Source organism: Megasphaera sp. DISK 18, assembly GCF_001682955.1.
Lineage (GTDB): Bacteria > Bacillota > Negativicutes > Veillonellales > Megasphaeraceae > Megasphaera > Megasphaera massiliensis.
Window position 1 is genome coordinate 57,672 of the sequence record NZ_LUGJ01000021.1, and the last position, 57,671, is coordinate 115,342.

Here is a 57,671-nt window from a genome sequence, read left to right on the forward strand (position 1 = left end):
AGTTACCTTATTCATCGACTTAGGTACCAATGGGGAATTGGTCCTGGGCAATCGGAATCAGCGCTTCATCGCCTCGGCGCCGGCAGGACCGGCCCTTGAAGGGGGCAAACTGAAGTGGGGAACGGCCAGCGTCTCCGGCGCCATCTGCGGCGTCCGCATCGAAGGCGGTAAAGCCGTTGTCCGCACCATTGACGGCGCCGTTCCCGTCGGTATCTGCGGGACCGGTATCATCGAAGCCATGGCCGGCCTCGTTTCAGAAGGACTCGTCGATGAGACGGGAAAATTAGAGGAACCTTATTTCACCATGGGCTTTACCCTGGGGTCGACTCTCGATTATGAACGCATCGTCCTCAGCCAGAAGGATATTCGGGAAATCCAAATGGCTAAGAGTGCCATTCGGGCCGGTATTGAAACCCTCATCGAACGGAGCGGCATCGATCGCCGACGCATCGATCGGGTGTGCCTGGCGGGAGGCTTTGGTTATCGCCTCGACCCGGAGAAAGCCGCCGTCATCGGCCTCTTGCCGCCTGATTTAGCGGCTAAGGCGACGGCCGTCGGCAATACGGCACTCCAAGGGGCAGCGGCCTTCCTGTCAGGATCCCTTTCGGAGGAGAACCTGCGGACGGCTGCCGCCGGGGCTGAAGAAATTGTCCTTGGCAACGAAGAAGCTTTTCAACGCTTGTACATTTCATATATGAATTTTTAGGGGGAAGGTAGATTGACCAACGAAGCATTTCAGCGGCTCTTAGACAGCGGCGTTGTCCTCCTCGACGGCGCCACGGGAACCAATTTACAGCAGGCCGGCATGCCCATCGGCGTCTGCCCGGAACAATGGATTTTGGAAAATCGTCAAGTCATGATCGACTTGCAGCGGAAATTCATCGACGCCGGCACGCAGATCGTCTATGCGCCGACCTTTACGGGAAACCGCCTGAAACTGGCGGAATACGGATTAGACGATGATTTAAAAGCCATCAATGAGGGGTTGGTGGCCATTTCAAAAGAAGCGGCTGGAGACAAGGCCCTGGTCGCCGGCGACATGACCATGACCGGCCGCCAGCTCTATCCCATGGGGGATTTGACCTTTGAAGAATTGGTGACGGTCTATAAGGAACAGGCGAAGGTCCTTTATGAAGCCGGCGTCGACCTCTTTGTCGTCGAAACGATGATGAGCCTTCAAGAAACGCGGGCCTGCGTCCTGGCCATCAAAGAAGTCTGCGATTTGCCCATCATGGCCACCCTGACCTTTGAGAAAGACGGCCGCACCTTATACGGTACGCCGCCGGAAGCGGCTGTCGTCGTCCTCGAACACTTAGGCGTCGACGCCGTCGGTCTTAACTGTTCGACAGGGCCGGCCGACATGGTCGATACGGTGCGGACGATGTACGAGTACGCCAATATCCCTATCATCGCCAAGCCCAATGCGGGCCTTCCGGAACTTGACGGTGACAAGACGGTCTATAAGACGACGCCCGAAGAATTTGTCAAAGACGGACTCCTCCTCATCGAAGCCGGGGCCCATATCGTCGGCGGCTGCTGCGGAACGACGCCGGCTCACATCAAGGCCTTGGCCGACGCCGTAAAAGATTTGACGCCGAAAGTTCCTCAGGCCGTCCATTCCCGCGTACTGGCGTCGGAACGACAGGTCCTTGAAATTCACCTCGACGGCGATTTTCAAGTCATTGGCGAACGCATCAACCCGACGGGGAAGAAGAAACTCCAAGCTGAATTGAGAGCGGGAAAACTCGACTTAGTCCGCTCCATGGCCCGCGAACAGGAACGGTACGGGGCGTCTATCCTCGACGTCAACATGGGGACCAACGGCATCGACGAAAAAGACATGATGCTCAAGGCCATCTATGAAGTAACCGGTGTATCGGGACTGCCGCTGAGCATTGACACCAGTTCGCCGGACATCATGGAAGCAGCCCTTCGCATCTATCCCGGACGGGCCTTGGTCAATTCCATTTCCTGTGAAACGGAAAAATACGAAAAGCTCCTGCCCGTCGTCAAGAAGTACGGCGCCATGTTCATCGCCCTTCCCGTATCGGATGAAGGCATTCCCAAGACATTAGCGGAAAAGCACGCCGTCCTCGACGAACTCTTGCATCACGCTTACGACGCCGGCTTCAAGAAAGAAGACATCGTCGTCGACGCCTTAGTGGCCACCGTCGGTGCGGCGCCGTCGGCAGCGCTCGACTGTATGGCGACCTTTTCTCACTGTAAAAAAGATTTGGGCCTGGCCACGGTCTGCGGCCTGTCCAACATTTCCTTCGGCCTGCCCGACCGGATGTACGTCAATGCAGCCTTCCTTTCCATGGCTATTGCCAGCGGCCTTACCATGGCCATTGCCAATCCGTCGCAGGACCTCTTGATGAATACGGCAGCCGCTGCCAATATGCTCATGAACCGCGAAGGAAGCGACCTCGGGTATATTCGCCGCATGCAGTATTTCGATAAGAAAGAGGCTGAAGCCAAACGGCAGCAGGAAGCGGAACTCTTGGCCCGTCATGGTGAATCCTTGTCCGGACCGGCCTCGGGGGAGTCTGAGGGCACGGACGAAAAGCCGGTCAGTCCCGTCTATCAGGCCGTATTAGACGGCGAGAAAGAGGCCATCGTCGCCCTGGCTCAAGCGGAGCTTGCCAAGGGGATGCCCCCTGGGGCCGTCATCGATGAACAGCTCATTCCGGCCATTACGAAAGTCGGTGACTTATACGACAAGCAGATTTATTTCCTGCCCCAGCTCATTGCCAGCGCCAATACGATGGAGACGGCCATTGCTTACCTTGAGCCCCTCATCCAAAAGGCACCGGGCGAGAGCGACATGGCGACCATCATCATCGCCACCGTCGAAGGCGACGTCCATGACATCGGCAAGAACCTCGTCGGCCTCATGCTGCGCAACTACGGCTATAAGGTCATCGACCTCGGCAAAGACGTGCCGGCCGGTAAGATCATCGAAACGGCCCTTTGCCACAAGGCGTCTGTCGTCGGCCTGTCGGCCTTGATGACGACGACCATGATGCACATGAAAGACGTCATTGCCGAAGCTGCCGACCGGCATTATGACGGCAAGATCATTATCGGCGGCGCTGCTGTCACGCCGAGCTTTTCTGAGGAAATCGGTGCCGACGGCTATTCTAAAGACGCGGCAGACTGTGTGAAACTCGTCAGCCGCCTGTTATCGTAAAAGGGGGATTTGTATCATGACATCTTATCGTTGGGCAACCTTAGGCTGCGGCGTTATCGGCAATGAATTGGCTCAGGCCATGCAGCAGTTAGGGGGAAACTTGTATGGCGTCGGCAATCGGACCCATGCTAAAGCCGTCTCCTTTGCCGAAAAATACGGCATTTCCAAAGTTTATGACAAGCCGGAAGACATCTTTTCCGACCCCGACGTCGATATCGTCTACTTATCGACGCCGCACAACACGCACATCCAGTACCTGATTCCGGCCCTTGAAGCGGGCAAGCACGTCCTCTGTGAAAAGTCGATTACCCTCAACAGTGACGAACTGGCTCGGGCCCGTAAGGTCGCCGACGAAAAAGGCGTCGTCCTGGCCGAAGCCATGACCTTATACCATATGCCGATTTATAAGAAACTTTCTGAACTCGTAAATTCCGGTGCTTTAGGGAAACTGCGCTTCGTCCAGATGAACTTCGGCAGCTATAAAGAATACGACATGAAGAACCGTTTCTTCAACCGCAGCTTAGCCGGCGGCGCCCTCCTCGATATCGGCGTCTACGCCCTGTCCTTCGTGCGCTACTTCATGACGGCTCAGCCCGACCAAATCGCCTCTCAGGTCCTTCGGGCCCCGACCGGCGTCGATGAACAGGCGGGCATCCTCCTTCAGAATAAAGAAGGGGAGATGGCAACCTTAGCCCTGTCCCTTCACGCCAAGCAGCCGAAACGAGGCATGGCCGCCTTTGATAAGGGCTATATCGAAATCTACGACTATCCCCGGGCTCAAGAAGCGACTATTACTTACACCGAAGACGGCCGCAAGGAAGTCATCCGGGAAGGCAGCACGGCCAAGGCCCTGCAGTACGAAGTCCTCGACATGGAACAGGCCGTCGCCAACGGCGGCAAGGGCATGTGCCAGGAATACACGAAAGACGTCATGGATCTCATGACCGCCATCCGTCAGCAGTGGGGCCTGACTTATCCGGAAGAAGAATAGGCATAATCGAGACTGAAAGGACCTTGTAGAACGCGTCCTTTTACAGACATTTCCACCAGTCTTTGCAAAAGTTATACAGGCTCTCGTTATACTGAAGATGTACAACGAGAGCCTGTTTTTATTGGGGATGAGGAGGAGATGCCATGTTTTCGTCACTGTTTTCCAGGAATCGGGAGACACTGGAAGAAAAAAATTATTCACGCCTGTCGATCATTAGTGATTTCCATTATCCATGCAAAAAGCTGGTCACGCCGAAAGAACGCCTGCGTTATATGGCCGCTAAAGAGGCTGCCCTGCAGGATATGAACGACTGGCGCGACCTTGATTTAGCCGTCTTTACGGGCGATATGGTCCAACGAAACGGCAGTGCCGAAGAATACCGCCTGGTGCGGCTCGTCGTCAACGGCCTGAAAAAGCGGAAAGCCTTCATTGCCGGCAATCATGAACTGCTCTATACGGGCCACGGCGAAGATCTCCGGCCCTGCAGCAGCACCGAACGGATCCTGCACTTTGCCCGCTATACCAAGACCTTCGGGCCCCTCTATTATGCCAAGGAACAGCGGGGCTATCTCCTCGTCTTCCTGTCGCCGGACACGGTTACCGGCGGCGCTGCCGTCGAATTATCTCACCAGCAGCTGACCTGGCTCGACCAGACTTTGGCCGCTCACCGTCAGATGCCGACGATCATCTTCTGTCACGCTCCCTTAGAAAATACGGCCGTTCCCGAAAAGAACGGCGTCAGCCTGCCGTCGCCGCGCAATTCGGCCCAGCCCGCCGCCGACATCCGCCGCATCCTGGCCCGCCACCATCAGGTCCGCCTGTGGGTATCGGGACACACCCATACCATGCCGGACGATGCGACCTTCATGGATGACCAGAACTATTATGAAGGCCGGGTCCTCAACGTCTATAACAGCGACTGGGACGAAGATACCATCTATTCCAACTCTATCTATCTTTACAACGACCGCATCCTCATTCGGACTTATAATCATACCGAGGGCATTTGGCTGCCGGCCTTCGACCGCACCATCACCCTGCCGGAATGGTGCCGCGCCGTCGCTTAGTCTGTATATTGGAATCAACCCTTATCTTGTTCAGCATATAAAGAAGACCGGAAAGAAGTGCATTCCATTTCTTTCCGGTCTTTTCGGCGTGCTTACGATGCTTGTGATTATTCTTCTTCGTCTTCGATGGCCAGTTGGTCCGGCGTCGTGCAGAAGGTGAAATCGGGATTCCGTTCGACGATCCAGTTGGCCTGCCATTCGTTGGTGATGAGCAGGACGACGCGCTGTTTATGGTCTTTGACGATCATGGCGCTGTCGATGTTCTTGAGGTCCTTATAGTCGTTTCCGTTGTCCTGAATCCAGCGGGCGACGGTGTAGGGCAGGCGGTTCATTTCTAAATCGACGCCGTATTCGTGCTTCAGTCGGTATTCGAGGACTTCGAACTGCAGTTGGCCGACGGCGCCGACGATGTAGCTTTCCATGGAGCCCATGTTTTCATAGATCTGGACGGCCCCTTCCTGGGCTAATTGGGTCATGCCCTTGAGGAACTGCTTGCGCTTCATCGAGTCCTTGGCGCGGATGCGGGCGAAAAGTTCCGGCGGGAAGGTCGGGAAGTCTTTAAAGGTGACCTTCTTTTTGCCGTCGTATAAGGTGTCGCCGACGCCCATGGTGCCGTTGTCAAAGACGCCGATGATGTCGCCCGGATAGGCGTCTTCGATGATCGTCCGTTCCGTCGCCAGGAACTGCTGGGGCTGCATGAGCCGCAGTGTCTTGCCGGACTGACGGTGGGTGACGGACATGCCCTTTTCGAATTTGCCCGAGCAGATGCGCATGAAGACGATGCGGTCGTGGTGCTGAGGATTCATGTTGGCCTGGATCTTAAAGACGAAGGACGTGAACTGATCCGACGTCGGGTCGACGGAGCCTTCGAGGCATTTTCGCGGCTGCGGTTTCGGTGCCATGCGCAGGAATTCTTCGAGGAAGGGCTTGACGCCGAAGTTGGTCATGGCCGAGCCGAAGAACATGGGCGTCAATTCGCCGCGCTTGACCTTTTCCATGTCGAATTCGTCACCGGCTTCGTCGAGGAGTTCGATGTCGTCGATGAGGCCCTGGTGGACGTCTTCTTCGAGGAGTTCCTTGAAAATCGGATCGTCAGCCGATCCCTTGGTCGAGGCTAATTTTCTCTGGCCGTGGGTCGTGTCCTTTTCAAAGAGTTCGATAGACGACGAGGCCCGGTCGTAAATGCCCTGGTAGCTGCCGTTGAGGCCGATAGGCCAGTTCATGGGGTAGGCGTGGATGCCCAGGATATCTTCGATTTCATCCATGAGGTCGAAGGGGTTGCGGCCGAAGTGGTCGATTTTATTGACAAAGGTAAAGATGGGGATGCCCCGTTCTTTACAGACGCGGAATAACTTTTTTGTCTGCGCTTCGACGCCTTTGGCGACGTCGATGAGCATGACGGCGCTGTCGGCGGCCATGAGCGTCCGGTACGTGTCTTCACTGAAGTCCTGATGGCCCGGCGTATCGAGGATGTTGATGTGATGGCCTTCGTAGTCGAACTGCAGGACCGAGCTGGTAACCGAGATCCCACGCTGCTTTTCGATTTCCATCCAGTCGGAGACGGCGTGCTTGGCCGTTTTCCGGGCTTTGACGGAACCGGCCAGGTGGATGGCGCCTCCGTAGAGCAGCAATTTTTCAGTCAGCGTCGTCTTACCGGCATCGGGGTGAGAGATGATGGCAAAAGTACGGCGATTATTTACTTCATCGATTAATGACATAGTACACCTCATCTATTGTTAAAGCTAAAATATGCAAGTACTCTTTATTATATAAGTTTTTGCAGTCACTGGCAAGATTCTATTATGCATAAAACGGGTCCTTCAGGCCCTTACTTATAAATTTTAGATAGATATGAATTTTTTATCATTTCCTATGAGTAAAGTATAGCCTTCCTCTTGATTTTAGGTTATAATAGACTTAATCCATAGAGAATAGAGAAGGAGCATGTTAAAGTGATAATAACAAGAGAAACTGACTACGCAATACGTATTTTACGGTCCCTGGCCGATTGGGAACAGAAGAATATTCAGGAAATCAGTGATGAACAGCTGATTCCTCGTCAGTTTGCTTACAAGATTTCCAAGAAGCTCGAGCAGGCCGGATATATTGAAATCATCCGCGGAGCCCAAGGCGGCTGCCGACTGGTGAAAGATTTGCATGAATTGAACCTGATGGACGTCATCACCGTTATGGATCGGGATAACATGATCATCAGCTGCCTCGACGGCAACTTTGAATGCCTGTATCGCCGCCGTCACGGCTCTTGCCCGACCCACGATGCCTATGCAGCCATTCAGGATAAATTGGCGGAAAACTTGGCGGCCATCCCCTTACACACTTTGATTTCTGCTTCGGGGGAAAAAACGGATCCGCTTCCGGCAGAGAAAGCAGAATAACGCCGGACGCCGTGCCGGTTCATCGATAGATAGGAAAGGAATTACCATGAAGAAAAAGCTTTTTTGCGTGACTTGTCTCTTACTTCTCCAGACGGCCTTCTTTGCGGCGCCTGTGTACCAGCCGGTCCAAGCTGCAAAAGGCGGTATTCGCATGTCGGCCCCGCGGTCGGCACCGGCGGTGACGGCTCCCAAAGCGGCGCCTAAGGCCAATACGAATAATAACGCTTCATCGGCACAATCCCAGACTCGCAGTCAGACGGCTGCGCCTCGGGCCAACGCCAATACGACAGCCAACCGTTCGTCGGCTTGGGGCGGCGCTATGCGCGGCATCGGCCTCTTTGCCGGGGGCATGTTCCTGGGCAGCATGTTGAGCAGCCTCTTTGGCATGGGGAACTTTGGCTGGGCCGCCGATTTTCTGGGCCTGTTGTTTAATGTAGTACTCATTTATGTGCTGTTTAAGGCCGTGTCGGCTGTGTGGCGGGCCATCCGCGACCGGCGGCATCGATCATAAAAAAGGAAGGGCAGAAGCCCTTCTTTTTTGACTATAATGGGACTGATTCTGTCCCTGGGGTGGCGGGAATGCCTCAGACATGATATGTTCGTAGTATCAGTTAGTAACTATCCCGTCATGCGATTTGTAAAGGAGTAGGTCATGAATAACTATAAAATCATTGCTTGTGATATGGATGAAACGCTGCTCAGCAGCGATGCGACGATTTGTCAGCGCAATATCGAAGCCATTGCCAAGGCTGTCGCAAAGGGCGTCAAATTCGTGCCCTGCACGGGTCGGAGTTTTCGCACCATTGACGGCGTCTTGAAGACACTCCGTCTTTTTGAACAGCCCGACCAGTACGTCATCGGCCTCAACGGCGGCAACATCACGGAAAACAAGGGCAGCCGCTCCCTTTTCTGGGATCCCATTCCCTTTGACCTGGCCGATCAGATTTTCCGCAAGTGTGCTTCCTACGGTCAGTGCCTGCACATCTATACGCGGGACGTCGTCTACATCACCAATATTACGCCGGACGAAGAAGCTTTCCTGAAGGGCCGCATGGCCTACACGCCTTGCGAAGAAACGACCCTCGATTTTATCCGCGGTAAAGAAGAAGTCGGGAAATTGATCCTGACCAATACGGACTACGACTATTTGGAAACCGTCCATGCCGAACTGAAACCCCTCCTCGACGACATTACGGTCAGCTTCTCCAGCAACCGCTACATTGAATTCATGCATAAAGGCGTCAATAAGGGCGCCGGCCTCTTGAAATTGGCCGATATCCTCGGCGTGCGTCCGGAAGAAACGATGGCCATCGGTGACAACATCAACGACATCGACATGCTTAAAGCGGCCGGCCTGTCCGTCGGCGTCCGCAACCTGAATCCCGTCATTCGCGAGTACTGCGACGTCGTGACCGAAGCGACCAACAACGAAGGCGCCGTCGCTGAAGCCATCGAAAAATACGTATTGTAAACATCAGGTCCCTGCACGCCTTGCGTCAGGGGCCGATTTTCAGTATGATAGATGTAAATCACAGAAAGGAAAAGCTGCCTTATCGGGATAGGCAGCAGGAACAGGCATATGAACTCTACCGAAGCTATCTTAAAATTACAGAACGGCAGTGACGTCCGCGGCATCGCCGTCGAAGGCGTTCCTGACGAAAAGGTCAACCTGACGCCGGAAGCGGTCAACCGTATTGCCGCCGGCTTTGCCAAATTTTTAGCGAAGAAACTGGGCAAAAAGGAAGGAGATCTGCGCATCGCCGTCGGCCACGATTCGCGCATCTCGGCCGATATGATGAAGGAATCCGTCTTTGCCGGTCTCCTCGGCCGGGGCGTTCACGTCACCGACTGCGGCTTGGCATCGACGCCGGCCATGTTCATGTCCATCATTTTTGAAGACACGGCCATGGACGGGTCCATCATGATCACGGCCAGCCACTTGCCGTACAACCGCAACGGCCTCAAATTCTTTACCAAAGACGGCGGCCTTGAAAAGCAGGAAATCAAAGAAGTCCTGACCATCGCTTCGAATTTATCGGCAACGGCCGTATCGACGGCAGCCATCGCCTCGCTGGACCTCATCGACCGCTATGCCCTCCACCTGCGCCAGAAGATCTGCGCCGGTCTCCGTGCGGGCATGTTCGACCGTCCCTTGGAAGGGATGCACATCGTCGTCGACGCCGGTAACGGCAGCGGCGGTTTCTTTGCCACTAAAGTATTGGCCCCCCTCGGCGCCGATACGACAGGAAGTCAGTTCCTCGAACCGGACGGCCACTTCCCGAATCATATCCCCAATCCGGAAAATAAAGAAGCCATGGCGGCCATTCGAAAAGCCGTCCTCGACAACAAGGCCGACCTGGGCCTCATCTTCGATACCGACGTCGACCGCATGAGCGCCGTCCTGCCCAGTGGGGAAGAAATCAACCGCAACGCCCTCATCGCCATGATGGCCGCTATCTTAGCTCCGGACTATCCGGGCAGTACCATCATTACCGACTCGGTCACGTCCGACGAATTGACGACCTTCCTTCAGGACGAACTGCACCTCGTCCATCACCGTTACATGCGGGGCTATAAGAATGTCATCGACGAATGCATCCGCCTTAACAAGGCCGGCACCGTATCGCCCTTGGCCATCGAAACGTCGGGCCACGGCGCCTTAAGTGAAAACTACTACCTCGACGACGGCGCTTATTTGGCTGTCAAACTCCTCATGGCCGCCGCCAAGGCCAAGAAAGCCGGAAAGCCCTTGGGCGACCTCATCGCAGCCCTCGGCCAGCCTGCTGAAGGTGTCGAATACCGCCTCAAGATAAAGGGCGACGACGCGCAGGCCTATGGTGCCGACGTCCTCAAAGCCTTTGAAGAACGGGCCGAACAAGCCGGGATTTCCATTGCCAAACCGTCTTATGAAGGTGTCCGCCTCGTATTCGACGGCGGCTGGGCTCTCTTGCGCATGTCCCTCCACGACACCAATATGCCCCTTAACATCGAAAGCAAGACCGTCGGCGGATGTGAAACCATCGCCAAGACCGTAAAAGGTTTCCTGGCCGGTTTTGACCGCTTGGACATTACCGTCCTTCCGGATTAAGACAGGCGGCGTCTTGTTCCAACGTCCATTCATACCGTACGTAAAAACAGCCCTTGACGACGAGGGCTGTTTTTTTGTATAATAAATGCACAATCATGTGACTGACGGAAGTGGAGTTACCACGGGGAGCATGATTTCTTGAAGCCGACCGTCTGGGCAACTTACCAGCGGAGCGGCCTTTTTTTATGCAGCGGACAAGGAGTGACTACCATGGCAAAGGTATTAAGCGATATCGAAATTGCACAACAGACGACATTAGAACCGATTACGACCATTGCAAAAAAGGTCGGACTGACCGACGACGACTTGGAACTCTACGGCAAATATAAGGCCAAGATTTCCTTTGACGCCATCAAGCGCCTTTCTAAAGAAAAAGACGGCAAACTCGTCTTGGTTACGGCCATTACGCCGACGCCGGCCGGCGAAGGCAAGACCTTAACGACCATCGGTTTGGCACAGGCTTTGAATTACATGGGCCATAAGGCCGTCGTCGCCCTGCGCGAACCGTCCCTCGGCCCTGTCTTTGGCATCAAAGGCGGCGCTGCCGGCGGCGGTTATTCCCAGGTCCTGCCCATGGAAGACATCAACCTCCATTTCACCGGTGACATGCATGCCATTACGGCGGCCAACAACCTTCTGGCAGCGGCCATCGACAACCACGTCCATCAGGGCAATGCCCTTCGCATCGACGTGCGCCGCATCATCTGGAAGCGGGTCATGGACATGAACGACCGGGCCCTTAGAAACCTCGTCGTCGGCATGGGCGGCAAGGTCTGCGGCTTCCCGCGGGAAGACCACTTCATGATCACCGTCGCTTCGGAAATCATGGCAGCTCTGTGCTTAGCCCGTGACCTCATGGACCTCAAGAAACGGATGGGGGACATCACCGTCGCCTATGACCTGGACGGCAATTTGGTTACGGCCCGTCAGCTCGGCGTCGAAGGCGCCATGGCTATCCTCATGAAAGATGCCATCAAACCGAATCTGGTCCAGACCATCGAACATACGCCGGCCCTCGTTCACGGCGGTCCCTTTGCCAATATCGCCCACGGCTGCAACTCCGTCGTCGCCACGAAACTGGCCATGAAGATGGGCGACATCGCCGTTACGGAAGCCGGTTTCGGTGCCGACCTCGGCGCTGAAAAGTTTATGGACATCAAGTGCCGCTTCGCCGGGATCAAACCTGATGCCGTCGTCATCGTCGCTACCGTCCGGGCCCTCAAGATGCACGGCGGCGTCGACAAGAAGAACCTTCAGGAAGAAAACGTCGAAGCCTTGAAGAAGGGCTTTGAAAACCTCGCCAAACACATCGAAAACATGCGCCTCTTCGACGTTCCCGTCGTCGTCGGCATCAATAAATTCATCAGCGACACCGACGCTGAAATCGAAACCCTGCGCCAGCTCTGCGCCGACTACGGCGTCGAAGCAGCCCTCAACAACTGCTGGGCCGAAGGCGGCAAGGGCGGCGTCGAAATGGGCGAAAAAGTCCTCAAGATGCTGGAACAGCCCAAGACGCCGTACAAACCGATCTACGACGTCAACGATTCCATTCCGGACAAACTGACGGCCATCGTTCAGAAGATTTACGGCGGCGACGGCGTCGTCTTTGAAGGCAACGCCAAGAAACAGATTCAGGAACTGGAAGCCTTCGGCCTCGACCACATGCCGATCTGCGTGGCCAAGACCCAGTATTCCCTGTCGGACAATCCGGCTCTCCTGGGGGCTCCCAAGCACTTTACGGTCACCGTCAAAGACGTCCGCGTCTGCACCGGTGCCGGCTTCATCGTCTGCCAGACGAGCAACATCATGACCATGCCGGGCCTGCCGAAGGTCCCGGCGGCCAACCGCATGGACATCGACGAAAACGGCGTCATTACAGGTCTCTTCTAAGATGGATTATACGAAGTTCCAATCGATGCCTCTCGACCAACTCTTAGCGGTGACGGCCTCTAAAGAGCCCATTCCCGGCGGCGGCGGCATCGCTGCCATGACGGCTGCATCGGCAGCAGCCTTAGTGGAAATGGTGGCCAACCTGACCATCGGGAAAAAAGGGTATGAAGAAATCGAAAAGCTCATGGTGTCCATCCGCGACAAGGCACAGGCCTTGCGCCAACGCTATCTCGACGGCATCGCCGAAGACGCGGCGGCCTTCGACAACGTCATCCGTTCCGTCCGCCTGCCAAAGGATACGCCCCATCGGGCGGCCATCGTCGAACAGGCCTTTAAAGATGCGGCTACGTCGCCTTTTGAGCTGGGGAAGGACATCTTTGCCCTCCTTCAACTGGCAGAACAAGCCGTCCGTTACGGCAACGCCTGGGTCATCACCGACGGGGCCATTGCTGCCATGAACGCCAGAGCCGCCATGAGGTCTGCCTTCTACAGCGTCCGCATCAATCTGCGGTCCATCAAAGACGAAGCCTTCGTAGCCCGTATGATTGCCCAGATTCGCGAAATTGAAGAAAAGGCCGTCATGGTCGAACAGAATGTAGAATACGAATATCGTCAGCGATAATAAAAACAGCATAACCTGAGAGAGACTGTCGTACCCGTGTGCGGCAGCCTCTCTTGTTATATAGGGCAAGATACCGTATAATATAAAGTATACGAAAGGAGAATACAATGTTTGATTTTAATATACTCGCGATTATCGCCGGTATCCCCGGCCTGCTCATTGCCCTGGTCATTCACGAATATGCCCACGCCCAAGTCGCAGACTGGATGGGGGACGATACGCCGCGGATGATGGGGCGCCTGACACTGAATCCCGTAGCTCACATCGATCCGGTAGGACTGATGATGCTCCTCGTAGCCCGCTTTGGCTGGGCGAAACCGGTCATGATCAACCCCGGAAACTTCCGCAACTGGCGGAAAGGGGAGATCTGCGTGGCCCTGGCCGGCCCGGTGTCCAACCTGATTACAGGCTTTATCGCCCTCGTCGTCCAGCTGATTTTCGCCAAGCTGAACCTCTTCACCTCGACGGCCCTGCCCATGGTGCTGCAGCTCATCGTCTTGTACAACGTCAACTTCGCCATCTTCAACATGCTGCCCTTGCCGCCCCTCGACGGCTCACGGGTCCTGATGTGTTTTTTGCCGACGGAATGGTCGTATAAGCTGGCCAGCATCGAACGCTACAGCTTCCTGATCCTCATCGCCTTGATGATGACCCCTGTTTTTACGTATATTTTGATTCCCCTGCAGCGCTTGATCTTCACCTTGTTCTCGCTGCTTTTGGCTCCCTTTTGGTAAGGAGGGTTTATGATGATGTATAAGAAAATACTCGCAGCCGGTTTACTGTGGACGGCCCTTACGGCTTCGGCCGGCGCTTTTGACTATAACCAGTCCGTCGATGAAATCGCGGCCAATCCCTTGACGGCCTATCAGACGGTGTACCTCGGCATGCCGAGAGCCGATTTTGACGGCAACTTCTCGGTTTTATCGGATTGGACCTTCTACGGCAGCACCGTGTCCTTCACGGAAAAAGCCGAACGGACGTCGGTCGTAAAGAACGTTTCCGTCACGGAAGGCATCGAAATCTTTTCGGCCGATACGTCGGCCAAAGGCCGGGTCCTCGCCTTTGACAACTATTTCAAGACCAAGGATAAGGCCACGGCCAAGTCCATTTACACCCGCCTCGTAGCCACAATCTATTCCAATATGGAAAACTTCCCGGTCAAACAGAGCGATAAGGAAGTGGAATGGAAACAAGACGACGTCTCCATTACCGTCGCCTTTGACGGCCAAAAGGACAGTGACGGCGACTACATCGTCTACATCCGCCGCTACAACAACAAGATCCTGAAATAGCCTTTGTTGACAATGAACCTGAGAACGTATATAATAGGGTCATAGTTAGTTTAACCTTTTGACCTTTAGCTTTTTTTGAAGAGGGTGAGTTTTATGAACAGTGTGAAAACGGTATTCCTCATGACGGCCCTGGCCTGTATCCTCATGGCTCTGGGCGGCATTTTCGGCGGCCGCAGCGGCGTCATGATTATGTTTATTATCGCCATGGGTATGAATTTCTTCTCCTATTGGTTCAGCGATACCATGGTACTGCGGGCTTACAAGGCCGAACAGGTCGGGGAAGATCATTATCTGTACCGCATCGTAGCCGATTTGGCGCAGCGTGCCGATTTGCCTATGCCCAAAGTCTACATCATTCCGACCGACGTGCCCAACGCCTTTGCAACCGGACGAAATCCGTCCCACGCAGCCGTAGCGGCAACGGCAGGAATCATGAATCTCCTCGATGAAGATGAAATCCGTGGCGTTTTGGCCCATGAAATGAGCCACGTCCTTCACCGCGACATCCTGATCAGCACCATCGTCGCTTCCTTTGCCAGTGCCATCGCCATGATCGCCAATATGGCCCAGTGGGCTGCCATCTTCGGCAGCGGCCGCGACAATGACGGCGAAGGCGGCAATCCCATCGCCCTCATCGCAACGGCTCTCTTAGCGCCCTTAGCGGCGTCGGTCATCCAAATGGGTATCTCGCGGACGCGGGAATACATGGCCGATGAAGAAGGGGGACGCATGATCGACGATCCCATCGCCCTGGCCCGTGCCTTGGCGAAAATCGACAATTACGCCCACTATCAGGTATTGCCCGGTGCCAGCAAGGCAACGGCCCACATGTGCATCATCAATCCCTTTTCCGGCGCCCGCAGTACGCTGATGAACTTGTTCAGCACTCATCCGCCGACAGAAGAACGCATTGCACGCCTGGAAGACTTAGACAGACAATTACACGGATAAGACCTATGCAGCCGCTCGCCGGAAATTATTTCCGGCGAGCGGTTTTTTCCGTTTCCCGGCGTTTGCATTTTTTTGCAGAAACGATATAATTAAACCATTGCAGCCACACCGTTTTTTTATGACAGGAGGGGATAAGGGTTGGCACAATATATCATGCTGCAGGGGACGAGTTCCCATGTCGGCAAGAGCATCCTTACGACGGCCTTGTGCCGTATTTTTTTACAAGAGGGACAGCGCGTCGTTCCTTTTAAGGCCCAGAATATGGCCCTCAATTCTTATGTGACCGCCGACGGGCTGGAAATGGGCCGGGCCCAGGTCGCCCAAGCCGAGGCGGCAGGTCTCTTACCCATGGTCGACATGAATCCCGTCCTCTTGAAGCCTACGGGAAATGCCTGCTCTCAGGTCATCCTCAATGGCCGCCCCGTGGGCAATATGTCGGCCCGGGAATACCATAAGGGCTACGCCATCAAAGCCTTTGACGCCGTAAAAGAGGCCCTCACACGCCTCGATGGGGCCTACGACACCTTGGTCATCGAAGGCGCCGGAAGTCCGGCCGAAATCAACCTTAAGGACCACGACATCGTCAATATGCGCGTCGCCAAATACCTGGGCGCACCGGTCCTCTTAGTAGCCGATATCGACCGCGGCGGCTCCTTAGCGGCACTGGTGGGCACCTTGGAACTCCTCGACGACGAAGAACGGGCTCACGTCAAAGGCCTGATCATCAATAAATTCCGCGGCGACGTCTCCCTCTTTACGCCGGCTGTCGAGTTCTTAGAGAAAAAGACGGGAAAGCCCGTCTTAGGCGTCATTCCCTATATCGGCGACCTCGGCATCGACGACGAAGATTCTGTGTCCTTGGAGGACAAGGGAAGAGGGCCGCTGGCCGATACGGTAAACATCGCTGTCGTCAAGGTCCCGAAGATTTCCAATTTCACCGACTTCGACAGCCTGTCGCGGGAAGAAGATACCAATCTCTATTATATCAGCCGGCCCGATGAACTTTCAGGGGCCGACGTCGTCATCCTGCCGGGCAGCAAGAACACGACGGAAGACTTATTGTTCCTCAAGGAAAATGGCTGGGATAAGGCCCTCACAGCCTTTATGGCAGCGGGGAAACCGGTCATCGGCATCTGCGGCGGCTACCAGATGATGGGTGATGCCGTCGTCGATCCCGACGGGAGCGAATCCGACTTAGGCTGCGTCGAAGGCCTTCACATCCTTCAGGGGACGACGACCTTCAGCCCGGAGAAGCTGACTTTTCAGGTGACGGCCGAATGCCGGAGCCTGCCCTTTTTGGGCGAGTCTATCGATGCCGGGACGCTTACGGGCTACGAAATCCATATGGGACGGACCGACGTTGATGGCAGCGATGCCCATCCCTTCGTCGTGACCAGCCGCTCGAAAGCGCCCTGCCAAGTAACGGTCGGTGCAGCCCGGACGGATGGCCTGGCTTGGGGAACTTACATTCACGGCATCTTTGACAACGACGACTTCCGCCGCCGATTCTTGAACGTCCTGCGCCGCCAAAAAGGCTGGGGGGATTTGCCCGTGAGTCTCCATTACCGCCAGGAAAAAGAAGAAAAGTACGACCGCTTGGCTGCCGTCGTGAGAGAAGCCCTCGACATGCCACGCCTGCAGCGCATCATAGAGGAGGGGATACGATGATTACGGTCATCACAGCCTTTATTATCGATTTTATCATCGGCGATCCGCGGACGACGCTTCATCCCGTCGCCTTGATGGGGTCCTTTATCAGCATGCTCGAAAGACTCTTTTACAATGAAAAATCATCGAAGTGGGAGCATTTCATCTTAGGCGGCCTGTTGGTTTTCATCACCTTGTTATTTTTCTATAATCTGACCCTGGCCATCGTCCTGATCTTGGAATTTATTCCTCACCAAGGGGTGAATTATGCCATCCAGGGCCTTATCTTGTCCTTTATGATCTGCCCTCACAGCCTGGCCAAGGCCGGCCGGGATATATATAACTATTTATTGCGCCACCACCTGCGCATGGCCCGCATCAAGGTCGGCCAGATCGTCGGCCGGGACACGAAGCACCTCGACAGTCCGGAAGTGACGAGAGCGACGGTGGAAACGATTGCCGAAAATACCGTCGACGGCATCGTATCGCCCTTATTTTTCTTCGCCCTCGGCGGCCTGCCTTTGGCCGTCGTCTATCGGGCGGCCAATACCCTCGATTCCATGATCGGCTATAAGAACGACCGCTACCTCTATTTTGGCCGCGTCGCTGCCCGTGTCGACGACGTCTTAAATTACATCCCGGCAAGACTGACAGGCCTCTTATTCATCGCCGTCGCTGCCATCCTGGGCCATGACTACAAACAGGCCTGGAACATCATGGGCCGCGATGCGAAAAAGCACCCCAGTCCCAATGGCGGTTACGCTGAAGCGACCGTCGCCGGAGCTCTCGGTATCCGCCTGGGCGGCCACAATCGCTATTTCGGAAAAGACACCTTCCGGGAATACATGGGCGATGCCGGCCGCGAATTGGAACCGATCCATATTAAACAGACCATCCGACTCATGTACGGCGCGTCCCTGTTGGCCGGGGTCATGACGGCCTTTTTGTCCTGGGCACGGTACGGCCTATGGAGCTGATCATCCGCGTGCCCGGGTCCTGCGGGGAAATCATGCAGGGCTATTGGCAGGGCGAGCCCTTTTTGGTGACCTGTCCCATCGACCGCTACACGACGGTCACGGTCCGATCCGGTAAGGGAAGGCTCATGGGCGGCGGGGCCAAGGCCGAAGCGGCGTTTTCCCTGGCCAAGGCCTATTGTAAAGAAGCTTATCTGCCCTATGATTTTTACCTTACGTCAGATCTCCCGGAAGGCAAGGGCATGGCCTCGAGTTCAGCCGATATCTGCGCCGTCCTGGCCGCCGTCGGCTTCGTTTTAGGACGCCCCTTACGTGAACAAGAGATTGGCCGCCTGGCCGCTTCTATCGAGCCGACCGACGGCATTTTTTGTCGGGGCATGGCCGTCATCGAGCCCGATACGGGACGCATCAAGGCCGTATTTTCACAGGTTCCCAAGCTTTCCATCGCTGTCTTTGACTCCGGCGGCATCGTCGATACCGTCGCCTTCCACGGAAAGGGGCGGCGCCGAAGAAAACCGGATTCAAAGGCCATGGCGGCCGGCATGGCCCTCTTACAGGACCCGCTTACGGCCGAGAACCTGGGGCGGGCGGCGACGTACAGTGCCCTGGCCAATCAGGCTCTCCTGGAAAAGCCGGACTTTCCGGCCTTTGTCGAAAGGGCCCTTCAAAAGCCCGGCGTCGTCGGTGTCAATACGGCCCACAGCGGGACCGTTGCCGGTGTCTTTTTTACGGAAGGGGAGAGGCTGAACGTCCGAGCGGACATCGTCCGCTCCTTGACGGCTGCCTTTCCCGACTGGACCTACGTCGATACGGTCCATCTCCAAGAGGGCGGCATTTTTATGGAAAGGAGGTGATAGGCAGTGCTTAAACGATTTGAACATGGCGGCAATATTTATGCGGCTCCGCCGCCGGGGAAGGCTTGGCTCGATTTCAGTGCCAACATCAATCCACTGGGACTCTCGCCGGCCGTGAAAGAGACCATAACGGCTCACATAGACGCCGTCGTCCACTATCCCGACCCCCAGGGGACGGCCCTTCGGGAAGCCCTTGAGAAAGCCTACGGCGTCTCCAAAGATTCCCTCCTCCTGGGAAATGGGGCAGCTGAACTCTTTTATCTCTACATGCATACCTTTCGGCCGCGGCGGGTGCTGCTTCCCGTGCCGTCTTTTAGTGAGTACGAACGGGCGGCCGGGGCTATTGGGGCTGCTATTGACTACTGTCATTTGTCTGCGGAAGGGGATTTTTCTTATCCCTGGGAAACCCTGCGCTCGGCCTGCGGTCACGTCGACTGCATCGTCATCGGCAATCCTAATAATCCCACAGGGACCCTGGCCTCAGCTCAGGAGCTGAAAGCCCTTACGGAACTTGCGGCCCGCAAGGGGACGGACATCCTCGTCGATGAGTCTTTTCTCGATTTTCTCCCGTCGGAAGAAGCTTATTCCGTCCGAGAACTGGCACAGGAGACAGATTCGCTGCTTGTCATTCGATCCCTGACTAAATTTTATGCCCTGCCGGGGCTGCGCCTCGGTTTTGGCGTGACGACGCCCTTACGGCGAAGTCTCATGGAAGGCCATAAAGACGATTGGAACGTCAACGTCCTGGCCCAGTATGCCGGCGTCGCCGCCTTAGGGGACCGGGACTACCAAAACGCGTCGCGCCGCCTCGTCGCCGCGGAACGCGATCGGCTGTATGAGGCCTTAACCCATATGCCCGGCATCGAAGTCTGGCGGCCCTGCGTCAATTTCCTCCTATGGCGCCTGGTCGACGGGTCCTTGGCAGAACCGCTCATATCCGCCCTTCGTGAAGAGGGAATCTTAGTCCGCTCCTGTGCCAATTACGTCGGTTTATCGCCGTCCTATATAAGGACAGCCGTCCGTTCTCCTTTGGATAACAAATCGTTTATACAGATTTTACAAGAAAAACTAACGAATTTACATGATTAACGAAAAAATATTAAAAGATGGACCTTTGTCTATTAGAATTAGATTAAAGTTGACATGAATTCGTGATTTTTTTCCTTTTTTATGATAGAATAAATTCAAGATTAAATTATTTAATTTAATCGATTCAGCGTCCTTATTATTTATTGACACGATTAATTGTTAGGAGGAGTGTTATTATGGGAGAAAATAAGGGAAACAGAACGGTAGCCATAGGGCTTATGCTGTTCGCGCTGTTTTTCGGGGCCGGGAACCTGATCTTTCCGGCTGCCATGGGTCAGGCTGCCGGCGTCAACGTCTGGTGGGCTGTCCTGGGCTTCGTCGTCACCGGTGTCGGCTTGCCTTTGGCCGGTGTCCTGGCCATGGGTTACTCAGGCTGTAAGAACCTGCAGGAACTGGCTGGCCGCGTCCATCCGGCTTACGGCCTCTTCTTTACGGTCATCAGTTATCTGACCATTGGGCCGTTCTTCGCCATTCCCCGTACGGGCAGCGTTTCTTATGAAATCGCCGTTCGTCCGTTCTTGCAGAGTGGCGGCAGTGAAGCCATCATGACCGGCTTCTTGGTTTTATTCTTCCTCATTTCGTTATGGTTATCCATTTCGCCGCAGAAACTGGTCGACCGCATCGGCAAGATCTTGACGCCGGCACTGCTGATCGCTATTTTACTGCTGATTGCAAAATCCTTCATTACGCCTCTCGGCTCGCCGCAGGAACCGATTGCCGCTTACGGCACGGCTACCGTCGCCGCCGTTCAGGGGATCCTCGACGGTTACAATACGATGGACGCCATCGCTTCCTTAGTATTTGCCATCCTGGTTATTGAATTCGTCATGGAAGACGGGGCAACGACGCCGTCGGCCATTACGAGAGAAGTATTTAAAGCCGGTGCTATCGCCGTCGGCTGCTTGGGCTTCGTCTACATCTTCGTCGCTAAAATCGGCGCCGACAGCGTCGCCGCTTTCGGTATCCAGGAAACGGGCGCTCCTGTTCTTTCTAAGAGTGCTATGATCCTCTTCGGCAACGCCGGTGCTGTCATCTTGGCCGTCATCGTTCTCTTGGCTTGTCTCTCGACGGCTATCGGCCTGATTACGTCTTGCGCATCGTACTTCAACGAACTGATCAAAATCGGTTACAAGAAATGGGTCGTCATCTTTACCCTCATTTCCTTCTTCGTTGCCATGTTCGGTTTGAAGACGATCATCACCGCCGCTATTCCGGTCCTGATGTTCATCTATCCGCTCGTCGTTGCCATCATCATCTTGGCTTTCCTGCACAACGCCTTTGGCGGACGGCAGTGCGTCTATGCATGGACTATCGGCCTGACCTTGATTCCGGCTATCGTTACGGGACTTCAGACTGCTGAATTCTCGCTTGGACAGATTGATACTATTTTTGCTACTATGGTACCGCTCCACTCGTTGGGGATGGGCTGGGTATGCTTTACCATCGCCGGGTTCGTCATCGGCTTTATCTGGAAAAGCATTTTCTCCTCTTCGTCTAACGGTGTGACTGCGAAATAACAGACAGGGGATGAGCTTATGGACATTTTACGCCGTAAATCCTTCGATGATTTGCTGGCCCATACGAAAGAAAAGAAGTTGAACAAGGCTTTAGGAGCCTTCGACATCACCATGATGGGTCTGGGCATCATTATTGGTACGGGGATCTTTGTTCTGACCGGTATCGGCGCTGCAAAATACGCTGGCCCTGGCCTGATGTTATCCTTCGTATTTGCAGCCGTCACATGTGCGTTTGTGTGTTTGGCCTATTCTGAATTAGCTTCGTTCTTGCCTGTATCAGGCAGCTCCTATACCTACGCCTATGCATCGCTTGGTGAAATCTTCGGATGGTGGGTCGGTTGGAGTTTGATTTTGGAATATTCTGTCGGTGCCAGCGCCGTTGCTGGCGGCTGGTCGGCCTACTTCGTCGGGATCCTGCATTCCATGGGCATCGACCTTCCCAAGGCCTTGACGGCCGTTCCGGCAGATGGAGGCATCATTAACTTACCGGCTGTGCTCATCGTTGCATTGGCGACGGCGCTGCTCGTCGTCGGCGTCCGCGAAAGTGCGCACGTCAACCGCATTTTGGTCTACGTTAAAATCGGAACGATTTTCTTGTTCCTCTTCTTGGCAGGTCCCCATATTGAACCGATGAATTGGGAACCCTTCCTGCCCTATGGCGTCCACGGTGTCTTCGCCGGGACCGCCGTCCTGTTCTTCGCTTACCTCGGCTTCGACGCCTTGTCGACGGCTGCCGAAGAAACGAAGAATCCGAAACGGGATATGCCGATCGGCATCATCTCGGCTCTGGCTATCTGTACGGTCCTCTACATCGCCGTTTGTGCGACCATGACCGGCGTCGTCCCGTATCCCATGCTGGATACGGCAGCACCGGCATCCTTCGTTCTGGAGTACATCGGCCTTCACCTCGGTTCGGCCATCGTCGGCACCGGCGCTATCTGCGGCCTGTCGACGGTTGTCCTGGGCATGCTCTTCGCCCAGAGCCGTGCCCTCTACTCCATGAGTCGTGACGGCTTGATGCCCATGAGCCTCTATAAGGTTCATCCCAAGTTCCAGACGCCGTACATCATTCAGATTGTCATCGGTGTCATCGTTGCCTGCATTACGGGCTTCACGCCGATCCATATCGTCGCTGAAACGTGCAGCGCCGGTACGATCTTCGCCTTCTTGTGCTCCAGCGTCGGCATCCTGGTTCTGCGCCGCATCTATCCGAATCATCCGCGCGGATTCCGCTGCCCCGCTGTCCACATCATTGCACCCTTAGGTTTCATCTGCTGCGCATTCATCTTCTTTGAACTGTCGCCGCATACGCTGATGCTGTTTTCGGGCTGGACGATCCTTGGCTGGCTGATCTACTTCGTCTACGGCCGTAAACACAGTGTGCTTCAGAAACAGGAAGAAAACCCGTCGTAAAGGCCTTCCCGTTTGAGATACCACTACCAAAAGGAGCTGCGGAGAAATGAGTGATCATTTCTTCGCAGCTCCTTTGTTGTGTGCCAGGTTATTGATTTGGGCCTTATTTTACTTTGTTCTTCAAGGTGCCGATAGCCGGGATGGTGATTTCGACGGTGTCGCCGGAATGGAGGAAGCGGGGCGGATTGAAGCCGACGCCGACACCGCTCGGCGTGCCCGTTGCGATGACGTCGCCCGGGAAGAGGGTCGTCCCCTGGGAAATGGTGTGGATCAGTTCGGGGATGGTGAAGATGAATTCGCCTGTCGAACCGTCCTGGCGGACTTCGCCGTTGACCTTGGTGATGATGTCAAAGGTTTCAGGGGCAGCATCGCGCAGGAGAACGTAGGGGCCCATGGGGCAGAAGGTGTCGAGGCTCTTGCCGTGGAACCACTGGCCGTGGTTGGCCTGGAGGTCGCGGGCCGTTACGTCGTTCAAAATCGTAAAGCCGTAGACGTGATTCATGGCTTCGCTGATGGGGATGTCGGAACCTTCTTTGCCGATGACGACGGCCAGTTCTCCTTCGTAGTCAACCTGTTCGGTTACGTTTTTATGGGGTTCGATAGGGTCGTCCGGGCCGATGACAGCCGACGTGGCCTTGGTGAAGATGACCGGGTATTTCGGTTTGTCGGGCAGGGCCGTCTTATCGAATTCGGCGATGTGGTCGGCGTAGTTTTTGCCGATGCAGAAGACGTTCCGTTCCATATGGGGAATGGGGGCCATGATGCGGACCGTGTCGAGAGGTTTAGCCTTGACGGCGCCGGTCTTTTCGTTCTGTTCGAGGGCGTCGGCTAAGGCTAAGATGCCGTCATTGCCCTGGCGGATGAATTCTAATAGCGTTTCCGGAAGGGGCGTAAAGAAGGCTTCTTCTAAGGGAATGGCCCCGTAGATGGCTTTTTCCGATTCATCGAGGACGCCCCATTGGACGAAACCGAGGTCCTCAAAGGTGACTAATTTTTTTATCATTGCAGCATCGACTCCTTTATATTTTTATAAATTAGATTATATCATGCCCCTTTGGGCCTGTCCAAACTTCCTTTGAGGCGGATTGCGGGAACGGCTGCGGTGGCGGGAGACGGCCATTCCTTGTCGGGAGACTCGTATTCTTATAGGGTATATGAGTTGCAAAGACAAGGGTATACAAGGTATAATTAAATACTGAACAAGCATTCATACATAGATAAAAGGGGAGACACATCGATGGATAACGAAACGACCAAAAATTTTATTGAAACCATTATCGATGAAGACAACGAGAAAAATACATACGGCAAACGAGTACACACCCGTTTCCCGCCGGAACCGAACGGCTATCTCCACCTGGGCCATGCGAAATCGATTTGCCTGAACTTCGGCATCGCTAAGAAATACGGCGGTCTGACCAACCTTCGTTTTGACGATACCAATCCGTCCAAGGAAAATACGGAGTACGTCGACTCCATCAAGCGCGACGTCAAGTGGCTGGGCTTTGACTGGGACGACCGCATGTTCTATGCCTCGGACTACTTCGATAAGCTCTATGAATACGCCAAAAAACTGATCACCCTCGGCAAGGCCTACGTCGATGACTTATCGGGCGACGAAATCCGCGCCTACCGCGGCACCTTCAACGAACCGGGGAAGGAAAGCCCGTACCGCAACCGCAGCGTCGAAGAAAACTTGAAGCTCTTTGAAGAAATGAAGGACGGCAAGTACGCCGACGGTGAAAAGGTCCTCCGTGCTAAGATCGATATGGCCAGCCCCAACCTCAATATGCGTGACCCCATTCTCTACCGCATCGTCCACGCCGACCATCACCGGACGGGCAGCAAGTGGTGCATCTATCCCATGTACGACCTGGCTCATCCCGTATCGGACGCCATTGAACGGATCACCCATTCCATCTGTACCCTTGAATTTGAAGCCCATCGTCCGCTCTATAACTGGGTCCTCGAAGACTGGGAAGATCCGGAAGGACAGAAGCCTCGTCAGATCGAATTTGCCCGCCTCAACGTCACCAATATGATCACCAGTAAGCGCAAACTGCGGACCCTCGTCGAAAAGGGCATCGTCAGCGGCTGGGACGATCCCCGTATGCCGACCATTTCCGGCATTCGCCGCCGGGGCTATACGCCGGAAGCCATCCGCGACTTCTGTGAACGCATCGGCGTCGCCAAGGCCGACAACATGGTCGAAATGGCACTCCTCGAATACTGCATCCGCGAAGACCTCAAGATGAAGGCTCCGCGCCTGATGACCGTCATCGACCCGATCAAAGTCGTCCTGACCAACTATCCCGACGGCCAGACGGAAACGATGAAGGCCGACAACAACCAGGAAAATGAAGCCATGGGCACGCGTGACATGACCTTCAGCAAGCATTTATACATCGAACGGGGCGACTTCATGGAAGAACCGGTCAAGAAATTCTTCCGCCTGGCTCCGGGCAAGGAAGTCCGCCTGAAATACGCCTACATCATTAAATGCGAAGAAGTCGTCAAAGACGAAAATGGCAACATCGTCGAACTGCGCTGCACCTACGACCCTGAAAGTAAGAGCGGCAGCGGTGCCAACGCCGACCGCAAGGTAAAAGGGACCCTCCATTGGGTCAATGCCGAAGATGCCGTCGACGTCGAAACCAGGGTCTACGATTCCCTCCTTCGCCAGGATGACGGCGATTCCAAGGATTTCCTCGACCAGATCAATCCCGACAGCCTCGTCGTCTACCACAGTAAGGCCGAAAAGGCCCTGGCGGACTATAAGGCCGGCGACAAGTTCCAGTTCCTGCGCCAGGGTTATTTCGTCATCGATCCCGATACGACGGCAGATCACATGGTCGTCAACCGCATCGTCGGCCTCCGCGACACCTGGGCGAAGATGCAGAAACAGAAAAATCAATAAAGCCGATGATAAAGGGTTGTCTTTCTCCGGAAGGATTAGAATTTCCTGAGAGGGGGCAGCCCTTTCTTCGCATGGTGTATATAATGGAGGAGGGGAAGCATGAAAAATCTTGGCTCGCATAGTTGGCTGTCCTTATTTATCTTTCTCATTGCCGGCGGCATCCTCGGCGGTATCGTAGGAGAAGCCTTATACGCCGTCCCGGCCCTGCAGGGCGTCCTGCCGGCATTGACGCAGCATTATGAAATCTTGAACATCCAGCAGATTCACCTCAATCTTTATCTCATGGAATTGCAGTTTGGCATCCATCTGGCACCGAATTTACTGAGTGTCATCGGCATTCTCTTAGCCGGTGTGCTCTTTCGCCATATTCAGTAACTTACAGGAGGGATTACATGCTTATTTTAGCCTCTGGCTCGCCGCGCCGCCGCGAACTGTTGACCCAGATCGGCGTGGCCTACATGGTCAACCCGAGTTCTTATCATGAAGAATCACCGAAGAAGAAAGATCCTCAGAAGTACGTCCAGGACCAGGCCCTCGGCAAGGCCCGCGACGTCGCCCAAAAGTTCCCGGGCCAGTGGGTCCTCGGCGCGGATACCATCGTCGCCCTTGACGGCGTCATGATGGGCAAGCCGAAAAACGGGACGGCGGCCATGGAAATGCTGCGCGAACTGTCGGGTAAGAAGCATTCCGTCTATACGGGCATCGCCTTGATCAACGACAAGAAGGAATTTACCAAGGTCGTGGAAACGAAAGTCTGGTTCCGCCATCTGACGGATAAGGAAATCAAGGCTTATATCGCCTCCGGGGAACCCCTCGATAAGGCCGGCGCGTACGGCATCCAGGGACGGGCAGCCGCCTTTGTCGATAAGATCAACGGCTCCTATACCAATGTCGTCGGCCTGCCTCTGTCTCAGGTCTGCAAGCTCTTTCACAAGGCCAAGGTCCATGTATGAATACGCCGGTGAGGGAACTCGCCGTTTGTGAGAAACCGCGAGAGAAATTTATCCGCCACGGTCCGGCGGCAGTGACCGACCAAGATCTTTTGGCCATCTTGCTGCGGACAGGGACTAAGGGGCACTCGGTACTTCATGTATCGCGGCAGGTCATCCGCTCTCTGCCCGGTGAAAATCTCTGCTACCTGAGTAATGCCAGCGTCGACGATCTCTGCCATATCCGCGGCATCGGCGAAGAAAAAGCCGTCACGGTCTGCGCCGCCATCGAACTCGGCCGGCGCATTTCCCGCCAGCAGGCCCTGCGCTCAGCTCCTGATTTCAGCACGCCTGATGCCGTAGCCGGTTACGTCATGGAAGACCTGCGTTTTCTGCCGCAGGAACAGTTCGGCGCCGTCTACTTATCGACGAAAAATCAGCTCATTACCTACCGCACCCTGACCATCGGCACCATCGATGCCAGCCTCGCTAAGGGGCGCGACGTCTTTCGCTATGCCTTGCGCTACAATGCGGCAGCCGTCATCTTAGTCCATAATCATCCGTCGGGAAATCCCGAGCCGAGTAAGGACGACATCCGCATTACTCGGCGCATCGTCGAAGCCGGTCAGATCATGGAAATCCCCGTCTTGGACCACATCATCATCGGTGACGGTATTTTCGTCAGTCTCTGCGAACGGGGATACATATAATATAAAGCCTCCTCAAGACAGAAAAGGCCCTTCATGCTATAATAGATATAAATTATCGACTGTCTTCTTCGAAAAGAGGCAGTTGTCTTTGAGGTGGACTTTATGATTGGATATTTTTCAGGAACGGGCAATTCCTTATATGCAGCGAAAAAACTGGCTGAACTGACCGGCGACAGGGCCCTGCCGCTGGCCGACATCATGGGCCAGCCCGAACACTTGCCCCATCGAAGGTTCGGGATTGTCTTTCCCGTCTATTTCGGCGACGTGCCGGAACCGGTGCGGGATTTTATCGCCAAGGCACCCCTCGATAAGGGGACTTATTTCTTTGGCATCGCCACCTGCGGCGGAACGGGAGGGCGGACCCTCAGGACCCTGTCCCGACTGCTGAAAAAGAGAGGCTGCGACCTGGCCTATGGCTTGATCCTGCCCATGATTGCCAACAGCACCGTCGCCTCGCGCCGTCATATCCACTACGATATGAACCGCCTCGACAAGGCTGACGATGTCCTTCACGACTGTGCCGACGACATTCGCCGCCAAGTCCGCGATGCCTCAGAGGTCACCGGTTCTTTGGCAGCCGATGTCATGAATTTCGGCCCTCTGCGGAGTTTTGGCAATTACTGGCTGACGCCGTCCGTCGATCCGAAACAATGCGTGTCCTGCGGGATATGTACGAAAATCTGTCCCGTCGACAACATCCAAAGTACCTCGTCGGGTGCCGTCATCGGGCCGCGCTGCAGCCGCTGCCTGGCCTGCCTGCACTGGTGCCCTCATCAGGCCGTGACCGTCCACGGGAAGACCGTTTTGCCCCAGGATCAGTACCACCATCCCGATGTGACCATCCGCGACATGATGGTACGGTAAGGATACCGAGAGAGCTCTTTTTCCAAGCCTTTGGCGCTTGTCCAGTCAGGCGCCTTTTTCCTTGTCCGGAAGAAGGACGCCGGCGGCTGCCGGGCCTGCGCTTGCAAAATACAGCAAAAGGTGATTAAATTGTATATGTATGAATGTTGACAAAGCCTTTCGATTTGTCAATGCCAAATTTTTCTGCAAGGAGTGTCAGTATGAAAATCAGTGCCGAAGAAATAAAGAAAATCGCACTGTTGTCCCGACTGGAAGTCAAAGACGACCAGATCGAAACGGTCGGGAAACAGCTGAACGACATCTTATCGTACATGGATCTCTTAGGTCAGGTCGACGTGACCGGTGTCAAGCCGACGGCCCATGCTGTGGCCATGTCCAACGTCATGCGCGACGACGTGCCCCAGCCGTCCATCTCTAATGAAAAAGCGCTTCAAAATGCGCCGGAACAAGACGAAGGATGCTTCAAAGTTCCGAAAGTCATTCAGGATTAATAGGAGGCCGATGTATGTTAACCATTCACGAACTGCAAGAAAAGCTCGTCCGCCGCGACGTCTCTGCCGTCGAAGTGACCAGGGCTTTTCTTGCTCATAAAGATACTGTAGAACCGAAGGTACGGGCCTTCTTATCGGACAGCCGCGAAGGCGCCCTCAAAGGAGCCGCCGCCGTCGATGCTAAGATTGCCGCCGGCGAAACGATTGCCGACCTCGCCGGGATTCCCGGTGCCATTAAGGACAACATCTGCATCGAAGGCCAGCAGGCAACGTGTGCTTCGAAGATCCTTGAACACTTCAAAGCCCCGTATAATGCAACGGTCATCGAAAAACTGGCCGCTTCCGACTATATCAGCTTAGGCAAGGCCAACATGGACGAATTTGCCATGGGCAGCTCGACGGAAAACTCGGCCTTCCATGAAACGCACAACCCGTGGAACCTCGACTGCGTCCCCGGCGGTTCTTCCGGCGGTTCGGCAGCCGCTGTCGCTTCCGGTTCTGCCGTCTGGGCCCTCGGTTCCGATACGGGCGGATCGGTCCGTCAGCCCGCCGCTTACTGCGGCGTCGTCGGCCTCAAACCGACGTACGGCCTCGTATCCCGTTACGGCCTCATCGCCTACGCGTCCTCCCTCGACCAGATCGGCACGCTGACTAACGACGTCGAAGACTGCGCCATCGTCTTAAACGCCATTGCCGGCCACGATGCTAAAGACTCGACGTCCATTCCTCAGGAAAAACAAGATTATAAACAGGCTCTGGTCAACGACGTCAAAGGCCTTAAAATCGGCATCCCGGAAGAATTCTTCGGCGAAGGCCTGGACCCTGCGTCCCGCAAAGCCCTCGACGACGCCATGGAAACGTATAAGAAACTGGGCGCCGACATCGTTCCCATCAGCATGCCCAACATGAAGTACGGCATCGCTGCCTACTACATCATCGCCCCGGCCGAAGCCAGCTCCAACTTGGCTCGCTACGACGGCGTCGGCTTTGGCATGCGTGTCGACGGCAAAGACATCGTCGACATGTACATCAAGACCCGTACGGAAGGCTTTGGCGACGAAGTCAAGCGCCGTATCCTCCTCGGGACCTACGTCTTGAGCTCCGGTTACTATGACGCTTACTACTTGCAGGCCATGAAAGTCCGGACTTTGATGAAACAGGACTTCGATGAAGCCCTCAAGAAATGCGATATCCTCTTGACGCCGACGGCACCGGATACGGCCTTCAAGATCGGCCAGAACAGCGGCGATCCCCTGGCGATGTATCTCGGCGACGTCTGCACCGTTCCCTTGAACTTAGCCGGCCTTCCGGGCATTAGCATTCCCTGCGGCTACAAAGACGGCCTGCCCATCGGCATGCAGCTCATCGGCAAGGCCTTAGGCGAAGCGACACTGCTCCGTGCGGCCTATACGTTTGAACAGAATCGGACGGATCTTCGCATGCCGTCGCCCATGGGGGAGGTTGAACTTTAATGAAATATGAATCCGTTATCGGCTTGGAAGTCCATGTCGAATTAAAAACGAAAACGAAAATCTTCTGCGGCTGCAGCACGGAATTCGGCGCTGAACCGAATACCCACGTCTGCCCGGTCTGCTTAGGTCTGCCCGGCGTCCTGCCCGTATTAAATAAAGAAGTCCTGCACTATGCCGTAAAGGCGGGCCTTGCCCTTCACTGCGACATTTTGCCCTTCAGCAAATTTGACCGCAAGAACTACTACTATCCCGATTTACCGAAAAACTTCCAGACGTCCCAGTTCGATCTTCCCATCTGCAAAGGCGGCTACATCGATATCGACGTCGACGGCAAACAGCGCCGCATCCATTTGACCCGTATCCACATGGAAGAAGACGCCGGCAAACTCGTCCACAGCGGCAGCACCATTGCCACCTCCGACTCGAGCCGCGTCGACTATAACCGTACGGGCGTGCCCCTCCTTGAAATCGTCGGCGAACCGGAACTTAGAAGCGGTGCCGAAGCTCGGGCATACCTTGAAAAACTGCGCTCCATCATGCAGTACCTCGGCGTATCGGACTGCCGCTTAGAAGAAGGCAGCATGCGCTGTGACGCCAATATCTCCATCCGTCCCGTCGGTTCGACGACCCTCGGAACGAAGACGGAAATCAAGAACATCAACTCCTTCAGCGCCGTTCAGAAGGGGATTGAATACGAAGCCGTCCGCCAAGCACAGATCCTCGAAGAAGGCGGCACGATCCAGCAGGCAACCCGCGGCTGGGATGAAGCCAAGGGCGTAACCATCCTCCAGCGTGTCAAAGAAGGGGACAGCGATTACCGCTACTTCCCGGAACCGGACCTCATTCCTATCGAAGTCTCGCCGGAATATATCGAAGAAGTCCGCAAAGAACTGCCGGAAATGCCGGATGCTCGCTGCCAGCGCTTCCAGGACGAATTGGGCCTCTCCGAATACGACGCTAACCTGTTGACCCTTGAAAAACAGACGGCTGACTACTTTGAAACGGTCGTAAAAGAAGGCGTCGACGCCAAAGAAGCGGCCAACTGGATGCTCGGCGAATTTGCCAAGAAGCTGAACGAAGAAGGCATTGGCATTACGGAATCTCCCGTCGCACCGGAATCCTTGGCAGGTCTCTTGAAGCTCATTGCCAAAGGCACGATTTCCGGTAAAATCGCCAAGAAAGTCCTTCCGGAAATGTGGACGTCGGGCAAATCGGCTGACGACGTCGTCAAAGAACAGGGCCTGGTCCAGATTACTGATACCGGTGCTCTCGAAGAATTGGTACAGAAAGTCATCGCTGCCAATCCTCAGTCTGTCGAAGACTACAAGGCCGGTAAGAAGAAAGCCATCGGCTTCCTCGTCGGTCAGATCATGAAAGAAACGAAAGGCCGGGCTAACCCGGGCGTCGTCAATCAGTTATTGACGAAAAACTTGCAGTAAGTCACGGTCTATCAAAAGGTCATCACCGGAAGTTTCCGGCGGTGGCCTTTTTGGTTCTATAATAAATGTTGGGGTCTTGTGGACACTCCGGTTCACAAGACCCCTTGTTTTATATAAAATAAGACATATCCAACACTGCCAGTTAGCTCAACCACCACGAAGAACTGAAAGGAGTATATAGATATGTCTCTCACTTATTGTATCGAAAAACACTTCAATTGGGAAGAGGGAACGGTCAAAGAATTAGAAAATCACGAGGGAGAATGAGGCCTCTGCGCCATAAAAATACTGGCGAAATGATTTTTGATAGGACAGGGGAAAGGCCGGGAACTTTTTCGGTGAAGGCGCTATGAATGGCCAACGAAAAAACCAGCCCTCGGTCAGGAAGGCTGGTTGATCTGTGTTTTCATGAGAAGGGGATGTTCTCCTTGGCCTTGAAAAGGCGTAGCGGGGAGAGTTGTTATCCCCATTACCCTTCGGGATGAATCAAGGCCTGAACGTCCGCAGCAGACGGTAATTCGCCCGCTTCGTCACCGGCGTAGAGGATGGAAGCGCCGAAGGTATCGCCCTTCAGCATGGCTTCTTTGGCGGCAGGTCCCGTGGGATGGGGGATGACGACGGCATCATGATGCTTTTCTTTAAAGGCCTTGGCGGCGGCTTTCAATTCGTCGATATCGGCTGCCGTTTCGACAGGGACGACGAGTTCAAAGGTCACGGCTTCGAGGTCCCAGCGCTTTTCCATCATGGCGACGAGATCGGCTGCTTTAGCCCCTTTTTCGCCGCGGATGACGATGATCGGTACACAGCTGAGGTCGACGGCCTGACCGGCAATGTCTTCCAAATTGTCCTCGTCGAGGCTGCCTTCAATCTTGACGGCGTCGATGAGGGACGAGCGGATGGCAAAGCGCAGGATCGATCCGTAATCGCGGTCGGTCTGGTACATTTCAGGAAGCTTGCTCTTGTCGCAGGAAAAGAGGACCGACGGATTGGCGGCTTCACGGGCGATGTACAGCAAGGCGTTCCAAAGCTGGGATAAATTGACGGCACCGTTAAAATAACCGGCATCAAAGGCCATCATATCATAAGGGTTTTCTACAATCTTGGCCATTCGGATCTGAAGGTCCTGAATCGTTTCCCCTTCGAGGGGAACGGCGATAAAGGGATGGTCCGATTCAAAGTGAATACTCATTGCACTTGGCATGAAACATTACCTCCTACGTAAAAGACTACCTTTATTGTACTCGTTATGAGGACGGTTGGCAATGCCTGTCCTTTGTGGCAGGAGAAGAAAAACGTTGACAAGTTATGCTATATCTTGTATAATATCTTTTGTTGGCGGGGCATAGCGCAGTTTGGTAGCGCACCTGGCTTGGGACCAGGGGGTCGCAGGTTCAAATCCTGCTGCTCCGACCATACGAAGATGCGGGTGTAGCTCAGTGGTAGAGCGCCAGCCTTCCAAGCTGGTTATGTGGGTTCGATTCCCATCACCCGCTCCATTTTTTTATTGACTCAGTAGCTCAGCTGGATAGAGCAACAGCCTTCTAAGCTGTGGGTCTAGGGTTCGAATCCCTACTGGGTCACCAACTTGAATCGATACGAACTTTTCGCGGTTGCAGCAGACTGTGATTGCCGGGGAGTTCGTTTTTATCATTATATCGGGCAGTTTTTCGTATTCGGCTGCCGGCAGGCGACATCCCTGCCAAGAAAGGTTCGTGCCATAAGAAAACCTTGCATCGACCTTATGAATATGGTATTATAAATAAGTGCTCTTTAGAGCACATTTATTCATGCGCCTATAGCTCAGGGGATAGAGCACCGGTCTCCGGAACCGGGTGCGAAGGTTCGAATCCTTCTAGGCGCACCAAAGAAGTGTTTGTGCGAACACATGAAAAACTCCGTCAGCCCTGTGTTGATGGAGTTTTTTCTATTTTTATGGTCGTAAATCTAAACCCCTCGAATTCGAGGGGTTTATTCGTATGGCATGGAACGAGGTCCTTGACGATTGCGAAGGCGACGGATATGTGAGGTGTGGCGGAGTCATTTTCCGACGATGCCGCCGCTGCTATTGCCCGTTATCGGCAAATTGGGACAAGGGTTCCGGGCGTTGTCTTTTAAAATGTGATATAGGGAGAAGCAGTACTTACAGCCAGCTATATTGATTTCCTCCGGCTGCATGGTTATACTTTTTTTTAGGAGGGATGGATATGGAACTTCGGGTATTGAGTTATTTTCTGGCCATTGCCAGAGAGGAAAATTTTACACGGGCGGCGGCACAGCTCCATGTTACCCAGCCGACCTTATCCCGGCAGATTGCTGATTTGGAAGCTGAGCTTGGCGTGAAGTTGTTTACCCGCAGCAACCATAACGTGGTGCTCACGGAAGACGGTATGCTGCTAAAACGGCGGGCCCGGGACATCTTGGCCCTTGCCGAGAAGACGAAAAGAGACTTTCTCCGAAAGGAGACGCTTTTGGAAGGGACGATTACCATCGGCAGCGGTGAATTTCTATCGACGCGTATCTTGACCGACTGTATGGCCGCCTTTCACCGTCGATACCCTCAGATTCGCTATGAGGTTTTCAGTGGTCATGGGGAGAACCTTAAAGACGGGATTGATCGGGGGCTTTTGGATATGGGCCTTATGGCCGAACCCCTGGATATTCAAAAGTACGAATTCGTGTCCATGCCGGTGAAGGAAGAGTGGGGCGCCTTGGTTCGGGAAGATTCTCCTTTCCTGTCTAAAACCGTCATCACGCCTCAGGATTTGGTGGGGATTCCCCTTATTTCTGCCGTCGGCAATATCGCCGAAAGTAATCTTGGGAAATGGTTCGGACCGGAGCTGAGCAAGGCGAATGTCGTCGCCAAAGGGGACCTCCTGTACAATGAGGCTATGCTGGCTAAGAGTAAGGTCGGTGTCGTCCTGGCCATGCGATTGAACTGCCGATACGACGGGCTGCACTTTATTCCCCTGTCCCCTAAGCTGGAAGGGTCGACGGCTCTGGCCTGGAAAAAAGAACAAGTCTTTTCACCGGCAGTCGCTGCCTTTCTTGAATTTGTCAAGAAATACGTTACAGGCATGTCTCACGATGACCGATAAGCATTAGGAATTGCAGCTACATATTGATACAATAAAGGTATTCCGGGAAGGGAGTACCTTTTTTGGTTATAGAGCCCTTTCCTTTTCGATTCCGGAAGGGGCAGCCGCGTTTTCGTAAAACCAGGGACCGCCCATCTTTTCCCTTGAAGGACGCTAGGTATCAGGAAAGGGTTTTTGTATAAGAATTGGAATTCATAGACCGTTGAAGGGGCGATAACGTATGAGAATTATCCCGGCAGACATACAAGATGTACCGAAACTATATCAGCTGCAGTTACTGGCTTTTGAGAGTGAAGCCGCTATGATCGGCAGTCGCGACGTTCCGGCACTCCGGGAAACGGAAGACGAGGCGCGCCGGGATTTTGCAAATTGGGATACCTTTAAGCTCGAAGATGACGACGGCACGATCATTGGCGCCATTCGCTGCCGAAAGGATACGGGCTTCATCGACGTCGGCCGCTTGATGATTCATCCCGATTACCGCCGCCGCGGCCTGGCCCAACAGCTCCTTGCCGAGGTGGATATCTTGTATCCGGACGCGGTGAAAGAGTTGTACACTTGTACCAAGAGCTGGAGCAATATAAAGTTGTACGAAAAAATGGGCTACAGGGCGTATAAAGAACATCGGGAAGACAGCGGTTTGTCTTTCGTATACATGAGAAAATAGGGGGGACTTCAAAGGGCTCCGGCTGCCGTCGAATGGGATTTTTTGAACCGACTTTCAGGAGCTGCCCGTGTTGGAAGGAGAGCGTATCTATGATTCAGCTGAATAATGGCGTAAACATGCCGCTCCTTGGCTTTGGCGTGTTTCAAATTACCGACCACGACCTTTGTAAACAGAGCGTCTTGACGGCACTTCAAACGGGGTATCGCCTCCTCGATACGGCGGCCTGCTACGGCAACGAAAGGGCCGTCGGGGACGCGATTCGTGAGAGCGGTATCGAGCGAGATGACGTGTTCGTGACCTCCAAGGTCTGGATTCAGGATGCCGGCTATGAAAAAACGAGGACTTCCTTTGAAAAGACCTTAGAAAATCTACAGACCGATTATCTGGACCTCTATTTGATTCACATGCCTTATGGCGACTACCATGGCCGTTGGCGGGCTATGGAAGAACTCTACCGGGCCGAAAAAATCCGGGCCATTGGAGTGTGCAACTTTTTACCGGATCGGCTGATCGATTTGATCCTCAGTCACGACGTCGTGCCGGCCGTCAATCAGGTTGAACTCCATCCCTTTTGTCAGCAGCGCAGCCTGCGCCAGGTCATGGAAGCGTACCGGATTGTGCCGATGGCCTGGGCTCCCTTTGCCGAAGGGCAGCACGGCCTCTTTACGGACCCCGTGTTGACGGCCATTGGTAGCCCGTATGGAAAATCCCCGGCTCAGGTCGTACTGCGGTGGCTGCAGCAGAAGCAGATCGTGGCCATTCCTAAATCCGTCCATGCCGAGCGGATTCAGCAGAATTTCGACGTTGATGACTTCGCCCTCTCCCCGGCAGATATGGTGCAGATCGATGCCTTGGATCTGGGGCACAGCCTGATCTTGGATGTCCCCAGCCTGAATGAAGTGTATCGCCTCCACGCCATCCGCTTTGAACCATAATATGCACTTAGGTAATGTTTTTGAAGCCTTGCGATATCGAAAGGCACGATCGAAAAAGGAGGTCACATGGTGACACACAAGGTTCTGTTATTCCTGTCAAGCATCCTGTTGCTGTGCAGTCTGACGGCCTGTGCCGGCCAGGCAAATCAATCTGAAGGGGATGCGGCCTCGATGGCTGCGGAAACATCAAGTGCCGTGGCAGACAGGGAGTCTGGGAACACATCGGCGGTTGAACGGAAGGTAAAGATGACCGTAGACGGAAAGGACATCGCCATCGTCTTGTATGATACGCCGGCGGCCAAGGCCCTTTATGAGGCCCTGCCGCTGACGCTGAATTTTTCTGATTTCAACGGCACTGAGAAAATCGCCTATCCTCCCGATGCCTTGCCGACGAAGGGGGAACCGGACGGCACGGATCCCGAGGCAGGCGACCTCTGCTACTATGAGCCTTGGGGCAATTTGTGCATCTTCTACCAGGATTTTCGCTATTCTAAATCTCTCATTAAACTGGGGCGGGTAACCTCCGGGATGGAAGTGCTGTCCGGCATGAAAGGCGATTTTACGGCGTCCTTAGAAAGGGTGAACTGATATGGAATATACGACATTAGGATCGACGGATATTGAAGTTTCCAAAATTTGCGTAGGCTGTATGAGTTTTGGCAAGGCCGGCACGATGCACGACTGGACGCTGGACGAAGCGGCGACTGAGGCCATGGTAAAGCATGCTCTTACGCTGGGCATCAATTTTTTTGATACGGCCAATTGTTATTCTGCCGGAACGAGTGAAGAATACGTAGGTCGGGCGCTGAAAAAGAATGTCGGCCGAGACAAGGTGGTCATCGCCTCCAAAGTCTATTTCAACGACGGCCGCCTGTCCCGTAAGGCGATCCTTCGCGAGATTGATGGCACTTTGAAGCGCCTGGGGACGGACTATCTCGACCTCTACATCATCCACCGCTTCGACTATGAAACGCCTATTGAAGAAACGATGGAAGCCCTGAATGAATTGGTGCAGTCCGGTAAGGTGCGGGCCTTGGGGGCCTCTGCCATGTACGGCTATCAGTTTTACAATATGCAGCTCTGCGCCCGCGACCATGGCTGGGCTCGTTTCGAGGCCATGGAAAACCACTACAGCCTCTTGTACCGCGAGGATGAACGCGAGTTGATTCCCCTTTGTAAGCAAATGGGCGTGAGCCTAATGCCTTACAGTCCCCTGGCAGCGGGACACCTGGCTCGGCCTACGTGGAAGTCGGACACCCTCCGCTCCCGGACGGATCGGGTCGCCATGGGAAAGTATGACCGTACGGAAGAACAGGATATGGCCATTGTCCGCCGTGTCCATGAACTGGCCGAAAAGCACGGCGTAAAGATGTCAGAAATGGCCCTGGCTTGGCAGTGGGCCAAGGGTGTGGCCTCACCTATCGTCGGTGCGACGAAGCCCCAATATCTGGAGGATGCCGCAGCGGCCCTTACCGTCAAGATTACGGACGAAGAGGCGGCGTACCTGGAAGAACCTTATGTGCCGCACGCCATTGTCGGTGCCGTCGATCACAATCCGCCCCAAGGCGTCATGCTGCTGGATGAAAAGAAATAAGGCGATGCCGTTTCAGAAGAAGCCTTACCGATTTCGGGGAGATGCTTTCTTTTGTTTTTGATATTTATTTCGAAAGAGAAGCCGTTCCATGGGGAGCGGCTTTTTTCTATTGCCGTCGATGACACCCGATGAAGGGCAGAAGCTGTGGATAATGGCCGGGTCGACAAATGAGACTGAAACTGATACAATGAAACATAATAATGACGGTTAGTTTTAGTGAAGACCTAGGCTTCAAACGGTGGGAGGTGGATTTGGCCATGGCGAAACATACTTGTCCCGTCTGCGGACGGTATCAATTTGAGGCTTGGAACGACATGGATATTTGCGATGTCTGCGACTGGTGTAATGACGGCGTACAGGAATCAGAGCCGGACTACCGCGGCGGCGCCAATCGCATGTCTTTGAACGAAGCAAGGAAGGCCTACAAAGAGGGAAGGCAGATCCGATGATGATGCTGCGAGTTCGTTGAATTTGAGAAGCGGCCCTATAGGGCTGCCGTATATGCAGTCTGTGAGTCCACGTGTTCGATGATATCATTCGAAGGGATTGTCCAAAAAGCACAGGAGGTGCGGGAACGATGATGGTAAGATGCCCCTTGATCGACAAAGACATAGACGAATTCGATTGCTTTGAAACCGGTACCGTAGCCGAAGGACTGGCTGCCATCCGTTCGTCTGTCGGTGTCGAAGAAATTAAGCGTACGGAGAACTTTAGGATTCGCTGCCTGGCCTGTGAAAATCATATTATGTGAGGTCCCGGTGCAATGGATGAGGTGTTTTCTTGAATATCCATTTAGATCGAGAAGAAGGAATCCTTTGACTCATTTTGCTTTTCGGTACGGTATAATGGTTGGCTGAGCAGATCGATAGCCGTATGTTGCTGCGGAAGACATAAAGGGAGTGGTGATGATGGCCTTAACGGAAACGCCTGTAGGAGTAGAAAAGAAGTTGGCAGAGGTGCTGGCGCGGATTTGGGATAATCATGAGTTTATCTTAGGCACCCGATTATTCTTGCAAACCGATGAAGAACGGCAGTCCCTCATTGATGCAGTTGTGGCAGAAAAAATTAAGAATCCCAGCGACATTCTTTTATTTGCCTACGATATCCATAAAGAAAGAAAAGCCACTCCTTAGAGAGTGGCTTTTTCGCGGCCTCTTTTTAGCTGGGGATTCTCTAATCTAACCAACCTAACTGATATATATTGACAAGAATGATTAGAATGAGTAGAATATAGTTAGATTGATGAGGAGCGGTGAGCAGCATGCAATTCCGGGAAAGCGAAAACGTTGAATTGAAGGCTATCGTCGGCGATGATATGAAGAAGGAAATCATCGCCTTTGCTAACAGTAACGGCGGTACGATCTATGTCGGTGTGGCGGATGACGGGGCCGTTTTGGGCGTAGAAGATGCCGACGCCTGTGTTTTGCAGATTTCGAATATGGTGCGGGACGCCATAAAACCTGACGTTACGATGTTCGTTCACTACGAAATCTTAGATTGTGACGGCAAGGCCGTCGTCGCGGTCCGCGTTCAGAAAGGCACGAATTGTCCATATTTTTTGGCAAATAAGGGACTGCGCCCGGAGGGCGTGTATGTGCGGCAAGGGGATTCGTCGGTTCCGGCAACGAAGACGGCCATTCGCCGGATGATTGAAGCAATCGATGGCGACAGTTTTGAAGAGAGACGCTCCCTCAATCAGTTCTTAACTTTTGATGCCTTGAAAGGTGAATTTGCTGACGCGAATATGACCTTTGATCAACAGCAGATGAAGACCTTGAACCTCATATCCGGTGACGGTCTCTATACGAATCTGGGTTTTCTCCTTTCTGACCAGAATCCCTGTACGATAAGGGCGGCTGTCTTTGATGGGACGAGTCCAATGGTGTTTAAGGCCCGTCAGGATTTTTCCGGATCTCTCCTGAAGCAACTGAAGGCCGCCTGTTCTTATGTCAATTTTCACAATCAGAACTACACGAGCGGACATCACTTCCGTTATACGGATGGTCGCCGAGGTTATCCGGAAATAGCGCTTCGGGAAGCCTTGATGAACGTGCTGCTACACCGAAACTATTCTTTTGGTGCCGATACTTTGATCCACATATACGATGACCGCGTTGAGATGGTGTCTGTTGGCGGTCTCCTTCCCGGCTTCGTCCCGGAAGATTTGAATATGGGCGTGTCCCTGTGCCGCAACCCGCATCTGCACAACGTCTTTTACCACTTGAAGCTCATTGAAGCTGACGGAATAGGTGTGAAAAAAATGATGGATGCCTATGCCGATAAACCGGTGAAGCCCCAAATTAAGACTAGCCCCAATGCCTTCAAAATCATTCTTCCTAATGTGACTTTCAGGAATAAAGCCGTTGAGATACCGATGATTGTCGAAGAAATGGCAGCCCCGTTCCGGACTTCCGATGAGGATAAAATCATGCAGCTTCTGGAAGAAAAGAAGTGTATTACCCGGAAAGAGGTGCAGGAATTGTTGGACGTCAGCCAATCTACGGCGGGCCGCATTTTGAAAACATTGGTAGATAACGGCCAAATCACACAACGTGGTGGCGGACGCACGACGAGGTATGAACTGATAAAGTCGTAACATGAACGGAGACTTTTTGAATGGGGAGGCGAAACATGATGGAACCGAAGAGTTTTGAGGAAGTACATCCGGGGATTGAAGAGTACTTTGAGGTCCAAAAAGAGTACTTGGCGAAATTCGGGGAACATTCCTTGGAGCGCACGATGCACTACGAGCCTTTGCGTCCTTCGTGTCTGGATTTTGTAGAAGGTGCCAAAGAATTGCGCCGTGCCATCCGCCGGAATAAACCGATTGAGCAGATATCGCCTGAAATGTGGAAGGGTATCATTTTTTAATGGGGAAAAGAGGGTGTCATAAACATAGGGTCCTATAAAAGTCAAAGCGTTCACCTGTTGATGAGGGCTTTTCCTTTGCGTGTAATCCATTCAGAAGGGGGGGGGACATTCGCCCTAGGGATTTATAGCTGGGCAAGTCTTTATTCGCGCAGAAATGGAAAACGGATCATCTTATGAAGAAACAAAAAATGCCGTCCATAGTAAAAATGGTCCGGCATCAATTGCTATTTATTGTATTCAATAATTATGAAGGAAGACCTGAACGACAAGAAGCAGCTATATTATTTCCAATCCATATTATATGCCTTTTTCCAAATTATTTTTGCTGCTTTAAAATCCGATCGTTCGCTAGAGCTCTCTTTTGGATCAATTGGACCTCTTCGAGAACCAGTAGATAAATCGACAACATAAATGGTATGTTGATCAATGTCATAATCAAATCCAACTGTATTAGAGAATACGATTTTGCGAGCTTGAGCATCATATACAAAAAAATTTGCGGCTAAACGATATTTTGGCGGATTGTATATATATGATTCGATAGTATCTATATTAAGATATGTTGAGCCACTTCCTCTTTTTTCTATAAGAACAACATTAGAAGTTCCTGTCGAATAATACTCTTTAGCCATCGTTGTTTCGGTTGGCACAAAAATAAAATAAGCGAAAAAACAGAAAAACAAAATAATTATTTTCTTTGATACGGACATGACTTTGACCTCCTTGAAATAGATAAAAAATGACAATAAAACTGTAATCTTTTTCTTTAGTGTAACATAGACCAAGCTATATTGCGAATGCAAAGAAGAATCTTTAAAAGTAATTATGTGTTGAACTATAGAATAAAGAAGGGCGCTTCTTATCTGCGCTTACGAATCGCTAAGAGCAAAAGAGAGGTTATTTCTGTTCTTAACGCAAGGCCGATGTTTTGAGTTGTCGGATCCTTGCTTTATTTGCTATAATACGTAGAGAAGTCAACTTATGAAGGATAAGGCTGGGTTCCCGAATGGGAGTAGGTGGTATCACTTAGAATTCCTTTGCCCCTGGGGTTGACTTATTTTTTTGTTTCGATGAAAATTTTTGCCTATGGCAGATCCGGATGGATGGAGATGTCAATTATCAATCAGTTCGTATAAGTATCGTTATAAATGAAAGAAGGCACTCTCTATGGAGGGTGCCTTTCTTTTTGCCTTCATCGAAGACAATGGTAGGAAACATATTTTTTGGGATTCACGGCCCAATTTGTAATTTCATTATATCGATATCCATTCGTTTCGTCAATCTGGCTATGATGGGAGTACCGGTTTCCGGTTTTTCGTCATAGGTGAATTAGGCTGCAGACGGTTTTTGTCGTCCTTAAAAGGTATTCCGCAGACGTGTAATTCCGTCATTTTTCTATGTTGTAAGTGTGGATTTTTTAGTCTTCCTTATGATATAATGAGCAGGACATGCTGACATCAGGTAACATATTTTCCCATAGAAGAGAGGTTTTTTCGTGATGGAATATGTGAACGAGTTGGACACTATATCGGCGGGAGCTGCAAAAGACGCGGCTCTCAAGGTACATCGTCTCACTTTCATGGAGGCTACGATGATGGTCGTCGGGTCTACCATTGGTTCCGGTGTTTTAGGTTTAGCTTTTGCCAGTCGCAATGCCGGCTGGCCGGTCCTGCTTACGTGGCTTGTCGTAGCAGGCTTTTTTTCTGTCATTTCCATGCTCTACGTAGCCGAAGCGACGCTGCGGACGGCCCGGCCTTTACAGTTATCGGGCCTTGCCGAAAAATACGTCGGCAAGGTCGGTTCCTGGCTGATGTTCTTTTCCGTCGGGGCTACGTCTTTTTGCAGCCTCATCGCTTATACCAGCGGCTGCGGAAAGATTTTGAGCGAGTTTTTCGGCATTTCCGTGGAGCTTGCCAGCGTCCTCTTTGCCGTCGGGGCGACGACGGTCGTCTGGATGGGCCTTAAAGCGACGGGCGTTGCAGAAAAATATTTGAGTTCAGGTATGACGGCCATGCTTATCATTCTCGTCGGCGCGTCATTTTTATCGGCCCGCGTACCTGTTGCAGATATTTTCTATACCCACTGGCTCTACGCCGTGCCGGTCTTTAACATCGCCGTCTTCTGCTACGCCGTTCAGTACATCGTGCCGGAAATCTCCCGCGGTTTTACTCATGATCCGGGAAAACTCGTGCCGTCGATCATGGCCGGCGCCGGCATTTCTTTCTTCATCCTGGCCTTGGTGCCCCTGGCCGTCTTCCTCATGCTGCCCGTCGGCGACATTACGGAAGTCGCGTCCTTGTCGTGGGGGCAGGCCCTGGGGTCGCCCGTCTTTTTCGTCATCGTCAATCTCTTTGCTTTCTGCGCCATGCTGACCTCCTTTTGGGCCATTGCCGAAAGCTTTTTGACCAACATGATCGACCGCTTGGGCTTTAAATCGGAAACGGACGTCCGCACGCGGGCACTCTGCCTTGCCGTCATCGTCATTCCGCCGGTTCTCTTGGCTTACAGCGGCCTCGTCGGCTTCGTCAATGCCATCTTCAGTGCCGGGACCTTCGGCGGCATCATCATGTCGATCCTGCCGGTCTTCATGCTGCGCCGGGCCCGCAAACACGGTGACAAGCTGCCTTGCTGGAAATGCGGCTGGATCGCCCATCCCGTCGTGCAGGCCCTGGTCGTCGTCCTCTTTGCCGGCGCCGGTGTCTACGCCATCCTGAGCATCTTCGGCTGGCTGCCCGCTGCCTGGTAAGACGCAACGATTTCTATATAACAGATAAGTACCGCTTCACTGCCAGACCCATCGTTACCGTGGGAGGCAGGGGAGCGGTCTTTTATTTTGACGGCCCGAGCCTGTCGAGAGGTAGCCTTTTGCCGTTTTTTCAGCTATAATAAAGAGATACCTAAGCTGTTTCAGATTTGCCAAAGGGGGATTTATATATGAATTTTAGAAGTACGCGCTCTGATGAATGTGTTTCTCCATCCTACGCCTTGCTCCACGGCCTGGCTGCCGACGGCGGTCTCTATGTGCCTGAAGCCTTTCCCGAGGATGTCCTTTCTTATAAAGAACTGAGCGGCAAGTCCTATCAGGAGATTGCCGACGTCGTCTTGTCTTATTTCTTCACCAACTTTACGGCCGATGAACGAAAGGCTATGATCGCCTCGGCTTACAATGAAGAAACTTTCCGCGATGACCGCATCGTGCCCCTCCATTCCATCGATACCGACCTGTCCGTGGCTGAACTGTTCCACGGCCGGACCCTGGCCTTTAAGGACCTGGCCCTGTCCCTCTTCCCGTACCTTCTGACGGCTTCCAAGAAGCAGGAACAGGAAAAACGGGAGATCCTCATTTTGACGGCGACCAGTGGTGACACGGGGAAAGCTGCCCTTGAAGGCTTCAAAGACGTTCCCGGCACCAACATCATGGTCTTTTACCCCAGCGAAGGCGTCAGCCCCATGCAGCAGCAGCAGATGCAGAAGCAGGAAGGGGACAACGTCCGCGTATCGGCCATCCACGGTAACTTCGATGATGCCCAGAGCTTCTTAAAACGCGTCTTCACCAACCCCGACGTCAATGCTTATGCCAACGATAAGGGCGTCCTCTTCTCCAGTGCCAATTCAATCAACATCGGCCGCCTCTTCCCGCAGATCGTCTATTACGTCTCGACGTACATCACCCTCGTCGACGACGGCGCCATCAGCGAAGGGGAAACCTTCGACGTCATCGTCCCGACGGGGAACTTCGGCAACATCCTGGCCGGGTATTTCGCCAAGAAAATGGGTATTCCCATCGGCAAATTGATCTGCGCCTCCAATAAGAATAAGGTCCTGGCCGACTTCTTTGAAACGGGCGTCTACGACATGAACCGCGACTTCTACACGACGGACAGCCCGTCCATGGACATCCTCTTGTCGAGCAACTTCGAACGCTTCCTGTTCTACGCAGCCGGCCAAGATGCCAAAAAGGTTGCCCAATGGGAAAAAGATCTCCTGGAAACGGGAAAAATGAGCGTCTCGAAAGAAGAACTGGAAGCCCTCCGTCAGGACTTTGAAGGCGGCTGGATCGGAGATGAAGAAACGGAAGCCGTCATCAACCATGTCTACAACGACTTCGGCTACCTCCTCGACCCCCATACGGCCGTTGCCTACGGCGTCGGCATGAACCGTCACCGCCTGGGCCTCGACGAAGGCCGTCACACCGTCGTCATGGCCACAGCTCATCCCTATAAATTCCCGCCGGTCATCAGTGCCGCCCTGGCACTTCGGGAAAGCGCCGATCCCTTCGATACCCTCGTCGATATCAGCAGCGTCACCGGCATTGCCCTGCCGAAACCTTTGGCCGACCTCAAGCATAAACCGGTACGCTTCCAAGATTCCATCGATAAGGAAGCCATGAAACAGGCCGTCTTATCCTTCGTCGACGATATTTCGTCCAAGGCCTAGAAAGAAGGGCAGACTGTTGAATAAAGGTGTTGTCTTCGCCATTATGTCGGCGTTGGCCTTCAGTATCCAAAATATCATCGTAAAAGTCCTATCCTATACGGTCAGCACTGGGCAAATCGCGTTCTTTCGCGGTTGGCTCAGTGCCCTTATGATATTGGGGCTCATGCGCCTTCAAGACGTGCACATGTCAAATCGGGACATCCCGACACTGACCCTTAGGGGTCTCCTCGGCGGCATCGGCATGATCTGCAGCTTCTATGCCCTCCGGGGCATGCCCCTGGCTGACGTGTCCATCATTTCCCAGCTGTCGGCTTTCTTCGTCATGCTCTTTGCGGCCATGTTCCTCAAGGAAGTATTGCCGCCGGGCTCGAAATGGCCGCTGGTCGTCATTTTCGTCGGCGCCTGCCTCGTCGTTCGGCCTTGGAATTTCGATTCCTTCAATGTCTATTCCTTGTTCGCCTTAGGTCAGGCCATCTTTGCCGCCGGCGCCTATACGACAGTCAGCAAGTTGACCGGGGCCGGCGGTCACCATCCCTATGAAGTGGTCATGTACTTTCTCATCAGCGCCGCCTTATCGGGCATCATCATCATGGCCCTGACCGGGGACTTTGTCATTCCGACGGGAACGGACTGGCTGTTTTATCTGGCCCTGGGCATCATGAGCGTCCTGGCCCAGATCTGGATGACCAACGCCTATGCCACGGCCAACCCCGTCGTCGTCAGCTTCGTCACCTATATCGGCGTCTTCTTTAACGCCTTGTGGGGCTTTGTCCTCTTCGACGAAGCCCTGGCCGCCATGACCGTTGCCGGCGGTGCCCTCATCATCGGCGGATCCATGTACCTGACGAAATTGAAGCACGATAAGATCGCCGAAATGGCCAAGACACGAATCCGAGAAAAGAAAGGGGAAACATAATGCTTCCCGACAGAATCCATGAGACCCATCTTAAAATCGCCCTGTTCCTGATCCTACTGATCCTCTTTGGTGCCATTCAGGTCTTCATCCCTGACTTTTACACGACCGTCTGGGACCTTTCCATGAGCGGCAACCTCCACGGGACCATCGACTACCTGCGCTCCTTCAGGGGCTGGGCCGTCGTCATCAGCATGATCATCAACATCGTCATCAACGTCGTCGGCTTCCTGCCGTCCATCTTCATCTCGACGGCAAACGGCGTCGTCTTTGGCGTCGTCGGCGGGACCGTTGTCTCTTGGATTGCCGAAACGATCGGCGTCGTCATCAGCTTCTTTTTCATGCGGGCCCTCTTTCGCAATAAGGCCCAGAAAATCATCGAGACCAGCAAGATGCTGAGCAAGATCGACCACTACACGACGTGGCAGGCCATGGCCGTCGCCCGGGCCGTCCCGTACTCGCCAAACGGCCTCATCACCGCCCTCGGCGCCGTGAGCCACATCAGCTACCGCGACTACATCATCGGCTGTCTCATCGGGAAATTACCGTCCGTTGCGATTGAAGTCCTCGTCGGTCACGACCTGGTCATGATGGAAGGTCATTCCCAGCGCTTGGCCGTCGTCCTCTTTGCCATGGCCATCGTCTATGGCGGCTTATGGTACTGGAAACGGCGTCAAGACGCCAAAAAAGTCCTCCATAAGATTGAAGAAGATCTCGAAAAAAAGGCTGACCGGCCATAAACTGAATCATACGCACCCACTGTACTGATGAAATCGGGCGGTGGGTGATTTTTATGTGACGCTGCAGTTTATTAAAATAGACTGAAAGACGGCTTCACTCGATTAAAAAATACACAGTTTCTAAATCCCTGATTCTATGGCACGTTATACTAGATAGAAGGAATTCATGGCAAGAGGTCCTCGTCTTGGCGGATTTATTCTGCCGGGAGATTTTCGTGACGCAAGAGACGTCCGGAGAAGGCCCTTATCCGGGTTGCATCGTTTGATTGAATTGAGAAGTCAGGGGTTTTATGGCATAATATTAAAATAAGTTATTCTGATCCTACTGTTGAGGAGTGCGTGTTTTATGCTTGATTTTATCATCGATCAGACGATGGAATTTCTTGAAACGATGCCTAAGCTTACGAGAAAGAAAAAAGGCCAGTTTTTTACTTCAAAAGAAACGGCCGTCTTCATGGCGTCTCTCTTTGATTTCTCGAATATTCCCGATACCATTGAAATACTGGATCCGGGGGCAGGAACAGGGATTCTTTCAGCTGCGTTATTGGACCGTATTATAAATGAGCGACCTGTAAAGGCGGTGAACCTGACGTGCTATGAAAATGATTCGGCTGTTTTACCTATCCTAAAAAAGAACTTAATGTATATAAAGGAACACAGCGACATTTTATGTAACGTTACGATCGTGGAGGACGACTATATTGTCCCTCAAGGATGTGATTTTGAGGACACGTTGCTGGCTGAACGACAGCCTAAAAAATATGATGTTATTATAGGAAATCCGCCCTATCTAAGAGTGCCGAGAAATCACCCGGCTGCCCTTGCCATGCCTTCCGTCGTTCATGGGGCTCCGAACCTCTATTTTCTTTTTGCGGCTATGTCCTTATTTAATTTGCAGGAAAAGGGCGAGATGGTCTATATTATCCCGCGCAGCTGGACTTCAGGGGAATACTTTCGGCGTTTTCGGACGTATCTCTTGAAATATGGGAAAATTGTGCACATACATCTATTCGTAAGTCGCGACAAGGTATTTAAACAAGAGCAAGTCCTCCAAGAAACACTCATCATAAAAGTCCAAAAGACGGCAAAAACGCCGGATACGGTGAAAATTACATCGACAGAATCAAACAGTGACTTTAAGTCGATTACCGGCATTACCGTTCCTTATGGTACGGTCGTTGCCGGGGAGCGGCTGTATGTTTATCTTCCGACATCCGAAGAAGATGTAGCTGTCATTCAAACCATCCATCGTTATGAGCGAACCATGCCGGATGAAGGGCTTCAAATGCATACGGGAATCGTCGTAGATTTTCGCCAGAGAGAGGACTTAAAGGAAAGCCCCGGAGAGCACACGGTTCCCTTGTTTTACAGTCAAAATATAAAGGAGGGCCGGGTCGATCACCATCCGTCGGGGAATGCCTGTGATTGGATCAGTGACGCCAAGCCGGGCCTTATCCAAAAGAATCAGAATTATGTATTTTGTAAGCGTTTTACCGCGAAAGAGGAATATAGACGACTTCAATGTGGAGTATATCTTGCCAATGATTTTCCCGATTACCGGTTCATCAGTACGCAAAATAAGATAAACTATGTCAGCCGAATCGATAAAAGCGAGATGAGCACCTGTCTGACTTTTGGGTTGTATGCGCTCCTTAATTCGACGTTATTCGATAAGTATTATAGAATTTTAAACGGGAGTACGCAGGTTAACAGTACGGAGATAAACAGTATCCCCGTTCCGCCGATTGCGATGATTGAGGCGATGGGTAGGGCGTTGATGGCGGGTGAAAACTTGTCGACCGAAACCTGTGATAAAATCATAAAGGGAGTGGCTTATGGTGAGTAAATTAGAGGAAGCGAGAGATTTTTTGAAAGCCTTCGGGATGCCTGAGCGCCAGCAAACGGATGTAGCCGGGTACACCTTATTGACACTTGCCAATATTAAGGAAGGCTCGGCATGGAGTGAAGCGGCCAATGAATGGATTCGCATTCATGATGTCCTTCAGTTTACCCGTGAAAACTATCAAAAGACTTATGCGGAGAATACTCGTGAAACAATCAGAAAAAATTGTATGCATCCCTTTCGGGAAGGGGCCTTGATTGAGGATAACGGCTTGGCAACGAACAGCCCTAATTATCGATATCGATTGACCACAGAAGCTCTCTCCCTTTTAAGAAACTTCAGGCAGCCGACATGGCAGCAGGCTCTTGATGATTATCGAAGTTGTCATCAGACTTTGATTGAAAAATATGCAAGTAAAAAGCGAATGGAAATGATGCCGGTCCATATCGATGATACAGAGATTTTCTTAAGCCCGGGAAAGCATAACGCCTTGCAGCGGGACATTATTGAACAATTTGCACCGCGGTTTGCTCCCGGCTGTACCTGTCTGTATATGGGGGATACGACGAAAAAGGATCTCATCAAAGACTCGGCAACCCTTGAACAACTGGGATTTGACATTACACTGCATGATAAAATGCCGGATGTTGTCTTATATAGGCAGGACAAACATTGGATTTATTTTATTGAAGCTGTGACAAGTGTAGGGGCCATGACACCTCAGCGCGTCCTTGATATTCAGGCCATGACCCGAAACGTAGACGCCGGGAAAATCTTTATAACGGCCTTCCCGGATCAGGATACATATAAGCAATTTAGTGTCGACTTAGCTTGGGAAACAGAAGTTTGGATTTCAGCCTATCCGGATCATATGATACATTTAGATGGAGCCAAATTTTTGGGACCTTATGTCTGAGCTCGAACCTCCCGGGGAAATCATGAACTGAATATTCAGAATTCCGGAATTGCGTCGGAACGAAACGTCGTCCTGAAAAGAGGGGAGTCGCCCAAAAAAGCGGCTCCCTTAAAATTTCTGTAAATCCGAAAGTCTCTCAATAGACCATTTCTTCGATTCATGATATACTATTACAGATACAATTATATAAACGTTCAATTTTCAATGAGGTGATTATTGTGGCAAAACAGATTTTTGTTACGGGCCATAAAAACCCGGATACGGACTCGATTTGTTCGTCCATTGCATATGCAAAATTAAAACAGTTACAAGGGATTAACGCTGCGCCCATTCGCGCCGGCGAACCGAATAAAGAAACGGCTTTCGCACTCAACTATTTCAACGTAACGCCCCAGCCGTTGGTAAAAGACTTCTACGTCAAAGTCGGTGAAGCCGTCTACACGGACGTCGAAGGCCTTCCCATCAACGCCAGCCTGAAAGACGCAGCCAAATGGTTTTCCGTCCATGAAAGCGACGTCGTTCCTGTCGTCGACAACGGCCAGTTCATCGGTGTCATCGAAAAGGCACAGCTCGCCGATCAGTTCATCAAAACCGTCATGGGCGAAGAACTGAGCACGGTCAAAGGCCTCGTTCACGATCCGGAACTGTTCTTCAGCCCGACCGACCACGGCCATGACGTTCCGGCAGAAGGCCGCTACGCTGTCGTCGATGGCGGCAAATACGTCGGCATGGTCTGCGCCGATTCCTTAGCCAACGTTGAAAAACAGCAGGTCATCCTCGTCGACCATAACGAAAAGAAACAGATCATCGACGGCATTGACGAAGCATCTATCGTCGGCGTCATCGACCATCACCGCATCGGCGGGACTCTTTCCACAGACGGCCCGATTTCCATCCTCTTCAAGACCGTCGGCTGCACGGCAACGATCGTAACCGGCCTCTATGAACAGGCCGGCATCGCCATCCCCAAAGACGTAGCCGGACTCCTTCTCTCGGCCGTCATTTCCGACACGGTTCTCTTCCGTTCGCCGACCTGCACGCCCGAAGACCGGGCAGCTGCTGAAAAACTGGCCAACATCGCCGGTGTGGACATCGAAAAATACGGCATGGAAATGCTCAAAGCCGGTGCCAACGTATCGGACCTCACGCCGGACCAGATCGTTCATAACGACATGAAAGAATTCGTCGGCGGCGACGCAACCTTTACGGTCGCTCAGGTACAGGTCATGGACACGACGGACCTCCTCAACCAGAAACAGGTCCTCTTGAATGCCCTCGAAAAACTTCGCGCCGAACACAATTACGTCGCATCCTTCCTGATGATCACCAGCATCATCGACGAATCGACGAACCTCATCTTCGCCGGCAACATGGATGAAGCCGTAAGCGCTGCCTTCGGCAAAGACGTCCTCGACAAAGAAGTCTACCTGCCCAAGGTCATGAGCCGTAAGAAACAGGTCATTCCGCCGATCCTGTCTGCAATGAAATAAGAGATGATTTTATGAGAGGCCCAAACCATCTGGTGAGGGCCTTTTATCTGTAAGCTATAAGGAGTTTGTATGAATCCTATTTTCGACACCTTGAACGACCGCCAGTGTGAGGCCGTAAACCATACAAAGGGCCCGCTTCTCATTACAGCCGGCGCCGGATCGGGGAAGACCAAGGTTTTGACCTGCCGCATTGCCCACCTCTTAGAGCTCGGCGTCTCGCCCTACCGTATCTTGGCCATTACCTTTACCAACAAGGCCGCCAAGGAAATGAAAGAGCGCGTCCAGAACCTCGTCGGGGCCCAGGCCGATTCCATCTGGCTCAGCACCTTCCATTCCTTCTGTGCGAAACTGCTGCGCTTTGAAATCGACGGCTTTCACGGCTACACCCGGAATTTCACCATTTACGACTCGTCGGACCAACTGGTGCTCATCAAGGACTGCCTGAAAAAATTGAACCTCGACGATAAACAGTTCACGCCGCGGTCGGTCCTGGGGACGATTTCGGCGGCTAAGAACGTCCTCATGGATGCCAAAACCTTTGCCGGACAGGCCGAAGACTTTTACCAGCAGAAAGTCTCCGAAGCCTATGCGCTCTATCAGGCAAAGCTCAAGGAAAACAACGCCCTCGACTTCGACGACCTCCTGTTCTTGGCCGTCCGCCTCCTGGAAGAAAAAGACGACGTCCGGGAAAAGTATCAGGAACGGTTCCAATACGTCCTGGTCGACGAATATCAGGATACGAACCACGCCCAGTACGCCCTTACGAAGATCCTGGCCGCCCAGTGGCGCAACATCTGCGTCGTCGGCGATGCCGACCAGAGTATCTACGCTTGGCGCGGGGCCGACATCCGCAACATCATCGATTTTACCCGGGACTATCCCGACGCAGCGTCGATCAAGCTCGAACAGAACTACCGCTCGACGAAGACAATCCTGAACGCCGCCAACGCCGTCATCGACAACAACGAAAGCCGGCCGCGAAAGACCTTGTGGACGGAAAATCCGTCGGGCAACAAGGTCATCCATTACCAGGCCCAGACCGAACACGACGAAGCCGACTACATCGCCGGCGCCATCTACAACCGCCACGAAATCAGCCACGAACCTTACGGCGACATGGCCATCCTCATCCGGACCAACGCCCAGTCCCGTGTCCTCGAAGAAAAATTGATGCGCTACGCCATTCCCTATACCATGGTTGGCGGCACCAAGTTCTACGACCGCAAGGAAATCAAGGACGTCTTGGCTTACCTGCGGCTCTTGTATAATCCCGAAGACAGCCTGAGCCTGACCCGTATCATCAACGTCCCTAAGCGCAACATCGGGGCTACGACGATGGAACACGTGGCAGCCTACGCGGAAGGGGAGGGAATCTCCCTCTTTGAAGCCCTGTCGTCGCCCGACGCCATCCCCGTCACCAAACGGGCCCAGACGTCCCTTGAAAACTTTGCCGCCATGATCTTTGATCTCCTCAATGAGATCGACGGCCTCGACGTCTTGAGCCTCATCGAAAAGGTCATTAAAGACACGGGCTATGGCGAAATGCTCGATAAAGAAGCCGAACACGATCCCCAAGGCGTAAGCCGCAAGGAAAACGTAGGCGAATTTCTGTCCGTCGCTAAAGACTACATGGACAGCAACCCCGACGGCAACTTGCAGGACTTCCTCGAAAACGTAGCCCTGGTCAGTGACGTCGACGACTTTGAAAGCAGCGAATCGAAGGTCACCCTCATGACCCTTCACGCAGCCAAGGGCCTTGAATTTCCCGTCGTCTTCCTGGCCGGTCTCGACGAAGGTCTGTTCCCGCACAGTAGGACCCTGATGGATCCCGAACAGATCGAAGAAGAACGGCGCCTGGCCTACGTCGGCATCACCCGTGCCGAACGGCAGCTCTACGTCACCAACGCCGTGACGAGGACCATGTACGGCCGCATTTCCGCCTACATGCCCAGCCGCTTCCTCGGGGAAATCCCGCCGGAACTCGTCGAAGAATACAAGCGTAAGAGCGCCATGCCCCAGAGCCGGATGACCTCCGTTCCCGGCCAGCAGCGGGTGTCCATCCTGTCGAAGCCCGTAGCCACGAGCCTTCCCAAGAAGCACGCCGTCACCGATTCTTTTGCCAAGGGCGATAAAGTGCGCCACAAGATTTGGGGCATCGGCACCGTCCTCGACGTCATCGGCGACGGGCCGAACATGCAGATGAAAATTCAATTTCCGACGAAAGGCGTCCGCCAAGTCGTCGTTAAATTCGCACCGTTAGAAAAAGTATAGCCATTTCGATACGCGTAAAGGAAGGGAATCTTATGGAACAAGAAAAAGCGCGGCTCCTGGCCCTGCGACAAAAAATCGATGAACTGAGCTACCAGTATTACACCCTCGACAAGCCGACCATGAGTGACTACGAATACGACATGCTCTACCGGGAGCTGGAAAACATCGAAAAAGCTCATCCCGAATGGGTGACGCCCGATTCGCCGACCCAGCGCGTCGGCTCTAAGATTTCCGGCGGCTTTGAAAAGTATACCCACGACCGGCCCATGCTGAGCCTGGGCGATGTCTTTAACGACAATGAACTTCGGGAATTCGACCGCCGTGTCCGCAGCGACCTCGGCGGGGAAGCCTTAGAATACGTCGTCGAGCTCAAGATCGACGGTCTTGCCGTCAACCTCATCTATGAAAACGGTCAGTTCGTCCGCGGCGTCACCCGCGGCGACGGCGTCGTCGGTGAAGACATCACCAACAACGTCCGCACCATCCGCACCATACCCCTTCGCATCGACAGCACATCGCCCCACATCGAGATCCGCGGCGAAGTCTATATGCCCGTCGCGTCCTTTTCGGCCCTCAACGAACAGCGGCGAAACGACGAACTCGAACCCTTTGCCAATCCTCGTAACGCCGCCGCCGGCTCTTTGCGCCAGCTCGATCCCCAGATCACGGCCCAGCGCAAACTGGCCTTCTTTGCCTACGCCTTAGGGGGCAACACGGGCATTACCATCGAAAGCCAGGAAGAACTCTTGCAGGACCTGCGCCAATTCCACTTCCAGGTCAATGGGGAATACCGGAAATTCACCGACATCGAAGACGTCATCGCCTTCATCCACAGCTGGGACGACCGCCGAGACAGCCTGCCTTACGCAACCGACGGCATGGTCGTCAAAGTCAACTCCTTTGCCCAGCAGGCGCGGCTTGGCAATACGGTCAAGATTCCCCGCTGGGCCATTGCCTATAAATTCCCGCCGGAGCAGGCCGAAACGAAGGTCCTCTCTATCTCGGTCAGCCTCGGCCGGACGGGCGTCCTGACGCCGGCAGCCGACCTCAAGCCGGTAAGACTTGCCGGGACGACGGTCAAGCGGGCTACCCTTCACAACGAAGACTACATCCGCGACAAAGACATCCGCGTCGGCGATACGGTCATCATCCAGAAAGCCGGCGAAATCATCCCCGAAGTCGTCCGCTCCCTGCCGGATAAACGGACGGGTTCAGAAGTCGTCTTTTCCATGCCCCATGTTTGCCCGGCCTGCGGCAGTGACGTCGTCCGCCGCGATGGGGAAGCGGCCTGGCGCTGCGTCAACCCCGACTGCCCGGCCGTCATCGGCGAAAAGATCGCCCACTTCGTCTCCCGTGACGCCATGAACATCGACGGCCTTGGCGATGCCATCGTTCAGCAACTCCTTTCAAAAGAGCTCATCCACGACGTCGGCGACATCTATGCCCTCAATAAAGAAGAACTCGTAGCCCTCGAAGGCTTCGGTGAAAAATCGGCAGACAACCTCTTAAAAGCCATCGAAGCCAGTAAGAGCGTCGGCCTGGCCCGCGTCTTATTTGCCCTCGGCATCCGCTTCGTCGGAGCCAAAGCAGGACGAGTCCTTGCCGAATCCTTCGGAAGCGTCGAAGCCCTGGTGGCAGCCAGTGCCGATGACCTGACCGCTATCGACGACATCGGCCCGCGCATTGCCGACAGCATCGTCTCCTACTTCAGTGAAGACAAAAATAAGGCCCTCATCGAAAAACTCCAAGGCTACGGCGTCGACATGACCGCCGAAAAGAAAGAACTCATCAGCACTAGCTTCGACGGTGAAATCGTCGTCCTCACGGGGAAACTCCAGCTCTTCACCCGGAAAGAAGCCGAACAAGCCGTAGAAGAGAGAGGCGGTAAATGCACCTCGTCGGTAACCAAAAAAACAACCCTCGTCGTCGTTGGAGCCGAACCGGGGAGCAAATACGAAAAAGCTAGGCAGCTGGGAACACCCATCATCAGCGAAGCCGAATTTAAAGAATGGCTGGAACGATAGAATCGTAACCATAGCGGAACTCGTGTCATAGATACTCAGCATTTCGCATACATGAATTATCCGCGTAACCCTAAAATGGATGCCGCACTGCATAAGGCAGAGGCATCCATTTTTTTATATATTGTAGGTAACACTAACCTTTTGAAATGTCCACTGACAAAAGTCATGTCATGATATAAAAAACAGGATAGAAGCCAATTTTTGGACAGCATGAACTGAACTTTATCATTTTTTTACATTCCAAAAAGGCATTGGCGGAAACGGTCGGTTTTTTTTTACCTTAAAGAATGGTATAATAAATTATTGTAAAGTCTGTAACGGAGAAGAATCTCCGTTTTTTCGTGCGTATATAATACATTAATAATGACAGAGCTCATGCTTTGCCGTGAGGAGGAACTGTTTTGAAGTGTTCGCCGCAGTCGTGTTCGATTTCGATTAAAAATAAGTACAGTAACGAGGTGTTGCCCATAGTCTTGGCCGTTGCCGATTACATCGCTATTTGGCTGGCAGAATACGCATCGTTCGGAATTCGGGAATGCTTCATTCCGGACACTCCATTTCGTTTATCGTGGCTCAGCATTCACGTCATCGTACCAGCGGTATACCTGCTTTTTTTGAAGCTGCACCACCTCTATACGCGACGCATGCAGTTTTGGCAGATCATTTCCAATATCTTTAAAGCGACCTTCTATTCGATTGCTTTATTGATTTTCTTCATCTATATCGCTCAGACAGCAGCCGTGACATCGCGGTTATTCGTGGGCTTATTGGCTATCACGTCCTTCCTTTTCTTGGTTATTGAACGCTACGTCGTCAAACGCATCTTGATCCGCATGAAGATGCTCCAACTTCCGGTTCTCATCATGGGTGCCGGCAAGACGGCAGCGCTCATGTTGGAATACTTTAAGAACGATACCGGTGTCGGTTACGAATTTATCGGTTACCTCGAAGACAATACACCGGATCCGAGAGTCGCGGCCCTGATTCCTCATCTGGGAACCTTCCGCGATGCCGAGCATGTCATTCAAGTGACCGGTGTCCAGCACGTCATGGTTATTGCACCGGGCCTGAAGAATAAAGATATTCAGGACATCGTCTACCGCGTCCAACCGTTGGTCAAAAAAGTGGCCTTCATCCCCGATATGGGTAGCCTTCCTTTGGCTACCCTCGAGACAGACCAACTCATCGACGGTCGCATCATTTCACTCAGTTTCCGAAATAACTTGGCCCTGTGGTACAACCGGGCTATTAAGCGGACTTTTGATTTGCTTTGCACTATAATCGGCATTATTTGCCTGTCGCCGTTTTTCCTGGCCGTAGCCTTGTGGATTCGCCTCGATTCGCCGGGACCGATTATCTTCAAACATCGCCGTATCGGCCGAGACGGCAAAGAATTTAACTGCTATAAGTTCCGCAGCATGTGTGTCGATGCCGACGTCAAGCTGAAAGAACTCCTCGAACGAGATCCGGAAGCCCGGAAAGAATGGGAGACAGAATTCAAACTGAAAAACGACCCGCGCATCACCAAGAGCGGGGCCTTCTTGCGTAAGACCAGCCTTGACGAACTGCCGCAGCTGTTCAACGTCCTGACAGGGGACATGAGCCTCGTCGGACCGCGGCCCATTATACGAGATGAAATCAAGAAATACGGCGCCTTTATCAAAGACTTCTATATGGTCCGCCCAGGCGTCACCGGCATGTGGCAGACCAGCGGTCGCAGCGATACGACCTATGACGAACGAGTCCAGATGGATACGTGGTACGTAAGAAACTGGAACGTCTGGTTCGATATCGTCCTTATTTGGAGAACCATTGCCGTCGTATTGAAACATAAGGGAGCCTATTAAGACGCTTCAAAAAATGTAAGTTGAGATTGTTGATAATATATCGATTTACGAGGAATATAATACATATAGCTAATTTTTGAGGAAAGGAGGCGGAGAATTATGGCTACACTTTATGTTAAGATATCTCCAGTTATTTTAGACTGGCTTATTAAAAAGGCAGAAGCGACTAGTAACGATTCTGAGATTAAAATGTTGGATAATTGGCGGAAAGGCGATAAAAAGCCG

The 57,671-nt window shown here is 53.1% G+C and carries 52 protein-coding genes, 4 tRNA genes and 1 riboswitch (2 of these 57 cut by a window edge); of the genes, 52 read left to right on the forward strand and 4 right to left on the reverse strand.

What is annotated here, in order from left to right; genetic code table 11:
* The 4 genes from A0U42_RS05055 to A0U42_RS11455 form a co-directional block, all read left to right on the forward strand.
* Window positions 1-706 carry the 3' portion of an ASKHA domain-containing protein gene (locus tag A0U42_RS05055; protein ID WP_065360117.1) on the forward strand. Its footprint begins 1,421 nt before the window's first position, so 706 of the gene's 2,127 nt are visible here — the last part of the coding sequence; the start codon falls outside the window, past its left edge; its stop codon occupies window positions 704-706.
* Between the two features lie 12 nt (window positions 707-718).
* On the forward strand, window positions 719-3,190 hold the full coding sequence (locus A0U42_RS05060) for a homocysteine S-methyltransferase family protein (protein ID WP_065360118.1): 2,472 nt from the start codon (window positions 719-721) through the stop codon (window positions 3,188-3,190).
* 16 nt (window positions 3,191-3,206) lie between these two features.
* Window positions 3,207-4,181: a Gfo/Idh/MocA family protein gene (locus A0U42_RS05065; RefSeq protein ID WP_065360119.1), complete on the forward strand. Its 975-nt coding sequence runs from the start codon at window positions 3,207-3,209 to the stop codon at window positions 4,179-4,181.
* Between the two features lie 143 nt (window positions 4,182-4,324).
* Window positions 4,325-5,248 (forward strand): metallophosphoesterase, encoded by a 924-nt coding sequence (locus A0U42_RS11455; RefSeq protein ID WP_083122312.1) that lies wholly within the window; start codon window positions 4,325-4,327, stop codon window positions 5,246-5,248.
* 107 nt (window positions 5,249-5,355) lie between these two features.
* Here A0U42_RS11455 and A0U42_RS05075 read toward each other — a convergent pair whose 3' ends face one another.
* Entirely contained in the window at window positions 5,356-6,966 is a 1,611-nt protein-coding gene (locus tag A0U42_RS05075) for a peptide chain release factor 3 (RefSeq protein WP_044503925.1), read from the reverse strand.
* Window positions 6,967-7,200: 234 nt separating this feature from the next.
* On the opposite strand from A0U42_RS05075, the gene A0U42_RS05080 reads away from it, so the two are divergent.
* From A0U42_RS05080 to A0U42_RS05150, 15 genes are all read left to right on the forward strand, one after another.
* A complete protein-coding gene (locus A0U42_RS05080; protein ID WP_065360120.1) occupies window positions 7,201-7,644 on the forward strand; it encodes an Rrf2 family transcriptional regulator in 444 nt (147 codons plus the stop codon).
* Between the two features lie 46 nt (window positions 7,645-7,690).
* Window positions 7,691-8,155 carry a hypothetical protein gene (locus A0U42_RS05085; protein ID WP_065360121.1) on the forward strand — a complete coding sequence of 155 codons (465 nt, stop codon included), beginning with the start codon at window positions 7,691-7,693 and terminating at the stop codon, window positions 8,153-8,155.
* 141 nt (window positions 8,156-8,296) lie between these two features.
* The gene (locus A0U42_RS05090) at window positions 8,297-9,115 is read left to right on the forward strand and encodes a Cof-type HAD-IIB family hydrolase (protein ID WP_065360122.1); all 819 of its coding nucleotides are present in this window, start codon (window positions 8,297-8,299) and stop codon (window positions 9,113-9,115) included.
* A 108-nt stretch (window positions 9,116-9,223) separates the two neighbouring features.
* Entirely contained in the window at window positions 9,224-10,732 is a 1,509-nt protein-coding gene (locus A0U42_RS05095; RefSeq protein WP_065360123.1) for a phosphoglucomutase, read from the forward strand.
* Window positions 10,733-10,819: 87 nt separating this feature from the next.
* Window positions 10,820-10,897, forward strand: a riboswitch (ZMP/ZTP riboswitch).
* Between the two features lie 45 nt (window positions 10,898-10,942).
* The gene (locus A0U42_RS05100) at window positions 10,943-12,622 is read left to right on the forward strand and encodes a formate--tetrahydrofolate ligase (protein WP_065360124.1); all 1,680 of its coding nucleotides are present in this window, start codon (window positions 10,943-10,945) and stop codon (window positions 12,620-12,622) included.
* A 1-nt stretch (window position 12,623) separates the two neighbouring features.
* Window positions 12,624-13,244: a cyclodeaminase/cyclohydrolase family protein gene (locus A0U42_RS05105; RefSeq protein WP_065360125.1), complete on the forward strand. Its 621-nt coding sequence runs from the start codon at window positions 12,624-12,626 to the stop codon at window positions 13,242-13,244.
* Window positions 13,245-13,351: 107 nt separating this feature from the next.
* Window positions 13,352-13,978 carry a site-2 protease family protein gene (locus A0U42_RS05110; protein ID WP_065360126.1) on the forward strand — a complete coding sequence of 209 codons (627 nt, stop codon included), beginning with the start codon at window positions 13,352-13,354 and terminating at the stop codon, window positions 13,976-13,978.
* A 9-nt stretch (window positions 13,979-13,987) separates the two neighbouring features.
* On the forward strand, window positions 13,988-14,536 hold the full coding sequence (locus tag A0U42_RS05115) for a hypothetical protein (RefSeq protein ID WP_255304108.1): 549 nt from the start codon (window positions 13,988-13,990) through the stop codon (window positions 14,534-14,536).
* 93 nt (window positions 14,537-14,629) lie between these two features.
* Entirely contained in the window at window positions 14,630-15,487 is an 858-nt protein-coding gene (gene htpX, locus A0U42_RS05120) for a zinc metalloprotease HtpX (protein ID WP_065360128.1), read from the forward strand.
* Window positions 15,488-15,625: 138 nt separating this feature from the next.
* Window positions 15,626-17,155 (forward strand): cobyric acid synthase, encoded by a 1,530-nt coding sequence (locus tag A0U42_RS05125; protein ID WP_065360129.1) that lies wholly within the window; start codon window positions 15,626-15,628, stop codon window positions 17,153-17,155.
* Window positions 17,152-18,111: an adenosylcobinamide-phosphate synthase CbiB gene (gene cbiB / locus A0U42_RS05130; RefSeq protein ID WP_065360130.1), complete on the forward strand. Its 960-nt coding sequence runs from the start codon at window positions 17,152-17,154 to the stop codon at window positions 18,109-18,111. Before A0U42_RS05125 ends, cbiB begins: the two co-directional genes overlap by 4 nt.
* Window positions 18,102-18,962, forward strand: a complete 861-nt coding sequence (locus A0U42_RS05135; protein ID WP_065360131.1) for a GHMP kinase — start codon at window positions 18,102-18,104, stop codon at window positions 18,960-18,962. The genes cbiB and A0U42_RS05135 overlap by 10 nt, the downstream gene beginning before the upstream one ends.
* A gap of 6 nt (window positions 18,963-18,968) precedes the next feature.
* Window positions 18,969-20,051, forward strand: a complete 1,083-nt coding sequence (cobD, locus tag A0U42_RS05140; protein ID WP_065360132.1) for a threonine-phosphate decarboxylase CobD — start codon at window positions 18,969-18,971, stop codon at window positions 20,049-20,051.
* 176 nt (window positions 20,052-20,227) lie between these two features.
* Window positions 20,228-21,568: a branched-chain amino acid transport system II carrier protein gene (brnQ, locus tag A0U42_RS05145; protein WP_065360133.1), complete on the forward strand. Its 1,341-nt coding sequence runs from the start codon at window positions 20,228-20,230 to the stop codon at window positions 21,566-21,568.
* An 18-nt stretch (window positions 21,569-21,586) separates the two neighbouring features.
* Window positions 21,587-22,981, forward strand: coding sequence for an amino acid permease (locus tag A0U42_RS05150; protein ID WP_044503911.1), 1,395 nt, complete (start codon window positions 21,587-21,589; stop codon window positions 22,979-22,981).
* A 103-nt stretch (window positions 22,982-23,084) separates the two neighbouring features.
* Here the strand turns inward: A0U42_RS05150 and A0U42_RS05155 are convergent, their stop codons facing one another.
* Window positions 23,085-23,984, reverse strand: a complete 900-nt coding sequence (locus A0U42_RS05155) for a fumarylacetoacetate hydrolase family protein (protein ID WP_065360134.1) — start codon at window positions 23,982-23,984, stop codon at window positions 23,085-23,087.
* A 234-nt stretch (window positions 23,985-24,218) separates the two neighbouring features.
* Between A0U42_RS05155 and A0U42_RS05160 the strand changes: the two genes are divergently transcribed.
* The 8 genes from A0U42_RS05160 to gatB all read left to right on the forward strand — a co-directional run bounded on the left by A0U42_RS05160 (window position 24,219) and on the right by gatB (window position 31,803).
* Window positions 24,219-25,898 carry a glutamine--tRNA ligase/YqeY domain fusion protein gene (locus tag A0U42_RS05160; RefSeq protein WP_044503909.1) on the forward strand — a complete coding sequence of 560 codons (1,680 nt, stop codon included), beginning with the start codon at window positions 24,219-24,221 and terminating at the stop codon, window positions 25,896-25,898.
* 99 nt (window positions 25,899-25,997) lie between these two features.
* On the forward strand, window positions 25,998-26,273 hold the full coding sequence (locus tag A0U42_RS05165) for a DUF4321 domain-containing protein (RefSeq protein ID WP_044503908.1): 276 nt from the start codon (window positions 25,998-26,000) through the stop codon (window positions 26,271-26,273).
* A 17-nt stretch (window positions 26,274-26,290) separates the two neighbouring features.
* Window positions 26,291-26,851: a nucleoside triphosphate pyrophosphatase gene (locus A0U42_RS05170; protein ID WP_065360135.1), complete on the forward strand. Its 561-nt coding sequence runs from the start codon at window positions 26,291-26,293 to the stop codon at window positions 26,849-26,851.
* Complete coding sequence (gene radC, locus A0U42_RS05175; RefSeq protein WP_044503906.1) at window positions 26,848-27,537, forward strand: DNA repair protein RadC; 690 nt, start codon at window positions 26,848-26,850, stop codon at window positions 27,535-27,537. The genes A0U42_RS05170 and radC overlap by 4 nt, the downstream gene beginning before the upstream one ends.
* A gap of 102 nt (window positions 27,538-27,639) precedes the next feature.
* Window positions 27,640-28,401 (forward strand): EFR1 family ferrodoxin, encoded by a 762-nt coding sequence (locus A0U42_RS05180; protein ID WP_065360136.1) that lies wholly within the window; start codon window positions 27,640-27,642, stop codon window positions 28,399-28,401.
* 200 nt (window positions 28,402-28,601) lie between these two features.
* On the forward strand, window positions 28,602-28,892 hold the full coding sequence (gene gatC / locus A0U42_RS05185; RefSeq protein WP_062412092.1) for an Asp-tRNA(Asn)/Glu-tRNA(Gln) amidotransferase subunit GatC: 291 nt from the start codon (window positions 28,602-28,604) through the stop codon (window positions 28,890-28,892).
* Window positions 28,893-28,906: 14 nt separating this feature from the next.
* Window positions 28,907-30,364 carry an Asp-tRNA(Asn)/Glu-tRNA(Gln) amidotransferase subunit GatA gene (gatA, locus tag A0U42_RS05190; RefSeq protein ID WP_065360137.1) on the forward strand — a complete coding sequence of 486 codons (1,458 nt, stop codon included), beginning with the start codon at window positions 28,907-28,909 and terminating at the stop codon, window positions 30,362-30,364.
* A complete protein-coding gene (gatB, locus tag A0U42_RS05195) occupies window positions 30,364-31,803 on the forward strand; it encodes an Asp-tRNA(Asn)/Glu-tRNA(Gln) amidotransferase subunit GatB (RefSeq protein ID WP_065360138.1) in 1,440 nt (479 codons plus the stop codon). The genes gatA and gatB overlap by 1 nt, the downstream gene beginning before the upstream one ends.
* Before the next feature lie 469 nt (window positions 31,804-32,272).
* On the opposite strand, the gene A0U42_RS05200 is transcribed toward gatB, so the two are convergent.
* Window positions 32,273-33,004, reverse strand: coding sequence for a type I 3-dehydroquinate dehydratase (locus A0U42_RS05200; protein ID WP_255304109.1), 732 nt, complete (start codon window positions 33,002-33,004; stop codon window positions 32,273-32,275).
* A gap of 135 nt (window positions 33,005-33,139) precedes the next feature.
* Here A0U42_RS05200 and A0U42_RS05205 point away from each other — a divergent pair.
* From A0U42_RS05205 to A0U42_RS05265, 14 genes are all read left to right on the forward strand, one after another.
* Window positions 33,140-33,216: transfer RNA gene (locus A0U42_RS05205), tRNA-Pro, on the forward strand.
* A gap of 9 nt (window positions 33,217-33,225) precedes the next feature.
* Window positions 33,226-33,299: transfer RNA gene (locus A0U42_RS05210), tRNA-Gly, on the forward strand.
* Window positions 33,300-33,309: 10 nt separating this feature from the next.
* Window positions 33,310-33,386 (forward strand) — tRNA-Arg (locus tag A0U42_RS05215).
* A 206-nt stretch (window positions 33,387-33,592) separates the two neighbouring features.
* A tRNA-Arg gene (locus A0U42_RS05220) sits at window positions 33,593-33,667 on the forward strand.
* A gap of 340 nt (window positions 33,668-34,007) precedes the next feature.
* On the forward strand, window positions 34,008-34,898 hold the full coding sequence (locus A0U42_RS05225; RefSeq protein WP_065360140.1) for a LysR family transcriptional regulator: 891 nt from the start codon (window positions 34,008-34,010) through the stop codon (window positions 34,896-34,898).
* 220 nt (window positions 34,899-35,118) lie between these two features.
* Entirely contained in the window at window positions 35,119-35,565 is a 447-nt protein-coding gene (locus A0U42_RS05230) for a GNAT family N-acetyltransferase (protein ID WP_065360141.1), read from the forward strand.
* A gap of 89 nt (window positions 35,566-35,654) precedes the next feature.
* Entirely contained in the window at window positions 35,655-36,500 is an 846-nt protein-coding gene (locus A0U42_RS05235) for an aldo/keto reductase (RefSeq protein WP_065360142.1), read from the forward strand.
* A 66-nt stretch (window positions 36,501-36,566) separates the two neighbouring features.
* The gene (locus tag A0U42_RS05240; RefSeq protein WP_218055522.1) at window positions 36,567-37,088 is read left to right on the forward strand and encodes a cyclophilin-like fold protein; all 522 of its coding nucleotides are present in this window, start codon (window positions 36,567-36,569) and stop codon (window positions 37,086-37,088) included.
* 1 nt (window position 37,089) lies between these two features.
* The gene (locus tag A0U42_RS05245; RefSeq protein WP_065360143.1) at window positions 37,090-38,094 is read left to right on the forward strand and encodes an aldo/keto reductase; all 1,005 of its coding nucleotides are present in this window, start codon (window positions 37,090-37,092) and stop codon (window positions 38,092-38,094) included.
* 257 nt (window positions 38,095-38,351) lie between these two features.
* The gene (locus A0U42_RS05250; RefSeq protein WP_065360144.1) at window positions 38,352-38,543 is read left to right on the forward strand and encodes a CPCC family cysteine-rich protein; all 192 of its coding nucleotides are present in this window, start codon (window positions 38,352-38,354) and stop codon (window positions 38,541-38,543) included.
* 128 nt (window positions 38,544-38,671) lie between these two features.
* Window positions 38,672-38,845: a hypothetical protein gene (locus tag A0U42_RS11630; RefSeq protein WP_176698847.1), complete on the forward strand. Its 174-nt coding sequence runs from the start codon at window positions 38,672-38,674 to the stop codon at window positions 38,843-38,845.
* A gap of 154 nt (window positions 38,846-38,999) precedes the next feature.
* Complete coding sequence (locus A0U42_RS05255) at window positions 39,000-39,227, forward strand: hypothetical protein (protein WP_141669501.1); 228 nt, start codon at window positions 39,000-39,002, stop codon at window positions 39,225-39,227.
* Window positions 39,228-39,355: 128 nt separating this feature from the next.
* The gene (locus A0U42_RS05260) at window positions 39,356-40,690 is read left to right on the forward strand and encodes an RNA-binding domain-containing protein (RefSeq protein ID WP_065360146.1); all 1,335 of its coding nucleotides are present in this window, start codon (window positions 39,356-39,358) and stop codon (window positions 40,688-40,690) included.
* Window positions 40,691-40,725: 35 nt separating this feature from the next.
* Complete coding sequence (locus A0U42_RS05265; protein WP_065360147.1) at window positions 40,726-40,965, forward strand: hypothetical protein; 240 nt, start codon at window positions 40,726-40,728, stop codon at window positions 40,963-40,965.
* 281 nt (window positions 40,966-41,246) lie between these two features.
* On the opposite strand, the gene A0U42_RS05270 is transcribed toward A0U42_RS05265, so the two are convergent.
* Window positions 41,247-41,675 (reverse strand): hypothetical protein, encoded by a 429-nt coding sequence (locus A0U42_RS05270; RefSeq protein WP_065360148.1) that lies wholly within the window; start codon window positions 41,673-41,675, stop codon window positions 41,247-41,249.
* 788 nt (window positions 41,676-42,463) lie between these two features.
* On the opposite strand from A0U42_RS05270, the gene A0U42_RS05275 reads away from it, so the two are divergent.
* The 11 genes from A0U42_RS05275 to A0U42_RS05325 all read left to right on the forward strand — a co-directional run.
* Complete coding sequence (locus A0U42_RS05275; RefSeq protein ID WP_176698849.1) at window positions 42,464-43,711, forward strand: aromatic amino acid transport family protein; 1,248 nt, start codon at window positions 42,464-42,466, stop codon at window positions 43,709-43,711.
* A 188-nt stretch (window positions 43,712-43,899) separates the two neighbouring features.
* On the forward strand, window positions 43,900-45,402 hold the full coding sequence (gene thrC / locus A0U42_RS05280) for a threonine synthase (RefSeq protein ID WP_065360149.1): 1,503 nt from the start codon (window positions 43,900-43,902) through the stop codon (window positions 45,400-45,402).
* A gap of 16 nt (window positions 45,403-45,418) precedes the next feature.
* Complete coding sequence (locus A0U42_RS05285) at window positions 45,419-46,318, forward strand: DMT family transporter (RefSeq protein WP_083122316.1); 900 nt, start codon at window positions 45,419-45,421, stop codon at window positions 46,316-46,318.
* On the forward strand, window positions 46,318-47,055 hold the full coding sequence (locus A0U42_RS05290) for a TVP38/TMEM64 family protein (RefSeq protein ID WP_044503888.1): 738 nt from the start codon (window positions 46,318-46,320) through the stop codon (window positions 47,053-47,055). The genes A0U42_RS05285 and A0U42_RS05290 overlap by 1 nt, the downstream gene beginning before the upstream one ends.
* A 346-nt stretch (window positions 47,056-47,401) precedes the next feature.
* Window positions 47,402-48,901 (forward strand): Eco57I restriction-modification methylase domain-containing protein, encoded by a 1,500-nt coding sequence (locus tag A0U42_RS05295; protein WP_065360150.1) that lies wholly within the window; start codon window positions 47,402-47,404, stop codon window positions 48,899-48,901.
* Window positions 48,891-49,814, forward strand: a complete 924-nt coding sequence (locus tag A0U42_RS05300; protein ID WP_255304110.1) for a BsuBI/PstI family type II restriction endonuclease — start codon at window positions 48,891-48,893, stop codon at window positions 49,812-49,814. Before A0U42_RS05295 ends, A0U42_RS05300 begins: the two co-directional genes overlap by 11 nt.
* Before the next feature lie 218 nt (window positions 49,815-50,032).
* On the forward strand, window positions 50,033-51,304 hold the full coding sequence (locus tag A0U42_RS05305; RefSeq protein WP_065360151.1) for a manganese-dependent inorganic pyrophosphatase: 1,272 nt from the start codon (window positions 50,033-50,035) through the stop codon (window positions 51,302-51,304).
* Between the two features lie 69 nt (window positions 51,305-51,373).
* On the forward strand, window positions 51,374-53,575 hold the full coding sequence (gene pcrA / locus A0U42_RS05310) for a DNA helicase PcrA (protein WP_065360152.1): 2,202 nt from the start codon (window positions 51,374-51,376) through the stop codon (window positions 53,573-53,575).
* Window positions 53,576-53,607: 32 nt separating this feature from the next.
* Complete coding sequence (gene ligA / locus A0U42_RS05315; RefSeq protein WP_065360153.1) at window positions 53,608-55,599, forward strand: NAD-dependent DNA ligase LigA; 1,992 nt, start codon at window positions 53,608-53,610, stop codon at window positions 55,597-55,599.
* A gap of 401 nt (window positions 55,600-56,000) precedes the next feature.
* The gene (gene wbaP / locus A0U42_RS05320) at window positions 56,001-57,446 is read left to right on the forward strand and encodes an undecaprenyl-phosphate galactose phosphotransferase WbaP (protein WP_065360154.1); all 1,446 of its coding nucleotides are present in this window, start codon (window positions 56,001-56,003) and stop codon (window positions 57,444-57,446) included.
* A gap of 99 nt (window positions 57,447-57,545) precedes the next feature.
* A protein-coding gene (locus A0U42_RS05325) for an ImmA/IrrE family metallo-endopeptidase (protein ID WP_065360155.1) crosses the window boundary here: on the forward strand, window positions 57,546-57,671 show its 5' portion. Its footprint extends 1,053 nt past the window's final position; only the first 126 of its 1,179 coding nucleotides appear in the window; it begins with the start codon at window positions 57,546-57,548; its stop codon lies beyond the right edge, outside the window.

Coding starts and splice junctions, on each gene's coding strand:
- A0U42_RS05065 (WP_065360119.1), top strand. CDS start 3,207: ATGACATCTTATCGTTGGGCAACCTTAGGCTGCGGCGTTATCGGCAAT.
- A0U42_RS11455 (WP_083122312.1), top strand. CDS start 4,325: ATGTTTTCGTCACTGTTTTCCAGGAATCGGGAGACACTGGAAGAAAAA.
- A0U42_RS05075 (WP_044503925.1), bottom strand. CDS start 6,966: ATGTCATTAATCGATGAAGTAAATAATCGCCGTACTTTTGCCATCATC.
- A0U42_RS05085 (WP_065360121.1), top strand. CDS start 7,691: ATGAAGAAAAAGCTTTTTTGCGTGACTTGTCTCTTACTTCTCCAGACG.
- A0U42_RS05090 (WP_065360122.1), top strand. CDS start 8,297: ATGAATAACTATAAAATCATTGCTTGTGATATGGATGAAACGCTGCTC.
- A0U42_RS05095 (WP_065360123.1), top strand. CDS start 9,224: ATGAACTCTACCGAAGCTATCTTAAAATTACAGAACGGCAGTGACGTC.
- A0U42_RS05100 (WP_065360124.1), top strand. CDS start 10,943: ATGGCAAAGGTATTAAGCGATATCGAAATTGCACAACAGACGACATTA.
- A0U42_RS05105 (WP_065360125.1), top strand. CDS start 12,624: ATGGATTATACGAAGTTCCAATCGATGCCTCTCGACCAACTCTTAGCG.
- A0U42_RS05110 (WP_065360126.1), top strand. CDS start 13,352: ATGTTTGATTTTAATATACTCGCGATTATCGCCGGTATCCCCGGCCTG.
- A0U42_RS05115 (WP_255304108.1), top strand. CDS start 13,988: ATGATGATGTATAAGAAAATACTCGCAGCCGGTTTACTGTGGACGGCC.
- htpX (WP_065360128.1), top strand. CDS start 14,630: ATGAACAGTGTGAAAACGGTATTCCTCATGACGGCCCTGGCCTGTATC.
- cbiB (WP_065360130.1), top strand. CDS start 17,152: ATGATTACGGTCATCACAGCCTTTATTATCGATTTTATCATCGGCGAT.
- A0U42_RS05135 (WP_065360131.1), top strand. CDS start 18,102: ATGGAGCTGATCATCCGCGTGCCCGGGTCCTGCGGGGAAATCATGCAG.
- brnQ (WP_065360133.1), top strand. CDS start 20,228: ATGGGAGAAAATAAGGGAAACAGAACGGTAGCCATAGGGCTTATGCTG.
- A0U42_RS05150 (WP_044503911.1), top strand. CDS start 21,587: ATGGACATTTTACGCCGTAAATCCTTCGATGATTTGCTGGCCCATACG.
- A0U42_RS05155 (WP_065360134.1), bottom strand. CDS start 23,984: ATGATAAAAAAATTAGTCACCTTTGAGGACCTCGGTTTCGTCCAATGG.
- A0U42_RS05160 (WP_044503909.1), top strand. CDS start 24,219: ATGGATAACGAAACGACCAAAAATTTTATTGAAACCATTATCGATGAA.
- A0U42_RS05165 (WP_044503908.1), top strand. CDS start 25,998: ATGAAAAATCTTGGCTCGCATAGTTGGCTGTCCTTATTTATCTTTCTC.
- A0U42_RS05170 (WP_065360135.1), top strand. CDS start 26,291: ATGCTTATTTTAGCCTCTGGCTCGCCGCGCCGCCGCGAACTGTTGACC.
- radC (WP_044503906.1), top strand. CDS start 26,848: ATGAATACGCCGGTGAGGGAACTCGCCGTTTGTGAGAAACCGCGAGAG.
- A0U42_RS05180 (WP_065360136.1), top strand. CDS start 27,640: ATGATTGGATATTTTTCAGGAACGGGCAATTCCTTATATGCAGCGAAA.
- gatC (WP_062412092.1), top strand. CDS start 28,602: ATGAAAATCAGTGCCGAAGAAATAAAGAAAATCGCACTGTTGTCCCGA.
- gatA (WP_065360137.1), top strand. CDS start 28,907: ATGTTAACCATTCACGAACTGCAAGAAAAGCTCGTCCGCCGCGACGTC.
- gatB (WP_065360138.1), top strand. CDS start 30,364: ATGAAATATGAATCCGTTATCGGCTTGGAAGTCCATGTCGAATTAAAA.
- A0U42_RS05200 (WP_255304109.1), bottom strand. CDS start 33,004: ATGCCAAGTGCAATGAGTATTCACTTTGAATCGGACCATCCCTTTATC.
- A0U42_RS05225 (WP_065360140.1), top strand. CDS start 34,008: ATGGAACTTCGGGTATTGAGTTATTTTCTGGCCATTGCCAGAGAGGAA.
- A0U42_RS05230 (WP_065360141.1), top strand. CDS start 35,119: ATGAGAATTATCCCGGCAGACATACAAGATGTACCGAAACTATATCAG.
- A0U42_RS05235 (WP_065360142.1), top strand. CDS start 35,655: ATGATTCAGCTGAATAATGGCGTAAACATGCCGCTCCTTGGCTTTGGC.
- A0U42_RS05240 (WP_218055522.1), top strand. CDS start 36,567: ATGGTGACACACAAGGTTCTGTTATTCCTGTCAAGCATCCTGTTGCTG.
- A0U42_RS05245 (WP_065360143.1), top strand. CDS start 37,090: ATGGAATATACGACATTAGGATCGACGGATATTGAAGTTTCCAAAATT.
- A0U42_RS05250 (WP_065360144.1), top strand. CDS start 38,352: ATGGCGAAACATACTTGTCCCGTCTGCGGACGGTATCAATTTGAGGCT.
- A0U42_RS11630 (WP_176698847.1), top strand. CDS start 38,672: ATGATGGTAAGATGCCCCTTGATCGACAAAGACATAGACGAATTCGAT.
- A0U42_RS05255 (WP_141669501.1), top strand. CDS start 39,000: ATGATGGCCTTAACGGAAACGCCTGTAGGAGTAGAAAAGAAGTTGGCA.
- A0U42_RS05260 (WP_065360146.1), top strand. CDS start 39,356: ATGCAATTCCGGGAAAGCGAAAACGTTGAATTGAAGGCTATCGTCGGC.
- A0U42_RS05265 (WP_065360147.1), top strand. CDS start 40,726: ATGATGGAACCGAAGAGTTTTGAGGAAGTACATCCGGGGATTGAAGAG.
- A0U42_RS05270 (WP_065360148.1), bottom strand. CDS start 41,675: ATGTCCGTATCAAAGAAAATAATTATTTTGTTTTTCTGTTTTTTCGCT.
- A0U42_RS05275 (WP_176698849.1), top strand. CDS start 42,464: ATGGAATATGTGAACGAGTTGGACACTATATCGGCGGGAGCTGCAAAA.
- thrC (WP_065360149.1), top strand. CDS start 43,900: ATGAATTTTAGAAGTACGCGCTCTGATGAATGTGTTTCTCCATCCTAC.
- A0U42_RS05290 (WP_044503888.1), top strand. CDS start 46,318: ATGCTTCCCGACAGAATCCATGAGACCCATCTTAAAATCGCCCTGTTC.
- A0U42_RS05295 (WP_065360150.1), top strand. CDS start 47,402: ATGCTTGATTTTATCATCGATCAGACGATGGAATTTCTTGAAACGATG.
- A0U42_RS05300 (WP_255304110.1), top strand. CDS start 48,891: ATGGTGAGTAAATTAGAGGAAGCGAGAGATTTTTTGAAAGCCTTCGGG.
- pcrA (WP_065360152.1), top strand. CDS start 51,374: ATGAATCCTATTTTCGACACCTTGAACGACCGCCAGTGTGAGGCCGTA.
- ligA (WP_065360153.1), top strand. CDS start 53,608: ATGGAACAAGAAAAAGCGCGGCTCCTGGCCCTGCGACAAAAAATCGAT.